We start from the raw sequence: 57,671 nt of genomic DNA, 5'->3' as shown, positions 1-57,671 counted from the left end.
CTATCTATGTAGATCGAATGAAAAATATTATAGCTGGAATTCGAAACTACAACAACTATGGTGTAGGGACGTATCACAACGATTATTATGATGACTTGGAGTGGCTGTGTTTAGCAAGTTTCAATTGCTATAATGCTACCAAAGATTCAGAGTTTCTAGATGCGGTACATCAAATGTGGACTGAAATTAAAACAGGGTATACAGATGGTGCCATGTCATGGAGAAAAGGTTGTACTACGCCTTGTAAAAACTCTATAGCCAACAGTCCCGCTATTGTTATTGCTGTTAAATTATATCAATTGGAAGGAGATAATGCCAACTTGCAAATGGCAAAAGATATCTATGCCTGGATGAAGACAAATGTATTTAATTCAGATGGGGGTATTTGGGACAGTCCAACTAATTTTGATCCTGATTGGCTATTCTCTTATAACTCAGGTATGTTTATCGCCGCATGTTTGGAACTCAACCTTGTTACAGGAGAACAGTCTTATATCGATGATGGTATCAAGGCCAGTGATTTTATGATGAACTTTAAAAGGAACGGTGGCGGAGCTTTTTACTTAAATGAAACAGGACAAGGGGATGGTGGTTTATTTAAGGGGATTTTTGCAAAATGGTTTATTGAGTTTGTTCGTATTGCCAATTTACCTCAAGCCAAAAAAGAACATTACTTACAAACAATTAATTATACAGCCGATTATGTATGGAGCCATGCCGTAAATAAGTCAAATTTTTTGACCAACTCTGATTGGAAAAAATTACCAACGGGATCGATAGATTTGTCGACTCAAACAGCGAGCCTTCATTTATTTGAATCGGTTGCTAGTTTAAACAAGGTGCATATTTATCAAGATATTAATTATGCTGGATTTTATTCACAACTATCTGCTGGTGACTATACATCAGCACAGCTTTTGTCGAGAGGAACTCCTGATAACTTTATCACTTCATTGACTATTCCTCAAGGCTATGAAGTTACCGTTTACGAAAATGATAATTTTACAGGAGCTTCTAAAATATTTACAGCAAATTCGGCTTGGCTTGATGATTGGAATGATCGAATTTCTTCTATAAAAATTGTAGATAACAATGATCCGATTGAAGGGCCTATTCCTGTAGATACGACTGTGATGAATGTTTTTCAAGAAGAAAATTATACTGGATATAATGTTGCTTTGGATCTTGGTGATTATATACTATCGCAATTGCAAGAAAAAGGGGTGTTAGATAATGATATTAGCTCTTTAAAAATCTCAAAAGGATTTAAAGTGACACTATATGATGGCGATAATTTTACAGGAAACTCAAAAGATTTCACTTCAGATAATGATGGGCTTATCGATTGGAATAACAAAACAAGTTCCTTACGTGTTCGTGCCAATGGTGACACTACTTTGGGAAGCGTAGTCTATAATTTACAAAATAAACATAGTAATTTAAATATGGCTGTCTTAGGTTCTAGTCAATCTGATGGAGGCAATATAGTACAAGACATGATTGGCGCAGGCGATAATCAAAAATTTATTTTTACCCATCTAGGGGATGGTTTGTATAAAATTATTGCAAAACACAGCAATAAGGCAATAACCATTGAGGACTATAACTCAGATAATGGCGTTAATGTAAGTCAATCTGATTACAGTGGAGCTCCAAACCAACAGTTTGTACTGGTATCAACAGGTGATGGATATTACAAAATTATACCTAGAGTAAGCGGGAAATTAGTTGAGGTTTCTGGTTTTAGTACTACCAATGGTGCAAATGTACAGCAATGGGAAGATGTGAATAGCCAAGGTAGTGGACAATGGAAATTAATAACCTTAGAGGCGTTGAGTACTAAAAATCAAAATGATGGAATAGCATCTTCTAAAAAGATAATTCCAAATCCGGTAGAAAACACACTTTACTTTAGCACAGAAATGGAAGGAGCAAATATTAGTGTTTTTTCTCTAACAGGAAGTTTGCTAATGAATCAAAAAGTAGACCCCAAAAACAGTCTTGATGTTTCCAATTTAAAAACGGGTATCTATATCATTATTGCAAATAAAGAAGGAAAACAAATAGTAAATAAAATCGTAAAGAAATAAATTTTTAATTATGAAAAAAGGTTTTAAACTTTTTCTATTAGCTTCAATACTAACACTAAATGCGTTCATATCTTTGGGACAAACTTCCAATTTGGTTGGTGATAATATAGTAGCTTTTTATCCTAGCAATTTTGATTTCGCAGAAAATTCACCTTCTTTTATTTTCAAAAATGATTTAAATACAGTAGGAACAGTTCCTTCAACATGGTCTGTAAAGCCTGAGTTTAGTATTGAAAATGGAAAAAATGTAGTAAGGATTCCCTATACAGGAAGTATTGATTTTTATGGTAATGGAGAAGTTTCAGGTGCTTTAAGGCGTAATGGCACCGAGGTAACATTATGGAATACAGACAATCCAGCATTTGGGGTTGATAATGGCAAACGACTTTATCAATCGCATCCATGGATTATGGGTGTTCGTCCTAATGGTACTGCTTTCGGGATTATCGCTGATAATACTTGGAAACAATCTTTCGAAATAATAAATCCAATAACAATCACTTCTGATGGGCCTGGATTTAGAGTCATTGTGATTGAAAGAGATAGTCCGCAAGAATTACTGAAAGTTTTAACTGATTTAACAGGGAAAATAGAACTACCTGCATTGTGGACACTCGGATTTCAGCAGAGTCGATTTTCATATACACCAGACACCAAGGTAAAGAGTATAGCAGATGAATTTAGAAATAGAAAAATCCCATGTGATGTCATTTGGATGGATATTGACTATATGGACAAATACAAAGTATTTACTTTTAATCCTGTTGAATTTAGTGATCCAAAAGGACTGAATGACTATTTGCACAGTAAAAACTTCAAAGCAGTTTACATGATCGATCCAGGCGTAAAAACGGAACCTGGTTATTTTGTGTACGATCAGGGAACAGATGGAAATCATTGGATAAAAAATGCAGATGGATCAGAATTCAATGGTCAAGTTTGGCCTCCTGTTGTTTCATTTCCTGACTTTACTCGACCACAAACAAGAACATGGTGGAGTGGATTGTACAAAAATTTTATGGCAACAGGTATGGACGGAGTTTGGAATGATATGAACGAACCGTCAGTGTTTAATACACCAAATAAGACTCTACCAGAAAATGCTCTTCATTCTGGAGGAGGAGATTTACCAGCAGGTCCCCATTTGCGTTATCACAATGTATATGGTTATTTAATGGTAAAAGCGAGCCGAGAAGGTATATTGGCAGCTAACCCTTCTAAACGTCCGTTTGTTTTATCCCGATCTAATTTCCTTGGGGGGCAACAATATGCCGCAACTTGGACAGGAGACAACTCATCTACTTGGGAACATTTAAAGCTGTCTATTCCAATGTCTATTACATTAGGACTTTCTGGTCAGCCTATTTCTGGGCCGGACATAGGTGGTTTTACGGGTAATTGCACAGCAGACCTGTTAGGGCATTGGATGGCTATTGGTGCTTATTATCCTTTTTCAAGAAATCATACCATTTCAGGATCATTACCTCAAGAACCTTGGGCTTTTGGAACTCAAATTGAAAATGTTTCCCGCACAGCAATCAATCGTCGTTATCGCCTTTTGCCTTATATGTATACCCTATTGCGAGAAGCCTCAGAAACAGGGATGCCTTTGATGCGACCTGTTTTCTTTGCTGACAATACAGACTTGAATTTAAGAAATGAACAACAAGCTTTTATGCTTGGAAAAGATTTGTTGGTCGTTCCAAGATGGGCTAAAAATCCTAATTTGCCAAAAGGTAATTGGAACAAAATAACACTTGAAAGTACAGAAGACGATAGGTATCAATCACTACTGTTTGTAAGACCAGGGGCCGTTATTCCTGTTGGAGAAGTAATTCAAAGCACGGTCGATTATAAAAGTGATAAAATCACTTATCTGATAAACCCACTAGAAGACGGAACAGCAGCAGGTGAATTGTATCATGATGACGGCGATGGATTTGGTTACAAAACTAATGATTACGCGACGCATGGAATCTATGTGACGAAACACAATGCAGATTCATTAAAAGTAGTTATCAACCAAATTGGAGGGAGCAAAAACATGAATCGTACAAGTAGAATTGGATATGTTACTGATAACGGCATTGTATTTTCAGCTTGGTCAACAAGTATGGTTCGTTATATACCAATTATAAAAGATAATAAACCAAACATTGATTTGAGTATGGTAAACTCAATGTTTATTAAAGGAAGTTTTAATGCAGATGCAGCTCCAATGATAAATGTTGGGGTAAAGAAATGGAAGCTTGATTCGTTAAATTTGACTGGAGGTCAAACCTATACATTCAAGTTTATACAAAGCAAAGATCTACCGGGATTGGAATGGGGAGATGCAGCAGGATTAACGGGAACTGCCATAGAGACTACTGATGGTCATGCTACTATTTCTTTTAAAGTGCCTACAACCGACAACTATAGTATAACATTTGATCAAGTAACATTAAAATATACAATTCAAAAAACACCAGTACTTAATTCATTAGTAATAGTTGGAGATGCAACCGAAATAGGATGGGATTCAAAAGGATTACAGATGCAACAATCCATCGATAATTTGAATGTTTTCACATGGATGGGAACACTAGCTACTAGCAACGGGAGCACTGAAGGAAAATTCAAATTTCATTCTGGTTCAGGTGGCTTCTGTGATGATGTATGGTTATATGCAACTACTGCAGACCAGTTTTTGTCGGGTACTAGCTTTGTAAAAGCAAATGGATGTTCAGTTCCTGATAACAAATGGAAAGTACCGACAGGAGAAACAGGAACCTACAAAATAATTATCAATCTTGAAACGAATTCCATAAACATAGAGAAACTCCCTAGTGCTTTGGCCATAGTGGGAGATGCTACAACTATTGGTTGGGATGCAAAAGGGTTGCCCATGCAACAATCTGCAGATCAAGCCAACATTTATACATGGACAGGAACATTAACACCAAGTGACGGTACTACCGAAGGAAAATTTAAAATTCATGCGGGTGGTGGTAGCGGTTGGTGCGACGGAATGTGGTTGCATTCTACTGTAGCTGATCAAGCTTTATCTGAAATATCATTTGTGACAGATACTTGCACCGATCCTGATAATAAATGGAAAGTTCAATCAGACGAAAAAGGCACCTATAAAATCATTGTAGATGTTGATGCTAAAAAAATCAAAATAGAAAAAATAATCACCACTTTGGCAATAGTTGGAGATGCGACAACCATTGGCTGGGATCCAAAAGGACTTTTGATGCAACAATCGGATGACAACAATAGTGTTTTCACATGGACAGGGGTATTGACCGAGAATGGAAGTTTTAAATTTCATTCAGGCAACAATGGTCTCTGCGACGACATTTGGTTATATGCAACTGTTCCAGACCAATCAATATCTGACAAGACTCTTACAATAGAAAACGGATGTACTATTGCAGATAATAAATGGAAAGTACAACCTGGCGAAACAGGTACTTATAAGATAACAGTTGATGTTGTAACAAAGCAAATAAATATCCAAAAAGTAATATTAGAGTCCTTGGCTATTGTAGGCGATGCCACATCTATCGGTTGGGACACCAAAGGATTATTGATGGAACAATCTTTTGATAACTTAAACCTCTTTACCTGGATAGGCATATTATCTGCCACTAATGGTACTACTGAAGGTAAATTCAAATTCCATTCTGGTTCAGGTGGCTTCTGTGACGATGTATGGTTGACTGCATCGGTAGCCGACCAATCACTATCGGATACTGAATTTGTAAAAGCAGATGGATGTACTGCTCCCGATAATAAATGGAAAGTGAAAGCTGAAGAAACAGGAATATACAAAGTAACGGTTAACCTTGAAACGAACAAAATAGTTTTTCAAAACATCACTAAAAACTTGGGGTTAACTAGTTCAACAAAAGAAATTTTTTTTCTCTACCCAAATCCAGTAGGGAACACTCTTTTTTTTTCTACAGAAATTGAAGTAACTAAAGTTAGTATTTTTTCTCCAACAGGAAGCTTGGTTTTAGAACAAGAAGTAAGTAACAATAATAGTGTTGATGTTTCTAAATTAAATACAGGTGTTTATTTTATCATCGCAAACATAAAAGGAAAACAAATTGTAAAAAAATTTATAAAGGAATAAGTAACACTTGATAAACAATGCGAATTTTTCAATACTCTCTATACTTAAACGATTTAATTATGAAACTAATTTTTATTAATACAAAAGCAAGACTACTTGGGACGCATAGATTAATTATACCATTATTCTTTGGATTAAATGTTTTAATAGTTTCAGCTCAAACTATAAAGCCACCAATCATGGGATGGGCAAGTTGGAATGAATTTCGAGCGAACATTAATGAATCTATAATTAAAGGACAAGCCGATGCTATGGTATCATCTGGATTGATTGATGCTGGGTACAAATACATAAACATTGACGATGGTTTTTTTGATGGTCGTAATGCAGATGGTTCCTTACGAATAGACGCTGTTAAATTTCCAAGTGGGATGAAATTTTTAGCAGACTATATACATAGCAAAGGGCTAAAAGCTGGATTTTATTCAGAAGCAGGCTCAGATACCTGTGGCTCTATGTATGATGGGCAGACAGGAGGCGTTGGTGTTGGTTTGTATAATCACGACCAACAAGATGTTGATTTAATATTCAAAACATGGGGATATGATTTCCTGAAAGTGGATTATTGTGGAGGGAAAGCACTAAAGCTGGATGAGAAAACGCGCTACACTGCAATTAAACAGGCTATTGACAATACAGGTAGAACAGACATTAACTTTAATGTTTGCAGATGGAGATTTCCAGGAGCTTGGGTTACATCTGTAGCAGACTCTTGGAGGGTTTCAGATGACATTGGAGCAAATTGGAATAGCGTTGTTCATAATTTTGATAAAAATGCATTTCTGGCTGCTTACTCCAGTCCAGGCCATTATAATGATATGGATATGCTACAAGTAGGAAGAGGATTGACAGCCGAAGAAGATAAAAGTCATTTTAGCTTGTGGTGTATTATGTCTTCTCCACTGCTTTTAGGTAATAACTTAACAACAATGACCGCATCGACCAAAGAAATATTAACAAATTTAGAGTTGATTGCCATAAATCAAGATGTTACAGGCGGTCAGGCACATCGTGTTTCTGATGATGGTGCAGGTTTGCAGGTATGGGCAAAAAATATTAATGGAAAACAAAGTAAAGAGCGAGCTGTTCTTCTTTTTAATAGAAGCGATAAGGCGGCCTCTATATCTGTCAAGTGGTCAGATCTCAATTTGGTTGGTCCAGCTACCGTTCGTGACCTATGGGCGCACACCAATCTGGGTAGTCAAGACACTATGTATACGACTACTGTTCCTTCACATGGTGTCGTGGTATTAAAAGTTGTAGGAAGTGGCGCTAAGTTACAAGACGTTTTTGAAGCAGAGTATGCCTGGATTAATAATTTTAATGTATATCAATCCAGTACATACCCAAATCAGGCAGAAGAACTCATTCCCGATCAAGGCCGTGCTATTAATGACGGCACTTGTTCTGGGCGGGCAAAAGCAGGTTGGTTAGGTAATGGTCTAGACAACTATATTGAGTTTCGAGATGTTTTTACACCGGTAGCAGGCAACTATATGCTTACGATGTCATATTTAAGTGGTCAAGACAGGGACGCTACAATTATTGTAAACGGTGTAGATACAGTGCTTACAAATTTAAACTCGGGCTCATTTAGTGCACTAAAGGATGTGACATTGAATGTCGCTTTAAATGAAGGTTATAATACAATACGTGTTTCGAATGCAACAGGCTGGTTGCCTGATATTGATAAAATTCAGCTTTCAAATCTGAATGTTTTAGGAAATTAAAAACAAAACGAATTAGATGCTTTTATAGATATACTGGAAGACGTACAACAAGATGCCATCTTAACTGGCAAACGATTTAGCATTGATAAATAAAAGCATGTTAACTACTTAAAAGATCTACTATGAAAAACAAAACAAAATACATCTTATTACTATGTTTGCTTATTGGATTTGGAAACTCCATGCAAGCCCAATTAACAGGGAATCCTTTATTTACAGGAGCAGACCCGGAAATTCATTACTTTAATAATAAATATTACATTTATACTACAGCTATTTATGGGACTCAGTTTCATGCTTATTCCTCTAATGATTTGACAAACTGGCAGGATGAAGGACTTATTTTTGATCTTTTTCCCGATAGTCCTTGGGCACAATATAACGGCTGGGCACCAGCTGTAGTTTTTCGAAATAATAAATACTATTTCTATTATACTGCAGAAACCAAAATAGGTGTGGCTGTGGGTGATACACCTACTGGTCCTTTTGAAGATATAGGCGAACCACTTATAGGAGTAGATCCATATACGGATGATATTATTGATGCTAATGTTTTTATTGACGATGATGGCGAAGCTTATATTTATTATGGGGGATCAGGGAAAAGTAGGATGGTAGTACGAAAATTAAATGCCGATATGGTTACTTTGGCTACAGGTCCAACAGATATAACTCCGCAAGATTACACAGAAGCTCCGTTTATGGTAAAAAGAAATGGTGTTTATTATATGATGTATTCCAATGGTTATTGGGGGAATGAAACTTATAATGTTCGTTATTCAACATCTAATTCTCCAATGGGACCTTGGACCTACCAAGGTGTTATACTTAGTTCTAATGTAGAAGACAAAGGGCCAGGTCATCACTCTGTTATAAAAATGGGCGATTGTGATGAGTACTATATTGTATATCATCGTTATGAAAATGAATCAAGTGGAGAAAGACAAATTGCTATCGATCATATGTATTTCAACGCATCAGGACTTATTGATCCTGTAAATATGACTAATTATGGGGTACAACCAAGAGTGCCCGATAATTCATGTTTATCTTTACCTGTAAGTCCGATTGTTTCAGGAGGTGTTTATAAATTAAGGCACAAAGACACTAATCAATATTTGGAGGTCGCAGGTAATAGCACTCAGTCTGGCGCTAATGTTCGCCAAAATACAGAAAACGATACCGATGCACAGCGCTGGATAATCACTCTTGAATCAGATGGTTTTTATAAATTAACGCATAAAAGCACAGATCAATGTTTAGAAGTAGCTGATAATAATAATTTACCAGAGATTAATGTACAACAAAGTACAGACAATGGGAATGATGAACAACGTTGGAAATTAGAATCTATGACAGATGGATATTTTAAATTGACGCATAAAGGAACCAACCAATGTTTAAATGTAGATCAAAATAGTAGTACTCCTTTAACCAATGTAAACCAATTTACAGATAATGGTGATGATGGGCAACGATGGGAATTAAAATTAATTGAAATTCCGATTGTTTCTGGTGGATTATACAAGTTGACCCATAAAGGCACCAATCAGGTTTTAAGCGTAGATCGAGATAGAACGACACCAGGAACCAATATACATCAATGGACAGATAATGGAAATGTTAATGCTCAGCGTTGGTATATTACACTTGAAAGTGACGGTTTTTATAAGTTGAACCATAAGGGAACCAACCAAGTTTTAGATGTTCAAGATAATAGCAGTGATAGTGGGGCCAATGTACAACAATGGGATGATACTAATAATGATGCGCAACGCTGGAAACTTGAGTTGATGCCAGACGGTTATTTTAAACTAACACATAAAGGCACAACTAAATGTCTTGATGTTGATAATAATCTCTCACAACCAGGTACAAATGTACAACAGTGGGAAGATTATAATAATGATGCACAACGTTGGAAACTTGATTTAATGCCAGATTTAAATCCCACAATTGGCAGTGGAACTGGTTTATTGGGAAATTATTTCAACGGAATGAATTTTGAAACACTTGTGTTTAGCAGAACAGATACTACTATTGATTTTGACTGGGCATTTAATTCTCCAGACGGGAGTGTTTATCAAGATCAATTTTCAGTACGTTGGTCTGGTCTAGTACAACCAAAGTATAGTGGCGTGTATACGTTTTATGTGACCAGTAATAACGGTAGAAGATTATGGGTAAATGATGAGTTGATTATTGATAAATGGACTGAGGATGTAGGCCAATATACAGGTGAAATTTATCTTACAGCTGGTCAAAAATACAATCTAAAATTAGAATATTATGAAAACGGTAGTGCAGCTAATTGCAAGCTGGAATGGTCAAATTTTATGCAAGGAAGAGAAGTCATACCAATGTCACAATTTTATCAAAGTGCTTTAGGTGTTCATGATCAAGAACCGAAACATAAAACCATAATATTAAATCCTGTCGATCAACTCTTGCATATTATTTCAGATATTAATTTGTCAGCTGCAGATATTCAAATTTACAATATTCAAGGTAGATTAATGAATACCCCTAAAAAACATGGAGACGATTTGTATGTGGGGAATTTATCCCAGGGCATTTATTTTCTGAAAATTCAAATAAATGGAGTTGAAAAAATTCAAAAATTCATAAAGAAATAAACCAAAAAAAGAAATACTTCAAACAAAATCTTTGAAATGTAAAAAGGCATTCCTTTTGATGAATAGATTTAAAGATTAACTATTAAAGCACAATATGAAAACAAAACAATTTTTAATTACATTTTTTTTACTTGCTTCGGCAACTCTATTTGCCCAAGAATATAACCCTAAAGCAAATCCATTGGCAGTGGTATTGTCTGAGAATACGAGATTTACAGTGCTCTCTCCACGTGTCATCCGTATGGAATGGAGCGCAGACGGCAAGTTTGTAGACAATGCTTCATTAACTTTTGTTAATAGAAACGTTACAGTACCAACGTTTACTAAAAAAGAAACTAATGGTGTATTACAAATTGTTACCGATTTAGTAAAACTAAACTATAAAATAGGTTCGGGTAAGTTTAACGACAAAAATTTGAGTGTTGAGTTTACCGTTAATGGTAAAACGACTATATGGAAACCAGGGATGCCCAACAATGGCAATCTTATGGGTACAACACGTACTTTAGATGGAGTCGATGGGGAGTCTAAAGAGCTTGAAAAAGGTATAATTTCACGTGATGGATGGTACTTAATAGATGATAGCGAACGTCCGATTTTTGATAACTCAGATTGGGCTTGGGTAAAAGCACGCCCTGAGAATAAATCTCAAGATTTATACTTATTTGCTTATGATTCAGATTATAAAATGGCCTTAAAAGACTACACGGATATTGCTGGTAAAATAGCAATGCCTCCTAGATTTGCTTTTGGTTCTTGGTGGTCAAGATATAGAGAATATTCCGATACCGAATTTCGTGACCTTGTTGGAGAGTTCAAAATGCACGATGTTCCTCTTGATGTATTTGTAATTGATATGGACTGGCACGTAAAATCATTACCTGAATTTTTCAAAGATGGACAGCGACAAAAAGATCAAGCTGGTGAAGATTCAGGGTGGACAGGTTTTACATGGAATAAAAATTTGTTTCCTTCTCCAGAAAAGTTTTTAAAATGGACGGACGACCAGCACCTTAAAACGTGTCTTAATCTACATCCAGCTTCTGGAATACAACCTTATGAAGAAGTATATCCTGAAATGGCAAAAGCCATGGGGATTGATCCAGCTACAAAAAAATATGTCCCTTTTGATATTACAGATAAAAAGTTTGCCACTAATTATATGAATCTGGTGTTACATCCTATTGAAAAAGCTGGTGTTGACTTTTGGTGGTTAGACTGGCAACAATGGGGAAGTACAGATATTCCTGGAGTTAACCCAACCTTTTATTTAAATTATGTGCATTATAGTGATATGGAACGTCAGAACAAAGTACGTCCGCTTATATTCCATCGCTGGGGCGGATTAGGAAATCACAGGTATCAAATTGGGTTTTCTGGAGATACACATGTAACTTGGGAATCTTTAAATTATCAACCTTATTTTACCTCAACAGCTGCCAATGTAGGGTTTGGTTATTGGAGTCATGATATTGGCGGACATCAAGGAGATGCAGGTACTGCAGAACTATATACAAGATGGATTCAATGGGGTATTTTTAGCCCAATATTTAGAACCCATGCTACCGCAGCACCACAGCACGAAAGAAGAATATGGGCATATCCACTCGATAATTTCCTTATTATGCGAGATGCTTATTTACTAAGATATTCTTTAGTGCCTTATTTGTATAATGAAGCGCATAACACTTATGAAACTGGTGTTTCTACGGTACACCCAATGTATTACGATTATCCAAAGGACGAAAATGCCTATTCTATAGCTAACCAATATATGTTTGGCCGTGATATGATTGTGAATCCAATTACTAAACCTTTGGAAGGGAACAACGTAGCTGTACAACAAGAAACCTGGCTTCCAGAAGGGAAATGGTATGAATACAGTACAGGAAGCATCATTGAAGGTGGTAAAAAAGTGGCAATGCCATTTACTTTAAGTGACATTCCCGTTTTTGTAAAAGAAGGCGCCATTATTCCAATGCAGACAAAAGTGGAAAGGACAGACGAAAAACCCCTTAATCCTCTTATTCTTTCTTTTTACCCTGGAAAAAAAGGTGCCTTGAAACTCTATGAAGATGAGGGTAATAATAATAATTTTAAAAAGGGAAATTTCACCTATACACCGGTAACTTCAGAACATGAAAAGAATACAATGAACATTGTTATTGCACCTGTGGAAGGTTCATTTCCAGGAATGTTGACATCGAGAGGATATGAACTCCGTTTCCCCGGTTCTTTTCCTCCAAAAACGGTAACAGTGAATGGCGAAAACATGCCATATAGTGCCGATGCCAAAGTAGGTCATTGGTCTTACGTTGGAGATGATTTAGAAACACGTGTTTATGTTCCAGAATTCCCAACTAATAAAAAAGTTTCGGTAGAGTTACAATTTCCAGATTATGATCAACAGCTTCTTTCAGGTAAAAAAGGACAAATTAAGTACATGAAAAAATTCGAAGCATTTCGTTTAATGAATTATTGGAATGATGGATTATACAGTCCTTTCGAAATCATGTCGCTTTCTCAATTTGGTCAAAATCTAGAATACAACCTTTCAGATATCAAAAAAGAAATTGATGGATTTGGAGACCGTTGGAACAATGTGCTTTTAACCATTCAATCTATTAGCGAAACAAATAAAGTTTATAAACCTTATTACGAGCTACTTAAAGCTTATGGAAGTATTGCTGAAAGACCTGAATTCAAAAACAACGAAAGTGAATTGGTGTCTGATACCAAAGTAAAGGTCGAGTTTGTTCAAAAAGGCACGGATAAAATATATTACACAACAGATGGTTCTGTGCCTACACGTAACTCTAAGCTTTACAAAAAACCTTTTGATGTGCGCGTTCCTGCGCGTGTAAAAGCTATTGCTTGCCCTTTGGATAACGGTTCTTGCAGCTCGGTTACTTCAAAAATATTTTTCAATAAAAAGACAGGATTAAGCTATAGTTTGTACAAAGGAGCTTGGAATAAAATGCCTGATTTTAATCATCTTACCCCAATAGATAAAGGATATGTTCCTGATTTTGATTTGAAAAAAATCAAACATGATTCCAATAATTATGGTTTGGTTTATAATGGATTCATAAATATTCCTTCGGATGGGAAGTACACTTTTTATATAGCTTCTGATGATGGAAGTAAGTTTTATATCAACAACCAATTACTTATTAATAATGATGGATTGCATGCTTTTGAAGAAAAAAGTGCTGAAATAACCTTAAAGAAAGGACTTTTACCAATACGTGTAGAATATTTTCAAGGCAATTATGGACAAGAGCTTTCTGTTGATTTTTCATCAGATAAAATTGCTAAAACCAGTCTTTTCCCATCTTTTTAATTGTGGTATTTAATTGATATATAGAATATTGGATAAACGAATAGGCTTCTTGCCGTCCTTGACAAAATAGTATATCAGTCTATATAAAAGAGGGTGTCTAAAAAGTAAGTTCGATGTCATATTGAGCTTGTCGAAATATTTTTAACTTACTGATAATCAATATCGGTTTCGACAGGCTCAACCTGACAAATCAAATTATAAAGACTTTTTAGACACCCTCTTTGAATTTTTAACAATTTTATAAGAAAGCAAAAAATACGGTTGAAAAAGTCAACAAATGGTATAACAAATTAGTTTTTTAAAAAGTGTTGACCGAATTGTTAAAAGGGTTAAAAGTGGCGAAAAAGTAGAAATAGAAATTTAAAAAATTAGTTATTAAAATTTTATTATTAATATATAAAAATCTGTAGCTATATTTTAGGACTAGACGGTTCTGCAGTCTAGTAATAATGCATTATTTGTTATTGATTAGGTAAATGTATTTAACGTCTATAATACGCTCAATGGTTGGTTTAAAAAACCTTTTCAATTTGAATGGCATTCAAAATGCTTTCACCTTTAAAGGAATTGAAATTTATGGTTATCCCTTGATTGTCTTGAACAAAAGTTCGTGTTTTTAAACGATAGGCTTTAAAAGGTTTTAAGTAGTTATTGTTTGAAATGTTTTTCAAAATAATTTGGTCATTTATCAAAATATCAAAATCCCTTACTGCTAATGTTGATTTGCTTTTATCCGTACCATCTTCTAAATTATAAATCAAGTTTTTTAATTGATCACTGGATAGTAATTCGGCCAAATGTATAGTAATATCATAGACGCCATTTGGTACATCAGCTTTAAAGGCTGTTATTCCAGTTCGTTGTGTTTCATAAAGGGAATTGCTTTCTGTTCCGAAAATATTATTAAAAGAGCCGTAACGGTCATCAGAAGGGTTTGTTCTAAAAACTTTGCCACCTACATAGCCCCAGTTGCCAGTAGTGTATTCTTTTTCTGGAACCCAGGCTGTTTTAGTTTGAGCATCAAAATACATACGTTGGTCACCTAGACTGACATTAAGAGAGGCGAATGCATTTTCTTTGGATTTTAGATTGTTAGGTATAACTTGGAATTCTATTATTAAAAAATCTTCAGTATCTTCTCCTTTAGCTCTCAGTATATTTTGGCCATTTTTGAAAGGGACCTGAAAGGTAGCCATACCGAGATTAGGCGTTTCAGTACCAATCTTTTTTCCATTTAAAAACAGTTGAACAGCTTCAGAGTTACTAAAAACGATAACAGGTTGAGTTGCTATTAATTCACTGCCACTATTAGCTTGTTGAGATCTTTTTGTCCAATTTTCAGCTCCTATTTTAACAAAAGGCTTTGTGATTAAATTCGCTTTATAGAACCAATAGGTGTCTTTGGGTTTTCTGTCAGTTGTTAAAATACCTTTGCTATTAATATGGGGAACAACATCTTCCCTATACTCGTTGTTGAATTCCACTAAGTTCCAAATGATCCCCCCAGATATATAAGATCTATCCAGAATGGCTCTTAAATAAGCAGTATGATAAGCCACATTATACTCTTCGGTAAAATCGAAACGGTTAGGAGTGAAATCATGCAGACTCTGGTCAGACCCAGCACCATATTCAGTTATTAATGTGGGTGTATTGGGGTAGTCCTCATGGAATCTGTCCATGAAGGCTCCAAAACCAGAAAACTCACCTACATACCAACCATGATATAAATTCCATCCAGCAATTTTGGGTATATTAATTAAACCTACTTTTTTATAGCGTTCGTAATCTCCATGAAATGCTATTATTGTATAACGGTTTGGATCCTCTTGCCGGGTAAGGGTTTCAATTTTTTGTGCAAGTTCTCTAAGAAAAGTATAATATTTTTCTCGTTCTAAGGTGTCATTATCATATCTAGGGTGAATCAATACTTCATTCATATAGCCCCACATCATAACACTTGGGTGATTATAACCTTGTCTAATCATTTCCTTTTGCATTTCCAAAGAGTTATGTGTAAATGCATTGGTTTCAGTAACACGATTATTACCTGGGGTTTCTACAGCGGCCAATATACCAAGTCGGTCACAAGTTTCTAAAATAGTTGGGTCCTGAGGGTAATGTGCAACTCTAATAAAATTACCTCCCATATCTTTTAATAGTTCTACATCATTTTTGTGCAATGCATCAACTAAGGCATTCCCCATATTTTTATAATCCTGATGTCTGCTGGCTCCTATGAGTTTTAAAGGTTTGCCATTTAAAGAGAAACCAGTAACAGCGTCAAAGTTGAACCAACGAAACCCTAAAGGTTGCACAATTTTATCTAAGGTTGTTTTATTGGTTTTATCTATTAGCGTAGCTACTACTTTGTAGAGGTATGGTGAGTCTGGGGACCATAATTTTGGAGATTCTATATTTTTGAAACCAACTTCGAAGGCACTATTTTTGTTTATTTGGCTTTGTTTTTCATCTATTAATAACCCTTCGGTATCTAAGATTTCTATTTGTAATACTATATTTTTGGTTGGTCCCGAAATACTTCCCTTAACAAGGACAGAAGCTTTTTCATCTGTTACCGTTGGAGTTGTTATAAAAACACCAGGAGAAGTGTACTTATCTATTTTAAAATGGGTACGATTTACCGCTTTAAGATAAACGTCTCTATAGATGCCACCATAATATGAAAAATCTCCACTTAGTGGGGGAATATCTTCATTATGTGCGTTATCTACCTTAACTAGAATCTCATTGTTGGTTGGTTGTAGATATGCTGTGATGTTAAAATTAAATGCAGTGTAACCACCAATATGATGGCCTACCAAGGTTCCGTTTACATAAACTTCTGTCTCTTGGTTTGCACCCTCAAAAAAAATAAAAATATCTTTATCTTTCCAGTTTTGTGAAATGTAAATGTTTTTTTTGTACCAACCAATCCCTCTGTAGTACCCTGGTGTCTCGTCTAAGGTGTCGTCTGTGTTCCAGCTATGGGGAATGTTGATTGCTTGCCAGTCTAGATCTGTTGAATTATTGATGTCTCCCTTAAAAAAACTCCAACCTGTGTTGATGCTCTGAATGGTGGTTTGTTGTGCTCTAATTGTATTTAAAGAAATAAAAAACAGAAAATTAATGAAAAGAGATCTTGTGCTAAACATGAGGTGTTTTTTGATTAGGGTGTTACGGTTGTTTGAGTGATGATATTTGTGCTTTAATGGATAATTATAAAGCTAAAAAATTTGGCGGGCTACTTTAAGCCAACCAAATTTTTTACCGCTATTAATCTTTAGTGTTTAGTTTTTTATGAGTTTTACGGTTTGAACTATGTTGTCTGTTGAGGTTATTTTAGCAAAATAAATGCCTTTAGTTAAGTTGGAGGCATCTACATTCGCTTTGTTTGATGGATTACTTTTTGTAAGTACTGTTTTACCCATTAAGTCAATAATTTGAATTGAAGAAATACTGCTGTTATTCTTGGTGGCAAAAGTCCAAAAATCTTTAGTTGGATTAGGGTATGCTCTGAACGTATTGTTTTTTTCTAAATCATTAACTCCCAAAATTGGAGAAGAACTATCGCTAACGATAATTTCGTCAAGATAAAGAGAAATAGAATCTGTATCACCTAATTGATTTCCTACATCTGTTAAAAATATTAGTTTAAGGGGAGTTATTCCTCCAGACCCACCATCTACTTGGAACACTAAGTCTTCCCATAAACCTGACCCAGTATATGCAGTCATGGGATCTATAAAGTCCGTACCGTCATTTCCAGCGGTAGCATCAACATTGGCCCGGAAATCAGGAACAACAGTGCATAGAACTCTTACATGGATGTATTTAGTAGTATTGGCAGGCACCGTAAAATTACCTACAAATTCTATAAGTTCATACCAATTACCTGAAGTACTCCCAATTCTTGCACAATTGGCAGTTGAGTTTCCCGTTGGTGAAGGATTAGTAACATTTACATAAGTTGCTCCATATTTGGTTATGAAAGAATCGGAACCTGGTTCAAAATCGTTGACGTAGGTAGTTTGCCCATACGTCAAAGTTGACAGGGAAAAGAAGATGTTTAAAATTGCTAAATAGTGTAGTTTTGTTTTCATAATAATAAAATTTTAATGGTTAATATGTTTAGTCATAGCTATTTATTAAACATGTGATGTAATATTTACATAATGGTTTTATGATTCCACATCAAATGCATATGTTATAGTTTCGTTATAAATTTCACTTGGCTTTAGTAAAGTGTTTGGAAAATGTGAATGATTTGGGCTATCAGGATAATATTGGCATTCTAAGCAAAGACCATCAAAAGGTTTGTAGGTCCTGTTTTTTGTTCCCTTATGTTTGCTTCTTAAAAATTGTCCCGTATATAACTGAAGTCCAGGGTAGGTAGTGTAAATGTTTAAGGTTCTTCCAGATACGTCATCGTATAGTGTGCATGCTGGCGATTCTTTTTTTCTGTCACTATTAAAAATGAAGTATTTATTGTACTCACCCCTGATTATCATTTTAATAATTGCCAGATTTGTAGACTTTAAATTACCGATAAAGGAGGTTGCTCCAGTTGGAATATCATCACTATGGCATTCTAGCACAGTATTTGAAGCAATGTCAAGTTTATGATTATGAATTTGTTCCTTTCCAGCTGTGAGATTAAAATATGTATGGTTGGTGAAATTTACAGGTGTAAGTAAATCTGTTGTTGCAAAATATTCAATATTTAGCTTGTTTTCATCGGACCATTTGTAGATGACTTTTGCTTCAAGATTACCTGGGAACCCACCTTCACAATGGGGGCTTTTTAATGTGAAAATTATTGAATCATCATCAATCAAAAAATCAAAAACCTTAGTGTTGAAGCCAGCACTTCCACTATGATTATTATTTGCCCCATCATTTTTATCCAAGTAATAAGTATTATGTCCAATCTTAAACTTAGCATTAGCAATTCTGTTAGCAAAAGGACCAACAGTACTACCAATATAGCATGGGTCGGATTCATACCCTAGGAATGTCGGGTATCCTAGTGCCACATTCTCTTTATTTCCGAATTTATCAGGCACTACTATGGATTTTACTGCGGCTCCATAATTAGTTAATTCAACATAATTGCCATTGGAATTAATAAGTCTAAAAACATAAATTTTTTTATTGTCTTTGTAGCCAAAAACGTTTTTTTTTATTTTGTTAAATACTTGATTCACTGATTGTTTTTCTTTAAACTTAAAGTTGATTTTAACTTAGATAATTAAAAAATATTTTTATTTAAATTAAGAAAGAGGTGTAAATTAATTCCAAATTTAGAATCATTTATTGATAAAAAAATGGATTTTATTTTTATATTTATGGATTATATTCTGCATTTTCATTTTGATTTCTCAAAATTACATGAAAGCAAATAATGCTATGAAAGAAAAAACCACATTAGTTGAAGAAGGCTTTTTAGGGCAGCGCATGATTGTGTTGCCTAAAAAAATTATTAACGGTGTTCAGAAAAACCCGCTTATTAACACATTGTATTTTACGGATATTGGTTTTTTTCCTAGGGCTAACCATCATTCTGTAAAAAGATTAAAAGGTAGTAAGGAGTTTATTTTAATTTATTGCTGTGAGGGAGAAGGTGTGATAAGGGTAGATAATAAGAATAAAATTATCAAGTCGAATTCTTTCTATATTATAGCCCCGGGCGAACCACACGAATACTACGCCAAGGATAATAACCCTTGGAGTATTTACTGGGTTCATTTTACGGGAAATATGGCTGGACATTTTTATAATAAGTTTATTTCTGAATATTTAGATAGCCCTGTTCAAATTGCCTTGAAAGAACGTCGAATAAATCTTTTTGAAAATCTTATTGGCGTTATGGAAGATGGTTATAGTACTGTAAATTTAGAATATGTAAACTTGTCCTTATGGCAATTATTAAACACCTTTCTTTACAAACATTTTTATGTTGAGGATAGAAAAAAATTTTCAGAGAATAATACAGTTGAATCTATAATTGGCCATATGAAGGAAAATCTTAATATGGCATTAAAAATTGATGACATAGCTGCTAAATTTAATTATTCTTCATCTCATTTGTTTACTTTGTTTAAGCAGAAAACAGGGTATTCCCCAATCCATTATTTTAACTATTTAAAAATACAAAAGGCTTGTCAATACCTTATTTTTACTACTAAAAGTGTTAAAGAGATTAGTTTTGCATTAGGGTATAATGATCCCTTGTATTTTTCAAGGTTGTTTAAAAAAATTATGAGTAGCTCCCCCCTTCAATATCGTAAAAAATATGGTCATTAAGTCTATGGTATAGTCATTTGAAAACAACAAATGTAATCATACGATAATCCATAAATACAAAAAAAATATCCATATATCTACGTGTAAATTGTATTAGTTTTACAATCTACTAAACTAAATATATTTTAATGAAAAATACCAAGTATACATTTCTTTTATGTATAAGTCTTGTTGCTGCACTTGGCGGTCTGCTTTTTGGGTATGATTGGGTTGTAATAGGAGGAGCTAAACCATTTTATGAACTTTATTTTGGTATAGCTGATTCTCCAGCTTTACAAGGATGGGCCATGAGTAGCGCGCTTGTCGGTTGTGTACTTGGAGCTATGTTATCTGGAAAATTTGCCGATGCATATGGCAGACGATTGCTTTTGATTATTGCCGCTATACTTTTTAGTCTTTCTGCCTTGGGTACAGGTTTATCAGAAACATTTAAGGTGTTTATTATATGGCGTATTATTGGAGGTGTGGGTATCGGAATTGCCTCAACAATATCACCGCTTTATATAGCTGAAATTGCTCCCCAGCAAACTAGAGGCTTATTTGTTTCTTTAAATCAGTTAACTGTAGTTATAGGTATATTGGCGGCGCAAATTGTAAATATGGTAATCTCCAATGATGTGCCCAGTGAGTACACTTCTATTGATATTTTAAATTCATGGAATGGACAAAGTGGTTGGAGGTATATGTTTTGGGCTGAATTAGTTCCAGCAATTTTGTTTTTTGGACTGATGTTTCTTATACCAGAAAGTCCAAGGTATCTTATAAAAAGAGATAAGTATAATTCTGCTGAAAAGACCCTTGTTAAAATAGGTGGTATCAAATATGCACACAACACCATTAAGAAGATCAAAGAATCATTTATAGGGGAGGATTTTTCAGGGACTCCAGTGAAAGCACTTCTTAACAAAAAAGCAATACGAATAATATCTTTAGGTGTTGTTCTTGCAGTTTTGCAGCAATGGTGTGGCATCAATATCATTTTTAACTATGCTCAAGAAGTATTTGTATCTGCGGGATATAGTATCAATGACCTGTTTGTGAATATTGTAATTACAGGCTCAATCAACTTGATATTTACACTAGTTGCTATGGGAACTGTAGATAAATTAGGACGTAAAAAACTAATACTTATTGGATATGGTGCACTAACTGTAATTTACGCATTGCTGGGATATTTTTACTATGTAAACATCACGGGCTTCCCACTACTCTTATTGGTCATGCTGGCCATAGCTGTTTATGCTATGACCATGGCGCCAATTACATGGGTGATACTTTCGGAAATTTTTCCTAACCGTATTCGGGGAGTAGCCATGTCAATTTCAACTTTTGCTTTATGGGTAGCCTCTGCGTTATTAGTTCAAACATTCCCTATGCTTAATGAGTTTTTTGGTGAATCTGGAATTTTTTGGCTGTACGGAATTATTTGTGCATTAGGGTTTGTGTATATCCTTAAACTATTGCCAGAAACAAAAAGCAAAAGCCTTGAAGAGATAGAACAACAATTTCTAAAAGAAGAATAACATTAATATAATTAATCATATAAATATGCAAAAAGTAAATGTTTGGAAAGAAAAAATAATCTTACCTACATATGAAGTTGGCAAACCAGAAAAAAATCCTGTATTCATTGAAAAAAGAGTTTATCAGGGTAGTAGTGGTTCGGTTTATCCTTATCCAGTTATTGAAAAAATAGCAAATGAAAAGACAGATAAAGAATATCAAGCAGTTTTTTTGGAAAATGATTTCATTAAAATAATGATTTTGCCAGAATTAGGTGGTCGTGTGCATATGGCTTATGATAAAATAAAAGAGCGCCATTTTGTATATTATAATCAAGTAGTAAAACCAGCATTAGTTGGTTTGACCGGTCCATGGATATCAGGAGGCATTGAATTTAACTGGCCACAACACCATAGGCCAACAACATTTGATCCAGTTGATTTTACAATTGAAGAACATGCAGATGGCAGTGCCACTATTTGGTGTAGTGAATTGGAACGCATGTTCCGTACTAAAGGAATGGCCGGTTTTACACTACATCCAGATAAAGCATATTTAGAGATAAAGGCCAAACTGTATAATCGTACGCCATTTCCGCAAACGTTTTTATGGTGGGCAAATCCGGCAGTAAAGGTGAATGATGATTATCAATCAGTTTTTCCGCCTGATGTCAATGCCGTTTTTGACCATGGTAAGCGGGATGTGTCGTCTTTTCCTATTGCAAAAGGAACTTACTATAAAATTGATTATTCGCCAGGTACTGATATTTCCAAATATAAAAATATTCCAGTGCCAACATCATATATGGCTATAACTTCTAAATATGATTTTGTTGGAGGCTATGAAAATGATACAAAAGGAGGGTTGCTACATGTAGCCAATCACCATGTGTCTCCAGGTAAAAAACAATGGACATGGGGGCATGGGGATTTTGGTGTGGCATGGGATCGGAATTTAACAGATGAAGATGGTCCATATATTGAATTAATGTGTGGGGTTTATACAGACAATCAACCTGATTTTACATGGTTAATGCCTGGTGAACAAAAAGATTTTGTACAGTATTTTATGCCTTACAGAGATCTTGGTGTCGTTAAAAATGCGACAAAAAATGCTATGGTCAATTTAGAGAAAATAGATAATAAACTGATAGCCAAGGTTTACACAACAGGAACTTATCCTAAAATGAAAATTGTGGTTAAAGATGGAAATACTGCTTTAATTCAAGATGAAATAAATGCCTCACCAAAGAATTCTTATGAAAAAGTAATTGATTTCAACAATGAAACATTAGAGAACCTATCTATATATGTTTTTGATGCCGATGATAACGTGTTAGTAGATTGGGAGTATGAAGGAGATAATGAAAGTGATATCCCAGACCCGGCACAACCAGCTTTGGCACCAGAAGATATTAAGCATAATGAGCAGTTGTTCCTCACGGGTCAACATTTGGAACAATACCGCCACGCTACTTATAGTCCGATTCCATATTATGAAGAAGCATTAAGAAGAGATCCTAATGATATTCGTTGTAACAATGCTTTAGGACTTTGGTTAATGCGAAGAGCAAAATTTTCTAAAGCAGAGAACTATTTCAGAACAGCTATTAAGACTTTAACCAAAAGGAACCCTAACCCGTATGATGGAGAGCCCTATTTTAATCTAGGTCTATGCCTTAAGTATCAGGGTAAAAATGAAAAAGCTTATACTGCCTTCTACAAATCGGCTTGGAATGCTGCATGGCAAAATCAAGCCTATTTACATATAGCTCAATTGGATGCATTAAAAGGAAACTATAATGAAGCCTTGACTCATATAAAAAAATCCATTTCAAAAAATACTCAAGACCATAGGGCGCTTCACCTGCAGCTAGGCATATTAAGAAAGCTTGGTGAAAATGAAAAAGCATTAGAACTTAATGAGGAATACCAAATGGAAGACCATTTTAATTTCGGAGTGCTTTATGAGAAGTATTTAATCAGTAACAATCTTGCAGATTTGGACAACATGAAATGTCTCTTAAGAGGCAATATCCACAATTATATAGAGTATGCGTTAGATTATGCAAGTGCTGGTTTTTACAAAGAAGCCATTGAATTAATCAATTTAGGTATAGAGATCAATGCCAACTATCCAATGGCATGGTATTATCTGGGATGGTTTTATCAAAAATCAAATGATATTGCCAAGGCAACTGAAGCTAGCAAAAAAGCCTCAATTGTAAGTCCGGATTATTGTTTTCCCAATCAAATTGAATCGGTCCAAGCATTGAATTCAGCAATAAGTTTAAACCCTTCTGATGCTAAAGCACATTACTATATTGGAAACTTCTGGTACGCGGCTAAGCAATATAAAGATGCTATTTCAAATTGGGAAAAATCTGTTCAAATAGACAATGGCTTTCCAACAGTTTACCGTAATCTATCCTTGGGGTATTTTAATAAATCAGGAGAAGAAATTAAAGCGATGGAGTATTTGGAAAGTGCTTTCGCCTTAGACTCAACGGATGCTAGAATTTTTATGGAACTTGACCAGTTGTATAAGCGCCTTAATAAGGGCTTGGAATTTAGACTTGATTTTTTAGAAAATCATTTAGAGTTGGTTGAACAGCGTGATGATGTATACTTGGAACGTATCACGATATATAATTTATTGGGTGAGCATAAGAAAGCATATGCCTTATTGCAAAACCGTATGTTCCATCCTTGGGAAGGTGGTGAAGGTAAAGTTTCTGGACAATATCTGTATAGCCTTATTGAAATGTCAAAAAACTGTATTAGAGAAGGTGAATATGATACTGCCATTGATTATTTAATTCAGGCAGGTCAATACCCTGAGAATCTTGGTGAAGGAAAACTCCATGGTACTCAAGAAAATGATATTCATTATTGGTTGGGTGTCGCTTATAAAAAGAAAGGTTTAGAAGCAGAAGCAAAAAAACACTATCAGTTGGCCAGTGAAGGCCTGAGTGAGCCTGCAGCCGCTATTTTCTATAATGATCAACAACCAGATAAGATTTTCTATCAAGGTCTTGCGCTGTTGAGTTTAAAGAATAAAGACGCTGCAAACAATCGCTTTCAAAGACTTATAGATTATGGGAAAAGTCATGAAAATGATGCTATTATCATTGATTATTTTGCTGTTTCACTCCCCGATTTAATGATTTGGGAAGATGATTTAGATAAGCGAAACTACATTCATTGTCTATATATGCAAGGACTTGGCTATATGGGTTTAAACAAACATGTTGAAGCAAAAGAAGCCTTTAGCAAAGTTCTTAAACTAGAGAAGAGTCATTTAGGTGTCAATCTGCATTTAAAAATGCTTAAAGGTGACCATAAAAAAGAGGTTGTTTAAAAATAAATAAATTTTAAATGATTTATAATTATTACATCTTTTGTTAATGATTAAAATACTAAATATATGAGGGGTTAACCCATTTTAACTAAAATCAAACTAAAAACTATCTAAATATTAATAACATAAAACTAAAATTATGAAAAAAAGAATAAGCTATTTGTGCTTGTTAATTGCTATCATGTATCTGGGAGAAGCATACTCTCAAACCATTACAGGAAGTGTTACTGATGATCAAAATTTACCGCTGCCAGGAGTCAGTATCATAATTAAAGGCACACAAAGAGGAGTGGTCACAGATTTTGATGGTGGTTATACCTTAGACAATGTTTCAGCTAACTCATTACTGGAATTCAGCTATATTGGTTTTATTACACAAACCATTACGGTAGGTTCACAAACAACAATAAATGTCAGTTTACAAACGGACTTGAACGTACTGGATGAAATTGTTGTAGTTGGTGCTGTTGTGAAAAGGAATGATTTAACAGGAGCCGTAGGCAATATTTCTGGTGGTGAGCTGACTGAAACCCCTTCTTCAAATGTCATACAGTCTTTACAAGGACGCCTTTCAGGGGTTTATATTCAGCAAAGTGCATACCCTGGAGCAACGCCTTCTATACAAATAAGGGGTAATAACTCAATGAAATTTGGAAATAATCCAATATTTGTTGTAGATGGGTTGGTTATGGAGAATGCTTTTGAAGCTATAAACCCTAATGATGTTGCCAGTGTAGATGTTTTAAAAGATGCATCGGCTACTGCCATATATGGGTCTAAAGCGTCTAACGGTGTTATAGTTATAACGACTAAAAAGGGTTCAAGAACAGGTTCTGATACTATAGAGTATGGTTCATGGCTAGGTGTTTCTGAATTCAGTAATTCTATTCCTCTAATGAATGCCAACCAATTATTTGACCTGAGAGTGGATGCCTTTTCCAATGCCTATATAGAGGCTAACCCAGGAGCAGATAGAAATGCTTATATTACTCAAATAACATCAGATGGTTCAGATGTGTTTGCACAATATGAATTGGATGCTTATAGAAATGGCGAAAGTTATAATTGGCTAGATCAAGTTACCCGTACAGGAATTCAAAGTAATCACAATTTGAGTTTTTCTGGAGGAGGAGATAAAGGTACTTACTTTATAAGTTTTAACTACGCAGACCAAAAGGGGTTATTAAAAAATTCTTCTTTTAAAAGGTATAATGCGAAAATTAATTTAACGCGGGATGTTAAACCATGGCTTCAGGTAGGTACCAATACGACCTTTTCAAGAAATACCACAACCTATATTGAAGGTAGTGCTTTTAGAAATGCGCTTAATGCCAATCCATTTTTAGCAATAAATGGTGAAGATCCCTATTTAAAATATGCAGATATTGAGAATCAGGATCATTATAACCCAATTTTGAGTTTAACAATTGATAATACCAGTACTAAAAACCATTTGACGAGTAGTAATTTTATAAATATTAAGCCGATGGATGGTTTAAATTTAAGAACTACATTATCTGTAGATGTCATAGACCAAGCAAATTTCGAATATATACCGTCTACAACAGGGCAATCTATAAGAAATTCAAAGGATGGTCAAGCACATCACTACCGATACGCAGCATTTAATTACCAATGGGATAATACCATTAATTATAGAACATTAATCAGTGATAAGCATGATATAAATGTTTTAGGAGGGTTTACAGTATCTAAAAGCAGTAATAACAATACGGATGTTTATGGTGTAGGTTTTGAATCTGATGATTTAACCTATCATTATCTTCAAGCTGCAGAGCAAGAGGCAAATAATTATCTTGGTTCTGGTTTTAATGATAACTCACTGGTATCGTTTCTGGGTAGAGTGGTTTATACCTACGATAGAAAATATGCCATTACAGCAACCACGCGTTTTGATGCATCTTCGAAGTTTCCTCCAAAGAATAGATGGGGTGCTTTTCCTTCATTATCAGTAAGCTGGGATATTGCTAGAGAGAATTTCCTAAAAGATGCCTCCAACATAAATCAGTTGAAACTTCGTGTGGGTTATGGATTGGTTGGTAACCAAAATATTCCGAGTTTTGGAAATTTGTCATTGTATCGCCCATCTGTTTCGAACGGAGAAACGACATATCAACCTTATGGATATTTTACAAACCCCAATTTGCGTTGGGAAAAGCAAAAACAATTCAATGTTGGTGTTGATATGTCTTTATTCAATAGTAAGTTAGGATTAAGTGTTGACTATTTTGATATAGTAAATTCCGATTTACTTATAGAAAAAGCTCTATCCCCAGCTATAGGTTTTGGGTATACTCAACAAATATTTAACGTTGGTGAAACGACTAATAAAGGTATTGAAATTACTACCAATGTAAAAGTTCTGGATAATAAAGATTTTTCATGGGGGGTGACAGCAAATATATCCTCTGCTGTAAATAAAGTAACCAAACTTTTTGATGGAGTTCCTTTTTTACCAAACCTGGGAGGGTCTACAGGAGCTGAAATACAAAGAACTGGTAACCTGTTTGTTGGTGAGTCCATTAATTCTATTTACGTTTATGAGTTTAACAAAATCGCACAAGAATCGGATATGGATTATGTTAATACCTTAGATTTAGGTGGTAGAACAGTTATGCCTGGTGATATTTTACCAGTGGATCGTAATGGAGATGGTAGAATTAGTCCAGATGATAGATATGTAGTTGGTAAAACAGATCCCGATCTGTATGGTGGGTTTAGTTCTAATTTTAATTATAAAGGGTTTAGCCTTAATACTGTGTTTGCCTACTCCATAGGAGGTAAAAAAATAAGTGGTATTTATGAAAGTTTTGTAAATTCCAATGGTTTGGGAGCTGCCCATATTGATTTGCTAAACCGCTGGACGCCAACTAATACAGATACAGATATTCCAAGAGCTTTCAATGGAGGTGGACGATTTAGTATGTTTCAAACGGATAAAGCCATACAAAATGCATCGTTTCTACGATTGAACGCATTGACACTCTCTTATAGTCTTCCCAATACAATTACTGAAAAATTGAATCTAAAGAAATGTCGCGTATACGTAACGGGTTCTAATTTATTTACTATAACTAAATATAAAGGATATGACCCAGAAGGTGGCGATAATTATCCTAATTCAAGAATGTTTGTATTTGGAACCCAAATTTCCTTGTAAGAAAAGTATAAATAAAATATAAAAATATTATTATGAAGACAAAATTTTTAGCTATAGTGGCATCAGTACTATTGTTTGTTTCTTGTTCTGATTTTTTAGAAATAGATCCAGAAACGGCATTAACAGACGAACAAATATTTGGTTCTCTTGATAAAATGGAACCTTTGGTTTTAGGAAGTTTAACTTCATGGAGAAATCTTCAAAAAGACAGAGGAGGTCTAATTGTACAGCTTGGTACAGACGAATCAAAACAAGGAGCATATCAAGTAACTACTAATGCAGAACAAGCTAGTTTTGATTACTATAACGGTTTCTTATCTGCAGAAAACAGTGTTGTTAGCACACAATGGGATTCACGTGTGAAAGTTATTGGACCGATGGCACAAGCAATTTATTTCCTAAATCTTAATGAAGAAGAAGATGAAGCGCGTAAATCTAATTTATTAGGTCAAGCTAGCTTTGTTAGAGCAGTCATGATGTTTGAACTTGCCATGTACTGGGGCGAAATTCAAATTATTGATTATGGTCGAGTAGCTGAATTGGGAGGTGGGCGTCAACCTCTTGAAGATGTGTTTACCTATATAATTAACGATTTAACAGTTGCAGAGGCTAATCTTCCTGCGACACAGGATAATCCGGCATTACCAACTAAAGGATTAGCGCAAGCCATGCTAGGAAAAGTCTATTTGTCTGCGCCAGAGGCTTCTACTTTTCGCAATTACGAACTTTCAAAAAGTTGGTTTGAAAAGTTAATAAATTCTGGTGCTTACAATCTTGTACCATCTTATGCTAGTTTATTTTCTCCTTTTAGTCCAAATTCACAAGAATCTATTTATGAATTCCAATTTAATAATGTTTGGCCAGACAATAACCAAATACAATGGCAAACAGGTTCGAGAGCCGTAGCTAACAGGGATCAATACGCTTACTTTGGCGGCTATGATTTACTTTTGCCAACAGAATATTGCTATGAAGATAAGGCTAATGGGGGTATATGGGAACCAGGCGATTTGCGTAAAAATGCCAGTATTCGCTATGACTTTACATATCAAGGAACAGTTCCACCAATACCTGCTGGAGTAGGAGGCGATGAACTAGATCCACATATTAAAAAATATGAAGATTTAAGAACTCAAGGTGCCTTATCATTTTGGTACTCGGGTAAAAATAAGCCATATTTAAGGTATGCAGATGTTTTACTATGCTATGCTGAATGTCTAAATGAACTAGGTAATACAGCCGAGGCTGAAGATTATGTAAACCAGGTTAGAGCCAGAGGTTTTGGTGGTACTTTACCACCTGGAATGGCTTGGAGTGGCTTGTCACAATCAGATTTTAGAACAAATATTATGGATGAGCGTATGCGAGAATTAGCATTTGAAGGCTGGAGAAGAATGGATCTTATTCGAACTGGGAAATTAGTTGATTTAGTAAGTGCTCATAACCCATGGGCAAATGAAGGCGGAACGATCGCAAATTTCCATAACAGATATCCAATACCAGAAACTGAAATTGTCTTAAATCTTGATATAGATGAAACGGATCAAAATGAAGGCTATTAAAAATAGTTTTTTCACACTTAGTTAGTTGTGAGTTTAGTTGCTGTTGCTTTGAGTAAAATAGCTTTCTCAAAGCAACATTTTAATCATGTTAGTTTTAAGATTTTTGATAAAATTAAAAAAACGTGTACTTATTATACATATAAATTATAATGAAAATTAATATGTTTTTTCAAGGCACTAACATAAATAAAAGGAAAAAATTGAATATGAAGAAAAATCGACAATTTGTTATAATAGTAATTCTGTTTTTTATTACATATGTTACACCAATAGTTGCGCAGCAACATATTCTAATTAACACGAAAAGTAACACGTTAGCTTTACATGTGAATTCAAGTAAAGAGTTAAGTACCATTTATTATGGAAATAATCTTAATAGTGAGCAAGATTATACATTGATTTCAAATGAATATAATCAAGGAACAGATTATACAGGTATTTATAATGCAACGTATACGTCTTCGGGATCAAAGAATTTGTTAGAACCCGCAATTACAGTAACACATGCTGATGGTAATACCTCATTGGATTTACTTTTTGTTAGCAAAAGCACGACCGAAATAAGTAAAGGAATCACTCAAACGGATATTTTGTTAAAAGACCCAGTATATCCTTTTGAAGTACATTTGTTTTTTCTTGCTTATTTTGAAAATGATGTTATTGAACAATGGTCTACTATTAAACATTCAGAAAAAGGTTCTGTCATTTTAAATAAATATGCTTCTGCAAATTTATATCTACAAGGTCATAAAGCGTTTTGGTTGAATCATTATCATGGAGATTGGGCTAAAGAGATGCGTTCAGAAGAAACAAAACTAACGCATGGCATTAAAGTTTTAGATTCTAAATTAGGAGCTAGAGCTAATTTGTTTCAACCTTCAGTTTTCATGGTGTCTTTAGAAAAACCGGCCACAGAAGATGAAGGGGAAGTATTGTTTGCTGGTCTTGAATGGTCAGGTAATTTTCGTACTGATTTAGAATTAGATCCATTAAATAATTTAAGAATTATCTCAGGAATTAATAATGCTGCTTCGAATTATAAATTGCAAAAAAATAAAACGTTTACGACTCCAAAGTTTTGGTATACTTTCTCATCAAAGGGCAAAGGACTTGCTAGTAGAAATTTACATGATTGGGCACGTCAATATAAAATATTAGATGGAAAAGGACCTCGTTATACATTACTTAATAACTGGGAAGCGACTTATTTTGATTTTGATGAATCCAAACTAAAGCAATTAATTGTAGACAGTAAAAAACTAGGCGTGGATCTCTTTTTACTTGATGATGGGTGGTTTGGTAATGAATATCCAAGAAATAGCGATAATGCTGCATTAGGTGATTGGGAAGTAAATAAGAAGAAGCTCCCCAATGGGATTGGTACATTGGTAAAAACTGCCAAAAAGAACAACGTAGGGTTTGGCATTTGGATAGAGCCAGAAATGGTTAGCCCTGAAAGTAATCTTTATAAAAAGCACCCAGATTGGGTTATTAAACAACTAGGTAGGAAAGAACACTATTTTAGAAATCAATTGGTTTTAGATTTATCCAATCCAAATGTTCAAGATTTTGTTTTTGACGTAGTGGATCAACTTTTTACAGAAAACCCTGAATTAGCCTATATTAAATGGGATTGTAATGCAGTGATTTATAACGCGTATTCAAAATATTTAGGTGAAAATCAGTCGCATCTTTATGTTGATTATGTTCAGGGACTTTATAAAGTGTTAGAACGTATACGGGCGAAATATCCTAAAAAGCCTATGATGCTTTGCTCTGGTGGTGGTGGTAGAGTAGATTATGCCGCTTTAAAATATTTTACTGAGTTTTGGCCAAGTGATAACACAGACCCAATAGAGCGTATTTTTATGCAATGGGAATACTCTTATTTTTATCCTGCAATAGCTACGGCAAATCATGTTACCGATTGGGGTAAACAACCCATAAAGTTTCGTACTGATGTTGCTATGATGGGTAAATTGGGCTTTGATATTGTTGTTGAAGAATTAAATGCAAACGATCTTTTGTTTTGTCAAAGTGCCATAAAAAACTATGGAGCATTGGGGAATACTATTTTGCATGGTACACAATATCGGCTACAAAGTCCCGAGGACAATGATGTGGCTTCTTTAATGTATGTAAACCATACTGGAAATGAAGCAGTAATGTTTAATTATTTAGTTAATAATCGTTATGGAAGCGGGTCATTTAATCCAATAAAAATGAAAGGCTTAGCTGCAGGTCAAAATTATAAAGTAGAAGAAATAAATGTTTATCCAAATAAAACTCCTGTAGTTAACACAAAGATATATAGCGGAGACTTTTTAATGAAAATAGGTATTAACCCCCGTGTTAGTTTGTATCACACTAGTGTTGTCTTAAGAATAACTAAAATTTAATATTATACAAAAACATTTTCAACTATGTTATGTGATGGTATTTAACAAAAATAATTTTAAAAAAATAGTCATGAAATTAAAAATATTTAAAAATGAGTCTTTTTTAAAGGTCTTTTTTAGCCTTATGTTGATATCATGCTCTGCTTTAGGGTTTGCCCAAACTTATGAATTTGAATCAGGCACTCTAACTGGTTTTGCATATGTTGATAGCTGCCCTTCTTGTTCGGGTAATATGGTTAGTTATGTTGGTTTTGAAAGTACAGCCTCGTTCGCTGTCAATGTGGCTACTGAAGGCTGGTATAATTTAGATTTAACGTATTGTACGGCAGATCCTAGAATTGTGCGATTAAAACCTGGTTCAGGTTCCACCATTGTTATTCCATGTGAGCCTAGTGGTGGCTGGACGACCCCTGCATCCAAAAATATACAGGTTTATCTTAATGCAGGTAGTACCAATTTGGTGTGGGAAAATGAAAATGGTTTCGCACCTAATTTAGATAAATTTGAGCTTACAGTAGTTGGTGCCCCAAGTCTGCAAACAATTAATTTTGGAGCTAACAATTCGGTAGTTTATGATCTTACTAATAAAACATATGATGTATTATTTGATGGCGAAATCGTTGTGAACAATGCATCGGCTTACGCTTTTAGTAACCAAGAGTATTACAGTACAAACTATGCATCAAGTACTTATACATCAGAAGCCTTTACAGATAATTTAGGCTCTGGAACCAAGCATATTTTTACGCTTAGCGGAAATTATAGCTTGGGGATGCAGCAAGTTTTTTATGTATACGATAGTGAAGATTATTTGGTAACCCAAGTTATCCTTACCGGTACAGGTTCGAACTGTTATAAAATGTCTCCGTTGACAAGTAATCAAGTCACTCCAAATTTTGGAACAGGGGATACTAGAGCTGTATTTGTGCCTTATGATAATGATGAATGGATTACTTACAATGCTTATGTATTGCAATATGCGGATTTTACGGCCTCAGAAGTTACAAATATTTATAACAACACCAATCGTAATGGGTTGGTAATAGGGTCTTTAGATCGTTCGCAATGGAAAACAGGTATAGACGTTTACGGAGGCGATGCTACTTCTGCATATGTGTCAGTAATTGCTGGATGGACAGATTCTAATATAACCCATGATGGTAGAGGGCATGGGTGGGTCAATGTTGGGCAAACCAGTTGTCCATCGCCTAAAGTTATAATTAATAGCAATGACGATTGGCGCACAGCCTTTGAGGAATTTGGTAGCGCCAGTGCTGCTATACAGCCAAAATATGTTTTTGATTGGGTAGATCCAAAACCATTTGGATGGAATAGTTGGGCCGCTTATGGTACAACACTTGATTATGCAAAATCAACAGCAGTGGTAGATTTCTTTTCTGATGATTGTTCTAGTTTCAGAAGTGAAGATAATACCTTGTTCATAGATCTTGATTCTTATTGGGATAATATGACTGATGCCCAATTGGCCCAATTCGTAACCTATGCAAATAGTAAAGGGTTTAAAGCAGGTATTTATTGGGCGCCATTGGTAGATTGGGGTAAGTGGGATCGTCAAGTAGAAGGAAGTTTTTATAGCTATGCCGCTATTTGGACCAAAATTAACGGGCAACCTTTTGAGCGCTCAGGTGCTTATGCTGTTGATCCTACCCATCCAGGTACAAAAGATAGAATGAAGTTCTATATTGACCGTTTTAAAGCGGCTGGTTTTGAAATGCTGAAAATAGATTTTTTAACTCACGGTAGCTTAGAAGCAGATAGTTATTATAATACGAGTATCCATACTGGAATGGAGGCATATCATGAAGGGATGCAATACTTGATAGATGAGATTGGTAATTCCATGCTAGTAGAGGCCGCAATCTGTCCAAATCTTTCAACAGGACCATATGCACATATGCGCCGCATAGCATGCGATACCTATAGACAGGGGAATTATCAAGATACGGAATATCAACTAAACAGTGCCACTTATGGTTGGTGGCAAAATCAGATTTATGACTATTTAGATTCCGATGCTGTTTTTTTTGGAAACACATCAATTGAAGAAAATAGAGCCAGATTATTGGCAAGTGTAGTGATTGGAACTGTTACGGCTGGAGATGATTATTATACCAATGGGGTTTGGCACACAAAATCCATAGATCTTTATCAGAATGATGATGTTTTGGATGTCGCTCGTGCTGAAGTAAATTTTATTCCAGCTGAAGGAAATACCAGTATAAGTGCATCAAACATATTTTATGGTACAAAAGATAATACTACCTATGTGGCTGTGTTTAACTACGGAAGTACTTCTATGAACAATGATATAGAATTAAGCCGCTTAGGGCTCAATTCTGGAGATTACACGGTTAAGGAACTGTTTTCAGGAACTACTGGTAATGCGCAAGGAACATTAAGTGTGTCCATTGCACCCAGAGATGCCGTTTTTTATGCCGTTACTTCTGAATCTTTGAGTGTTTCTGATCAGGATGAAGCATTAAATAATAGCTATGTTTTTCCTAGCCCAGCAACAACAAATGTTAGAATAAAATTTTCAAATGAAATTCAAGGACCAATAAAGCTTTCAATGTATGATTTAAGTGGTAAAGAAATAATGAATACAATTTTTAATGCTGAGGGTCTTTTAAGTCCAGAAATACCTGTAAATAAATTGCAAACAGGCATTTATTTTATAAAGGTATTGACATCAGAAAATATATCCCAAAATTTTAAATATATCAAACAGTAAATTACTTACGTTTTAGGATGATATTTTTAACTGCTGTCGGGGTAAAAAAATGCTAAATCTAAATATAAAATTAAAGTTTTGTTTAAGTCGTGTTTTAATCATTGTTGGTCATTTCAAAACAATAAGGATAGCGTAAAGCAACAAACTGAATTAATAAACCAAAAGAATGAATTTATTTTTCCCAAACTTAAAAATCCAGCTGCTAATTGGTCTTTCATTTTTTCTGTTAAATTGTGAACAGCATGATTACAGATCGGAATTATTTTTAGCTTCCAAAAACGGTGTTAATGAAATAGGATTAATGTTGAATGACAGGGGAGAGCTTGAATTTGAAGTAAGCCATAATAATGGAAATATTTTAGAGAAATCTCCATTGGGACTGGTCTGTAATAATCAGGATTTTAGTAAAGGATTGGAAATAGTTGAAGTATCTGATGTTAAAGAACAACGGGAATCATATACGCTCAAAGTGGGGCATGTAAAGAAAGTAGATCAACTTTTTACAAGTAAAAGTGTGACTTTTAAAAACCCAAATGGAGCATTGATGATTTTAGATTTGATTGCAGGGAATGAAGGTATTGCATTTAGGTATAGGCTACCAAAATTGGAAGATTCAATATGTGTGGTTGAAAAGGAAATTACAGGATTTCAAATAAACAAAGAAGCAAAAGCATGGTTACAACCCTACAATAAAGCAGGAGACTACACACCAGCTTATGAAGATTTTTATTTTAAAATGAGTGCCGGAGACTCCATTACTGATTCGAGAAATCCGTCGGAAGGTTTTTGTATGCCAGCACTCTTTAACGTTAACAATGAAAAAAATTGGATTCTTATTGCTGAATCAGGTACCGATGGCTCATATAGTGGATGTCATTTAGAATTAAAATCCAATGAAGGTTTGTATAATATTGCTTTCGCAAAGAAAGATGAAATGTTCAACCTTCCTTTAGATGGCAACAAATTTAAACCGGAATCCCATTATCCTTATGTCTTGCCTTGGAGAGTTGTAATTATTGGAGATAAGGCTGGAGATATATTGTTGTCAACGTTAATCACAGATCTGGCCCCTGGGTCAAAAATTGAAGATACTTCATGGATTTCTCCTGGTAAGGCGTCTTGGTCCTGGTGGTCGCATCCTGATGATAAAAGTGCTCAAACGTATAATGATTTTACCGATTTGGCTGTTGACTTCGGTTGGGAATATACGCTTTTTGACGCTGGATGGGAAAAAGCCAATCAATCAGGAGCCATTATTGAGAAAGCCATTTCAAAGGGTGTAAAACCATTAGTTTGGGGTTGGGCAGGGAGTTTTTTTGATGCACAAAAAAGAAGAGAGCGATTTAAAGAACTTAGCGGCATGGGGATCTCAGGAGTTAAAATTGATTTTTGGTGTTCAGATAGGCAGGAAGTTATGAAAACCATACACGGAGTGTTTGAAGATGCAGCAAATGAAAAATTATTGGTTAATCTACATGGCATAACAATGCCAAGAGGTTGGCATAGAACATGGCCCAATTTTGTGACTGCGGAGGCTGTTCTGGGGACTGAGTCCTATTTTTATGATGATAGATTTCCTTCCAAAGCAGCAGAACAAAATACAGTCTTGCCTTTTACCAGAAATGTTGCTGGTCCGACGGATTACACTCCAGTAGCCCTTACTTCAAGAAGGTTTCCTCGTTTGAATTCAGCAGTACATGAGTTGGCAACTTCAATGATTTATACCTCAGGAATAATACATTTTGCAGACTCAAAAGAAACATTTGAGTCACTTCCCAATGATATTAAAAACTTATTAATAGAACTACCAGCAACTTGGGACAAAACAGAATGTTTAATAGGAAATCCAGGTAAAGCGATTGTCCTTTTGCGAAAAAAAGATTCACTTACTTATATTGTTGGAATTAATGGAACAACTGATAATCTTCCCATTAAATTAGATTTAAAAGAATATACAAATACTTTTACTAATATTAGATTGATTTGCGAAGGTGAAGATCCGTTAATAGATTTTCAAAGTAATATAATTCCAATAGAGCCAGAATGGAATTATACATTACGGCCAAGAGGTGGTTTTATTCTTCAATTTATTAAGTGAAATATTAATTATTAGTAATAGACCTTTTTTATCAATTGCAGATTGTTCTAGAAAATTTTCTAAATGCCCAAAACTATGATAGGGATAATGCAATAGTCTATCTGATTTGCGTATCAACCTAAATATACTCACAGTATTTTGAAAATCTTTGTGAATAATTGGAGGGAAGGGTTTATAGTTTAAATCTGGGTTTTTTAGAGGGTTGTAAAAATTAAAGAAATCTCTAAAATTGTGGTGCTTGCCTCCTGATACCGTATCTGCTGGACCTAATTTCAATAAACCCTGGACCTTGTTCAATGCAACATCAGACATATTTTCTTCGTGGAGAAGCCTTGTAGGGTGCCCTTGCTCTCTTTTTGGCAAAGCATCATAAATTTGTTGTATCCATTCACCTTCATATTCATCTTCAAGGAACCCGATACCTATGATCCTTAGGTGAAACGTCAACAAACCGACCTATGGTTTTTGTGGGAATAGATATAAATGATATGTCTTGACTATTTTTAAGACTTAATACCAAGTATATTTCCCCATCCTCAAAGGAATTATTTTTCAATGTCATGCTGAGGCATTAATTGAATTTCTGGTTTGATTTTTTTGTGAAAAGCATCCTTAAGAAAATTAATGTCATTTGGAGTATAATCCGACAGCTCTAAAATAGTAATCCCAAATTTAGTGAGTTCCGGTTTTATTTCATTATAAAATATCCTTCCAAATTCTTCTTGTTGTCTAGAGACTTCTTTGAGAACAATTTTTAGGGTTTTGTTCGGTTTTAAGACTAAAGGTTTTCGGATAGTTTTTTTAATAGTTTTTATCTGCCTTCACTTAGATACTCTAACCTTAAAAAACTCATCAAGGTTTGATGAAAATATTGGGAGAAACTTAATACGTTCATACAAAGGATTGGTTTTGTAGGTAGCCTCTTTTAAAGCTCTCTCGTTAAAGGGTAACCAATTAATTTCAAGATTCTTAAAAAGTTGCTTTTTAGTTTTCTCTTTTGTTTTCATGTCTAACTAATTTAGTTGTAAGAGATAAAACAAGGATTAAATAGATGTTGGTTTAATAACAGGTTTATTATCAATACGTTAAAAAAAGAGGAGTATGATAGAGTCTATAAATAGACCTATTTGAAGAACGATAGAATACATAATCATTAACACGTATATATCCTTCTTGAAATAACAAAATAATCATCTTTATCTGTACCTGTAATTAATATGGAAGCTTTAAGAATGCCACATCTACAATGTCTTTAGTTAAGTTTTTCTTTATAAATGTGACTTCCCAAAACTAGTATTATTAAGTCAACCACTTCAAATTTAAGATTGAAAGAATAATTAGTGTCATGATTTTTAGCATTTTTAATCTTGACCGGCTTCATATTTATATTTTTCGATTACTCTAAAAATTAGACGAAAATATATGGCTATTGGGTTGCTCTATGAAAAAGTATTATCAATTAAGATGTAAAACAAAGGACTTCTATTTTTACCAAATAAAATGGAATGTAAATTCCAGAATGCTTGTCCAATTTTTTAATAAGACAAATATTTTGATTTATTAGATTTTGGTCATTACATACATTTTTTGGGTTATTCTAAGCTTTCTTTTGCTAATATCTTTGTAATATCAAATTGTATAATCAAAAACTCATATTATGAAAGCACTATATTATTACCCCGAACAGATGTTTATAATAATTGTTTTAAGCATATTTACGATTAACCTAAATGCTCAGCAAAACAATAAAGGAGCAACATCTAGCCACATTCTGTTAGACACAATTCCTGAAAGTTCTAAACAGCCTTATAAGACCATGGTTTCTAAAATTGTATTAAACGAAGATTTTAATTATAGAAAATCACTAAAAAGATCAGTAGCTTCAAAAAGAGTGTATGTTTTTTCTAATAAATCTCTGTCTGAGGACGAAATATTAAAACAACTTAAAATAGCCGCTAGAAAGTCAGATTCCGTATCTGAATTTATAAGCTACTTAAATAAGAAAGAAATATCATTTATAAATAGACTTGACATCTCTACATTATCCATTTTGTATAATAAAATTAGAAGTACAACTTTTAATGGCTACCTAGATGATTTAGAAAAAGCCTTCGGTTCAAATTTTTAGAAAGGTCGAGGCACTATCTTATCAATATTAGATTTTGGTCATTTATGTAATTATTATGGTTATAAGTAAGCAAGGATCTACTAATAAATTTGTCCCAGCAAAACAAATCATTGAATATTAAAAACAAATCAAAATGAGAAAAGGTAAATTAAACATTAAAAAAAATAAAAGGGCAACCTTCATTATTATTGGTCTTTTAGCAATAACAATTATTGTGTCAGCATTTTCAGCAGCAGACACATCTGAGCCAGAACAAACAGCAAAAGCACAACCATTGCCAGTTGAAGTAGCTCATCCCGTTTACGAGAAAATCACAGAATGGGACGAATACACGGGACGCTTTGAAGCAAGCAACAAAGCAGACGTTAGAGCACGTGTAAGTGGCTTTTTAGAAAGTGTAAACTTTAAAGACGGTCAAGTGGTAAATAAAGGCGATGTGCTTTTCACTATAGATAATCGACCTTTTAAAATAGCGCTGAATCAAGCAAACGCCAATTATGCACAAGCTAAGGCTAATTTAAAAACAGCCCAAGACAATTTTGAAAGAGTTGCTGACTTACGTGAGTCTGGGGCTGTATCCATAGAAGAATATGACCGCAGGAAACAAGCTTTAGAATTTGCAAAAGCCAGCATTCAACTATCACAAGCCCGTGTAGATGAAGCTAAACTTAACTTAGAATTTACCAGAGTGAAAGCACCAATTTCAGGTTTGGTTAGTAGGGACAAAGTAAATGAAGGCAACTTAATTGATGGAGGGTCTTCTAACTCAACATTATTAACAACAATTGTAGCTACAAGCCCAATTCACTTTTACTTTACAGGTAGCGAATCTGACTATTTACGCTATGCGCGTTTAGCCAGAAAAGGGGAAAGAGATGACGTACGTACAAATGGCATTCCTGTGTATATTAAACTTCAAGATGAAGATGACTTTCTTCATGAAGCAAAAATGGATTTCGTAGATAACCAAATAGATAGCAGGACTGGAACTATAGAAAGTAGAGCTGTTTTACCAAATACAGACCATTTACTGGAACCGGGTATGTTTGGTAAGGCCAAAATTAGTGGTAGTGCAGAGCACGATGCTATTATGATACCTGATGAAATCATTGGTACAAACCAATCCATTCGTTTTGTATACGTATTAGGTAACGACAATACTATAACAAGTAAGAATATCATATTAGGCCCTTTACACTCTAATGGCTTAAGAATTGTTAGGGAAGGCCTGTCCAAAAACGACAAGGTTGTTGTCAATAACATTCAAAAAATACAATCTGGTTTGGCAGTTGCCCCCATTGAATCTTCTTTGGAGGTAGATAAAACCAAAGAGCTTGCTACTAATTCTGGCAAGTAGTCAAAATTATCAACCCTGATTTATAGCAGTCCTTTTAACTGTTCTTCCTACACACCTTAGGGCAAAGTAGGAAGAGCATAAGGGGATACTATTTCTCAAATTTAAACAATAATATTATGAAATTTAGTCACATTTTTATAAAAAGGCCCATTTTCGCCGCCGTGCTAAGTGTACTGATACTTATAGTAGGAGGCTTATCATATTTTTCCCTACCTGTATCACAGTTCCCTGATGTAGCTCCACCAACAGTAGAAGTTGTAGCAGTGTATCCAGGAGCCAATGCGAAAACATTATCAGAAACTGTAGCGGCACCTCTTGAGAAAGAAATTAACGGTGTAGAAAACATGATCTATATGACATCTCAATCATCCGCAGATGGTAGGGTAACATTACAAGTCGCTTTTGAGCTTGGGACAGATTTAGACAAAGCACAGGTACAGGTCCAAAACCGTGTTGCCATCGCAGAACCTAGGTTGCCAGAATCTGTAAAACGATTGGGAATAACTACCAAAAAAATCTCACCAGATATTCTATTAGTAGTTAATCTAATCTCACCAGACGAAACCTATGATCAAATTTACATGGGAAATTATGCTACGCTTCAGTTAAAAGATGAATTGGCCCGTATTAAAGGTATTGGGGACATTCAAATATTTGGAGCTGCTGAATACGCAATGCGAATTTGGCTGGACCCTGATAAAATATCCAATTTGGACATGACTGCAGGAGAAGTTGTTGCAGCACTCAGGGCACAAAACGTGCAAATAGCGAGTGGCACATTAAATACATTACCATCAGGAAGTCAGTCAGCATTTGAAATTAATATTCAAACACAAGGTAAGCTTGTAACAACTGAAGAGTTTGAAAATGTAATTATTAAGTCTGGTGAAGATGGCAGAATTGTTCAGCTTAAAGATATAGGACGCGTAGAATTAGGCGCACAAAATTATGCAACAAAAGGGTATTTAGGAAAAAACCCAGCGATAGCTATGCCTGTATTCCAACAACCAGGAGGTAACGCATTACAAACTGCAACAGATGTTAAAGAAACCATGGAGCGGTTATCAAAAAATTTCCCTGTCGATTTAGAATATGAAATAGCTTATAACTCAACGGAGTTTATTCAGAAATCCGTAGATCAAGTCTATACTACCATTTTTGAAGCTGTTATCCTTGTTGTATTGGTTATCCTATTGTTTCTACAGTCATGGCGAGCAGCTATTATACCAATCTTAGCCATTCCAGTTTCGCTCATTGGTACGTTTGCTGTAATGCAGGGAATAGGTTTTTCTTTAAATAACCTAACCTTATTTGGATTAGTGCTAGCTATTGGTATTGTGGTAGATGACGCTATTGTAGTAGTTGAAAATATGGAGCGCTACTTAGCTAAAGGCATGTCGCCAAGAGAAGCAGCCTTTAAGACTATGGATGAAGTTGGAGGCGCTTTAGTTGCTATTGGTTTGGTATTAATAGCCGTATTTATCCCAACCGCTTTTTTAGAAGGTTTTTCAGGGCAATTTTACAAACAATTTGGAATGACTATAGCGGTAGCCACTGCCATCTCAGTATTTGTGTCTTTAACTTTAAGTCCTGCTATGGCAGCTTTGCTAATGAAGCATGAAGAAAAAGATGAGAATAAGAAGACACCATTAATCTTAAAACCACTTGTGTTTATTGGTAACACATTTAACGGATTTATGGATAAACTTTCAGACAGTTATGGTAAAAGTGTCCAAAAATTGGTAAGAACAGCTATTATAGTACTCGTTATTTATGGTGGGTTGATAGGATTAACAGGCATTGAGTTTAATAGAGTCTCTAAAGGTTTTGTTCCTGCAATGGACCAACAGTACTTAGTTACTTTAATTCAATTGCCACCAGGTTCTTCATTAACAAGAACTGATGAGACTGTTAGAAATGTATTGGATATAACATTAGATACAGAAGGTGTGGAAACAGCGGTATCATTTACGGGCTTTGATCCAACATCTTTTACCAATGCTTCAAATTCCGCTGCAATATTCTTGGTCTTAGAGGATTTTGATGTAAGAACTAAAAAAGGCATTGATTATCAAGAACTTTTAAATACTCTTAGAGGAAAAGTAGCACAGGTGGATGATGCTATCGTATTTGTTGTTCCACCACCATCAGTAAGTGGTATTGGTAACGCGGGAGGATTCAGAATGATGGTTCAAGACCGTTCAAACTTAGGTACAGAAACATTAATGGAAGCTACCTATGCCTTGGCAGGAGCAGCTAATGCCGACCCTATACTAAACAATGTATTTACCTTTTTTAACAATCAAACACCTCAATTGTATTTGGATATTGATCGTGTGAAAGCACAACAGCTTGGAGTTAATGTGGGTGACATATTTCAGTCATTGGAAATTTATATGGGCTCAGCCTTTGTTAATGACTTCAACTATCTAGGCAGAACATTTCAGGTTACTGCACAAGCAGACTCACCTAACCGGTTAACACCGGATGATATAACACGTATAGAGGTAAGAAACAACAAAGGAGAAATGGTGCCATTGGGGACAATTGCTACACAACAGGATATTTCAGGACCAGCGAGAATCCCAAGGTTTAATTTATACCCTTCTATTTCATTGAATGGTGATGTGGCACCAGGCTATAGTTCGGGACAGGCCTTGGATAGAATGGAAGAATTAGCTGATGAAATTTTACCACAAGGCGTTTCCTTTCAGTGGACTGAAATGGCCTACCAAGAAAAACAAACAGGTAATACCGCTGGTATAGCCTTCTTATTGGCTGTAGTATTTGTATTTCTGTTATTGGCTGCACAGTTTGAGAGTCTTGTACTTCCGCTCGCAGTAATCTTCATTGTGCCCATGGTACTATTGTCTGCAATTGTAGGTATTGATCTAGCAGGCTTGGACAATAACATAATGGTACAGATAGGCCTTATTGTATTGGTAGGTTTAGCGAGTAAAAATGCTATTCTTATTGTAGAGTTTGCCAAACAATTAGAAGACCAAGGCAAAGATTTAAAAACAGCCGTAATTGAAGCGTCCAAGTTGCGTCTACGTCCTATTTTAATGACCGCGATGGCATTCATTCTAGGTGTGGTTCCACTGGCTATAGCTACTGGTGCAGGGGCAGAATTGCGCGTGTCTTTAGGTATTGCAGTATTTAGTGGTATGCTTGGAGTTACCTTGTTCGGTATCTTTTTAACACCTGTGTTTTACTATCTAGGTCGCAAATGGCTGACTAAAAATAAAAAACAAGCGAATTAAAAATCTTATAAAAACAAATTAAAATGAAACATCTAACCCTTATGGCACTAGCTTTATTCTTAATCTCTTGTGGGATTACAAAAAGAAGTTTTGAAGTAAAGTCAAATGCTAACGTAGAAAATAGTTTTCTGGAAGAAAACTTAGAAGAAGACATCTATTCAAATCTAGATATAACACAAAATTGGTGGTCAGAGTTTAACGATCCTGTGTTGGATTCATTAATTGAAAAAGTAGGACAACATAATTTGGATATTAATACTGCAGTCGCAAATTTTTATGCTTCACGTGCCTTTTTGAAGGGAACAAAGTTAGATAGACTTCCCACAGTAACGGCTAAAGGTGATTATACCAGAACGCGTCTAGGGGAAAACGTTTTTGTTTCTGGTAGCAACCCTACCTTTAATACTTACAGTGCAAGTTTTGATGCTTTTTGGGAAGCAGATGTATTTGGTAGAGTATCTAACCGTATAAAAGGCGCTTATGCCAACAGCCAATTAGCATTGGCAGATGTGCAAAGTGTGTATGTAAGTATATTTGCAGAAACAGCTAAAAACTACATGGAATTAAGAGGTACTCAATATCTACTTAATATTGCAGAACGTAATTTAGAGGGGCAGCAAAACACTTACGATTTAACCGTAAAACTATCTGAAGCAGGCACAAGCAACAGTTTAGACGTTTCTAGAGCCTTAGCACAATTAGAAAATACACGAGCTACTGTTTACCCGCTAAGAACACGTGTTGAGGCATTAAAAAATAGCTTAAGCGTACTTATTGGTGAAATACCCGGTAATTTGGATGAGACGCTTTTAAACGACAAACCGTTACCTAGTTTACCGTCTTCTGTGGCATTGGGAGATATAAACGAGCTTTTGCGTCGTCGACCTGATGTGCGCCGAGCGGAGGCTACGCTACAAGTGCAAATTGCTAAGTATAATATTTCTGTAGCAGAATTGTACCCTAAAGTTCAGTTTGGAGGGGCCATAGGATTTTCGGCAGTAGACTTTTCTAACTTCGGAAAGAAAGAGTCATTTACTTGGAGTATTATGCCCAATATTAGTTGGGCAGCATTCAATTTAGGTCGCGTAAAACAACAAATTAAACAAAATGATGCGTTAACACTGGCAGCTTTAAATCAGTATGAGAAAACCATATTAAAAGCGCTTGAAGAAATTAAAACAGCATTGACAAATTATTCAAACGAATTGCAACGGCGAGAAATTTTAAGAACTTCTTCTAAAGCAAGTTCACGGGCGGCAGCTATTGCAAAACAAAGGTTTAATGCAGGATTAGATAATTTTATCGATTATTTGAGTGCGGAAAACACAATGTTGCTTTCGGAAAATTTATTGGCCACAAGCGAAATTTCTGCGACTACATCTTTAATTGCAATATATAAAGCTCTAGGCGGCGGATGGCAAATAATTTCAGAAGAAGAACTTAATACAAAATTTGAACAATTAAGTATGTCTGAATAGAATATTAGGGAGATATCAAGTTCTAGAATTAATAATAATCTTTATTTGTTTGATGTAACGGATATTTCACTCATTATTTTATATTTTTATAGGATAATGAAATCAGAAATACCAATATATAATTCTAGTAATGAAATCCACAAAGTCATCGGGTTTCCACACAGAAGCCACATACCAGGTTTTGATATTTTTACCATCGAGAGTATGGAGCCTTCTTCAAGACGTTGTATGCCGCCATATAGACAAAGTTTTTTTCATATTGGGCTATTAAGCTCTGTGGGGAATAGTAAGTTAAATATAAACACAGAATTACTTAATGTAGAGGAATACCCATTATGGTTTGTGGTACCTGGACAAGTATTTTCTTGGGTTAGGGATGAAAAAATGACAGGATACAACATAATGTTCAAAAAAGATTTTTTGATGAATGTGGTCCAGAATTATATCGAAGTTTTTCCTTTTCTAAAAATGTCGGAAAGTAAGCCGTTGATTTTGTCAAAAGAAGAGCATAAAACTTTACTATTGGATGCGGAAAGAATGCATTCTGTTTTTAAAAATCCGCATCCTTATCAAGAAAAGATGTTGGAAGGCATGTTGGTATCATTTTTATATTATTGCAAGGCAATTTATGATAGATTAAGTATAACTGAAAATCATTTACCAAGAGCCCAAATGATCACGCAAAAGTTTGAAACATTAGTTGATAAAATGTATATAGAAACTAAAAGTGTAGGAGATTATGCTAATGAGCTGAACATTACTCCAAATTATCTCACTACAACTGTGAAAAAATTTACTGGAAAAAGTGCCAAAGATATTATTCAAGAACGACTTTTAGTTGAAAGCAAAAGCTTATTAAGATTTTCTGGGCTAGATATCGCTGAAATTGCTTATAGATTGAATTTTCAAGAACCAACTCATTTTACAAGATTTTTTAAAAAATTTAGTGGTACTACACCTAATAAATTTAGACATAAAGAATAAAAAAGTTAAATCAAGACAATACTTTAAATTGAATAAAGTGTTTATTAAATAGTTATAGTTATGAAAACTAAAAATATAGCCTTAGTTACAGAATCTGGGAACGGATTTGGGAAAACCTTTGCTAATATTATATTAAATAATAAATACGATGTGATACTTGCCGCAAGTAGTGAAAGTTATAGGCTTTTGTCGGTGGAGGGAAAATATTTACAAAATTATGATTTAGTAAAAGTAGATTTTACATCAGAAAAGAGTTTGATAGAATTGAAGGAATACCTTGAATTAAATTATGGGAAATTAGATTTATTAATTAATAATGCTGAAGTCGCTAATGGTTTTGGTCAAAAGATAGAACATATTAATATTAAAGAAGTTAAACAAACTTATGAGATTAATGTGTTTACAGTAATAAGATTGGTTCAACTTTTTAAACCTTTATTAGAGAATAGTGAAAATCCAAATATCATTAATGTTACTAGTTCAATTGGTTGTATAGACAATATGAGAGATGATCAGTTTTGTTATTCAGATTATTCCATGATAGCCTATGCAACTTCTAAAGCGGCTTTGAATATGTATACTCATCTACAGCGTAAAGAATTTAAAGCTTCAAAAATCGACATTAATAATTTTGACCCTATTCTGCCTGGTAACTGTACTCATAATTCAGTAACCATTTCCGATGGCAAAGAAGATGAATTTATTTCACTTATTAATAAAAACTCTTTAGTGTAAATAAAAGGACAAGTTTTTAAGTAGTTTAGAAATCGTTTTTTTAAACACGTCTCTTCTTTTCTAAAGTTTAGAAAAATGCTTTGGACTTATTCCAAACTGTTTTTTAAAGGCACATTCATAATTGGTATTACTAAGAATTAGTGAGTTTCAGCATAGTTTTTCATTTTTATCTGCTACAGAAAGTTTTGATGCCTATTACGCCCGTTTTCTACAGAGTGATTTGGGTAAAATTCATCTAGCGATTCCTTGGAAGTCTTTAGTTGAGAAAATGAGGATTTCAGAAAAAGCAACGGGTTCAAAAATGCTATTTAGCCCAAAAGGACGCATCGCCTTAATGCTATTAAAGCATTATGCTTGTTGTTCAGACAAGAAGCCTATAGAACAACTTAACAGTAATATTGATTATCAATTTTTCTGTGACATCCATTTGGGTTGCACCGCTTAACCAACTTTAAAATAGTGAGTCAAGTTCGGTGTGAATTGGCAGATAAACGTAGTATTGATTCATTAAAGAACGTTTTATATAACCACTGGAGCCCTTATATAGATAGCAAAAGTGAAATTACGGTAGATGCTACTTGTTATGAGAGCGAAATACGCTATCCCACTCCCCAAAAATTATTGAGGGAAGCCGTGGATTGATTGTATAAACAACTACGAATAAACTGCAAAATTTTGGGAATAAAAATGATGCGAACCAAGTACTTAAAATGGAAGAAACGCTATTTTTGGATTTAGTAAAATGCGCAGAAAAACAAACAAAAAAAGAAAACCTCTAACAAGAGCTTTATTGCACTTACTAAGAAAGCCTATAGCCTTTGAAAAAGAACTTCGTGATACAAACAAGTTGAACTTTACGGTAACTTGTTACAGACGGGTGGCTACCATTAAAAAAGAGCATACACAACAGCAAGAGTACTTCGATACAGGTATATCACCCAAAAATAGAATTGTGAGTATTGCTAAAGATTACCTTAGGCCCATTGTAAGGGGAAAAGAGGTAAAACCTGTAGAATTCGGAGCGAAAGTAAACAAACTTCATAATAGGTGGTATCAATTTTATAGAGCATCTAAGCTTTAATGTCTTTAATGAAGGCACAAGGCTTAAAAGTACTGTTTATAAAGCGCAATCATTGACTCAAGTGAAAACAAAAATAGTGGGTGCCGATGCTATCTGTGTCACTAACAAGAACTGGAATTTTGTTACAAAAAACAACATCAGGACCGACTTTAAGCGCAAAGGTAAGCTTCCTAAAAATTACCGAGAAGAAAAGAAGCTAAAAGCATTAATAACCAAGGAACGAGCAACAAGATCGGAAGGTAGTTTTGGAAAAGAAAAAGAACACTATCACCCTAAAAAGATTAAAGCCAAAACAAAACTCACAGAAAAACTCTGGATATTTTTTGGAAAACATACTGCCAATGCCTTGGATATTGGACGTAGAATACAAGACATCAAAAATCTGATAGTTGCCTGAAAATTATTGATATTGTCAAAAAAAAATATAGGATAAGTGCGTTCAATCCTCATTTAAAACCCAGCTATACCTTCAAATTCTTGAAAAAGAAAAATCCAAGACTTGAAAATCAATCAAATCTTGATTTTTTTTGATGCGGATTCTAAACTTTGTAAATTCTGAATGCGCCTCTCAAGTCACCTTTTAGATGGTTTTATATTGTATGGTATCATATAAAATGTAAAACCCTGTAAATTATATATTTACAGGGTTTTTGATGAGTTTTGATACTCTAAAAGTGGAGTCGGAGAGAATCGAACTCTCGTCCAAACAAGTAACCAAAGAGCTTTCTACACGTTTATTCTTTTCTTGGTTTTTCGATTATAAGCTGGTTAAAGACAACCCACTAATAACTTATCTTTTTTAGTTTCAAAAAGGCATCAAAGCGCTACCTAATCTATGTTAACATTTACGATGCCTCAAAATGGAACGCCGTTAACAAAGGCTTTCCGGAGACATAAAGCTTTCCCGCCTTGCGGGACTAGGCAAATCTTACTATAAATTCAGATTATGCAGCTAAAGCGTAGTTATTCTCGCCGTTTAAAAGTTGACCTAGCCTTTAACGTGTTTCAATGTCATTACACGACGTGCTTACCGTTCAATTAATCTCGCTGTCAAAACCAGTCGACCCCATAATTAATTTATCACTTCTAGTGATTTTCTGTAATATAACTCTTAATGTAGACAGCAAAGGTATCAAAAAGTTTGTATAACCATGCAAATCCTCTTATTTTCGTGCAAAAATTGTTCCAGTATTCAAGTAACAGTTTGCCATAGATACTGTTAGCATTTATAGAACCGTTAAATGGCCAAATAAATAAACAAATAAATATGCAGTTTGCTATTATAAAAGAGCGCAAAAACCCACCAGACAGACGCGTGGTATTTTCTCCAGTAAAACTAACCGAAGTACAAAAAGAATTTCCTGAAGCGGCTTTTAAAGTAGAATCTAGTGATATTCGTGTGTTTTCTGATGAACAATATAAGACGGAAGGGTTTGAAACTGTAAGTAATATAGATGATTGTGATGTGATGCTTGGTGTAAAGGAAGTACCAGTTGAAAATTTAATACCGAATAAAAAATACTTTTTCTTTTCACACACTATAAAAAAGCAACCCTATAATAGAAAACTCTTAAAGGCCATTTTAAATAAAAATATCGAACTATATGATCATGAAACCATAACAGGTAGTCATGGGTTCCGTTTAATAGGGTTTGGTTATTATGCAGGATTGGTAGGTGCTTATAATGGTTTTAGAGCATTAGGATTACGAGATGGACTATTTGATTTACCAAAAGTAGAAAGTCTTGCAGATTTAAAAGCGGTTAAGGCAGCGTTAGATAAAATACAATTACCGAATATTAAGATATTACTTTCTGGAACAGGGAAAGTTGCGCGTGGGGCAAAAGAAATTCTAGATCATTTAAAAATAAAGCAAGTTAGTGATGCCCTGTATTTAACGGCTAAATTTACCGAGCCCGTTTATTGTTTGGTAGATGTCATGGAATATAATAAGCGCAAGGATGGCAAAGTTGGCAATGCAGAAGAATTTTATAAAGATGCCACAGGTTATGAAAGTAATTTTATGCCTTATGCTAAAGAAACCGATTTTTTTATAGCGGGACATTTTTATGGCACAGGAGCGCCTTATTTGTTTACGAGGGAAGATGCTAAATCACCAAATTTCAATATAAATTTAGTGGCAGATATTAGCTGTGATGTAGATGGCCCTGTGGCTTCTACATTAAGGGCATCGACCATCGCAAAACCATTTTATGGTTACGACCCGCAATCTGAAAAAGAAGTTGCATTTAATGCAAAAGGCGCGATTACAGTGATGGCAGTGGATAATTTGCCGTGCGAGCTTCCAAAAGATGCTAGCGAAGGTTTTGGCGAACAATTTCTCCAATATGTTATCCCAGCTTTTTTTAATAACGATGCAGATGGTATTTTAGAGCGTGCCAGAATAACAAAAAATGGAAAACTAACAGAGCGTTTCTTGTATTTACAAGATTATGTGGATGGTAAAGAGTGATTTTGAATTACTAAAATAAAATGATGACGAAAACAGCGTTAGTTACAGGAGCTGCTTCGGGACTAGGATATGAATTGGCGTTTTTACTTATAAAAGATGGTTATGATCTTGTTTTGGTTGATATTGATGCACCTAAATTAAAAGAAGTAAAGCAGTTTTTTAATAAAAAGTTTAAAAGCGAGGTTAATTTATTGATCAAGGATTTAAGTAAACCAGATGCGGCCCAGGATATTTATAATGAAGTTGAGCACTTGCCCAGAATGGATGTATTGGTAAATAATGCAGGTTTTGGGTTGTTCGGCACATTTGCAAAAACAGATTGGAAGCGGGAGTCTGAGATGCTTCATCTTCATGTTTTAACGACCACACATTTAACAAAACTTATTTTGCCTGCAATGATTTCTAGAAAATCTGGTAAAATTTTAAATATCTCATCTTTAGCAGCATTTCAGCCAGGACCGTTGATGTCGATGTATTACGCATCAAAATCTTATATTTTATCTTTTTCGGAAGCTATAGCCAATGAGCTAAAAGGTACGGGGGTGACCGTTACGGTTTTGTGTCCAGGACCCACAAAAACATTATTTCAGGAAACCGTTTCCAACGATTGCTCGGAAAATAAAATTAGCTTTAACATGGCTTGCCCAACTGATGTGGCATTGTATGGTTATAATGCTATGATTAAAGGAAAAACAGTTGCCATTCCTGGTGCTTTTAACAAGTTTTTATCCACGATACCACGTTTTATTTCAAGAAATATGGTAACAAGAATTGTTAGAAATATTCAAGAAAAGAATCGAGCGTAGTAATCGTTTTATACATCTTTACGGTTTATATAATGTTTTAAACATCCAAAACCCAATACTTAAAAAAGCTCCAAAAAGAAAAGTGAACAACCAAGCTTCTAAATGTTGATTTGGTTGTAAAATAATATTGAAAATATCGCTGAACAAATTTGAAGGGTATTGAAGGATTTCCCAGGAGTTATAGCGTAAAAACCGTCCTAGATAAACACCAAAACCACAAAGAAAAAGAATAAATATTACAACAAAATTTGTTGTTTTTCTTTTCAAATATTGGTTTAGTAATGTCTCCATATCTAGTAGAGACAACGAAAATATTAGCAGCCCGTTTAAAGCAAAAGAGGTGACAACAAGGACATCCAGCCATAATAAATGATTAGAACCTATTTTTAAATGTAGTAAATCTGTAATAATATAAGGGGCATTAGGTAAAAAAAGGAGCCATATGCTACACCATATTATCAAACCTATTTTATTAAGGCTAGGAATGCTTACCAAATAGGTTGTAATGGCAAAGGGAACCACCGCTAAAAACAAATTCCAAACTAAAAATAAGTAGAAAAAGGAATGTGTTAATTTCATCCTTATCATAAGTAATACCATGCTTAATGCTATTGAAATACTTAACAGGGAAAAGATTTTAAACCGATTGATTATGAGTGTTTTTATAGTGTTCATATGTTTTTTGTTTTTTCAAGCCCCAACCAAGTTGGAAAATATTCGATAATTAAGACAGAAAGAATGCCCAGGGAATAAGCAACCAAATCTGTAATTTGAAATGTACTGCCAAAAATAAGTTTCAATAAGTGGTTGTTATTCAAGTTTAATATGTCCAAGATGTTTATTAATTGTAATAATTCTATGAGGAATGAGAATATTAAAACAGGGATCGCAATGATAAAGGGAGTTGTTTTGATAAAACTTTTAATAAAATAATAAAGAAGTATAACAACCAAATAATCTCCAAAGGTGTGGCGAACAAAACCATATTTTAAATAGATGGCTATTAAAATTTCGATGGCTAATAGGATTAGCGTGATTATAAGATATTTTTTGTTGAATTTTAGTATCATAAGTTTTTAATTAACGAAGTGATTTAAACTTTTTTGATTGAAGCGAAAAATAGCTTGTTTTTATTCGTTTTGAAGCCTTTTTTGCACTTCATAGTAGCGTTACGAAGTAATAAAAAGACAAAAAAAGGATGAAAAGGAGCATTTTGCAGCCAATTGAAAAAAGTTTAAATCACTTCAACACATAGAAATATAGTGCGGCTATTGGAATATTTAAGATGATAATTCCGCAGGTTTTAGCTAACTCTAATTTGTTTTTTGAACTATTTAACATTGAACTCATCTTGACTTTTACTATTTCCTAAAAAATGGCTAAAATCCGTCCATATTTTGTTACTTTTCTTAACCGTAGCGATGCTATGCTTTTCTAAAAGTGCCTCATCTGGACAAATTTTATCTCATTTTCGGTAAAACACAAAAAGTCAAGATGAGTTCATTGTAACTATGAGAGCAATAAATAATATAGTATTAATTATAGTAGCAACAATAACAAATACAACTCCAATATAAATTAATTGAGTACTCCCAAAGTATAATTGAATGGCAAATAGTATAGTGCCAATAACAAAACTCAAAAGAGCTATTGATTTACTGGTTGTTATTAAACTATGCATGATACCCTTTTTGTATTAGTGATTGAAATGTGAGCCTTTTAAGGTATTCGCATAAACTTGACATAAAAAAGGTGTTAAGGAAAGCGTGTCCCCAAATTTCTTTGAGGAAACGCTCAATAGTATCATAAAATGGTAGACTAACCTTGATTCCAGTCTATTTTTCTGGATACAAACATGACTACAGCCAATATTAAGAAAAGACCAAGGCTACCTACCAAGAGGGCATAGTTTTCTAATTGAATAATAACATAGATAAATGTATATAGGGCTGTTAAGGAAAGGCCTATAAATAATGGGAATTTAAGGGTCTTTAATATAGATTTTGAATATAGGGTTATTAAAGCTATTACAGAAATGCCAGCTATTAAGTATGCCTTTAGGAAGTTACTATGCTCGGAAATGGAAACCAAGAGGGTATAAAACATGGTAAGCGCTAACCCAATCATTAAATATTGGAAAGGGTGGATGTTTATTTTGCTTAAAGTTTGAATTAAAAAGAAAATAAGAAAAGTTAAACCTATAACAAGAAAGCCATACTTCGCCGAGCGTTCACTTTTTTGATATTCATCTATGGGGATCATAAAGTTTACCCCAAAAGCAAATTCTTTTAAGTCCGGGATACCATTGTAATGTTGTTGCGAGAAGGGCCTGTTAAGATCTAAAATCTTCCATTGTGCATGGAAACCATCGTCGTTTATCTTATTGTCGTTAAAAGGTAAAAAACCTCCAAAAAAGTTTGCCGTTTTCCAGTTAGAAGTTATTTGAGCCTCAGTTTGCCTGCCCGTAGGCACAAAACGGATCTGCTCACTTCCTTTAATGTTAAAATCAATGTTAAAACTTAAAGGTTTTCGAAACAATAATGGCTCTTTGTTTATGTTTTTAGTTTCTAACGTATGAAGTGTTATTTCATTATAATTGTGACTTTTCCGATCATTATATCTAGATGAAAGCTCATAGTTGGTTTGATTCAACTTTAATTTAGCTTCATTCACACCTTTTACATTAGAGGATTGTATAATAATTTTAGCCTTGTCCCAAATAATGTTTTGGTCATTAATTTCGATTTCACTAAAATTGGGCTTAATAAAGGCGCCAGTTATATTTATCTTGCTATTGTAAACAGCTGTAGTATAAATGCCTCGTTTTTTTGTTTCGGGATTGATATTCGAATCAATATTTAGTTTTTCAGGAAAGAAGTAAGCATTATGAATTTCTTCAATAGTTTCTGTATAAACCTTTTTTGTTTTTTTATCAGTAACCGTCTTTTCTTTATAGATTTTATAAGGGATTTTTAAAATAGGGCCGTAGATAAGTACTTCGTTTCCCCATTGTTGGTTAATTTCGTTTACTACCTCAGTTTGCCTATTTGCCCGTTCTCTAATGACATCTTCTATGAAGAAAAGGGGGATTAATAAAACAAGTGTTAAAAAACCAACCATGAGCATTCTTGCCGTAATTGAAGTTTTTATCCAATGTCCGAATTTGTTTTGTTGCTGTTTGTTTGTATGTTCCATAATGATGTTTTAAAAGTACTTTGAATTTCAAAGCTTGTAAATAAAAAATTTTAAGTGTCGTTTTTTGTTATTCCTGCCTACGCAGGAATCATTGTTTATTAATTAATTTTTCGAGGGCGTTAATATGTTTTTTAAATGCTGCTTCTCCTAATTTGGTGGTGCTGTAGCGTGTGTTAGGTTTCCTTCCTATAAATTGCTTTTCAACTTTTATATATTCAGCTTTTTCAAGAGCTTTTGTATGGCTTGCTAAGTTGCCATCTGTAGCTCCCAATAACTCCTTTAACATATTAAAATCTGCATATTCATTCACCATTAAAATAGACATAATGCCCAATCTAATTCTGTGATCAAATACTTTATTTATGTTGGTAATAATACTCAAACTAATGTTTATTTGTTGATGTGTTTTTATAAAATTAATGTAAAGTCAACTATTATTTTTTAAATTCTAAGTGACTGAAAACTGGGACAGATAGACTGTTTACTTTTTAACATCATACTTAAAATACATCCAAGTCCCATAAACAATATGCATAACCCCAAAGCCCAGAACCCAAAGCCAAAATCCATATCCAGGAAACCAAGCGCAGATTAAGCCTAAAATAATTTGTATAAAACCTAAATAACGAATATCACCAATACTATATTTAGAAGCATTTACTAAAGCTAGCCCATAAAACAAAAGCATTAAAGCACCGGTTTGCCCATATTTTTGCCTTCCTAGTATAATTAATATATAAATACCACCAACTACTAAGGGAATTAAAAAGTTTATTACTAGGCGACGCGATGAGCTGTCCCAAATATTGGCCCCATTTTTTTTAGCCTTTCTTGTCGTTAAAATGATTCCGGTAATGGCACTTAAAAGTGCGATCAAGAACAAGTCTAGCATAACCAATCTAAATATTTTGCCATCTAATATTAAAGTGCCGTTACTATATTCCATAACCAACCAATAGGCTATGGCTGCGCCTACTAGGGCATAAATACCTGCTAATATTCCAGATAAACCACTAAGCGAAATAAAGCGAGAGGATTTATTCATTAAATCCTTTATCTCGCTTATGTCTTTTAAATAATCTTTTGGTTCCATGTAAAAGTACTTTGAAATACAAAGTAAGTAAATTATTTTTAAACGGGCATCATAAATTTTTGTTAAGTTTGAATTTGTAATTGTATTCGGTTAAACTTTTTTGCTAATTGATAAAGTTTGAGTGAGTTCAACAAAATAATTTCTTGAAACGAACGATCCTCGGCAGCATCTCGAGGAATTTTTTTCGATTAAAACCTATTAAAATATTGAAACCTGTAGACGCGTATTTTTTAAATCAAAAAGAACCTTATCAATCTATCATGCTTTATGTTAGAAGTGTTATACTAAATACACTTCCCGAAGTAGAAGAGCGGTACAGTTATAAAATTCCGTTTTATAATATTGGGAAAAAACCTATGGTTTATCTAAATATCCTAAAAGGTAAAGATTATGTCGATGTTGCTTTTGTACAAGGTGTGTTGTTGGAAAAACAATTCCCTATTTTAAAGAACAATAATAAACGAAAACAGGTACGTTCTATTCAGTTGAAAACCCTCGAAGATTTAGATCATGAAAATTTCATTGAGTTATTGCATGAAGCTTCAAACTTATTAAGCAAAAGCAAAAAGGCTTGGTTTATTTAGCTAAACTAAATAGTTAAACTTAGATTATACAAACGAAAATCTATTATATTCAGAAACCACTGAAAATACTATCGCTTCGTTGTATTTTTGAATTTCTCCATAAGGATATGTACTATAGCTAAATCTATATAAAATAACATGACCTTCAGACTAAAAAACCGAATTTCTTCGTTAAAAATACTCACCGTAACTAGGCTATGCCTACGCTTTTTGCCTTGAACTTCAATTTTTTATTTCTAAATATTCTATGCCATTTTATATAGATTTAGCTATATGTTAAAATTAAGAAAGTGCCAGTATTTATTTAGGTTTCGGGGCTCATAACGACGTTCTATCGCATAATCTGAGTTAAAAGCTATATAAGTAAATTTAGCTATCTCGACCAATAAGATTATTTAAATTTTAAAAATACCGCCAATAGAAATGACCCGCTGTAAATAAAGGAAATGCTGCGATGCACTTTCTGTGGTATTACTGGTCGTTCTTATATCTGGCATATCAATATAACCACCTCTTAAATCTAATTCCATGAAAAGGTGCTTAAAAAATATAAGGTTTAGGCCAGCATTGAACGATACACCATAACCGGCTAAATGAAACTCGTCATACCTGTCTTTTTGAAGCAGTGTTGTATTCGTTTTTGGATACAAAATACCTGCTCCGATACCTTCGGTAATGTTAAGCTGAAACTTATCGGTATTATGAACATTAAATATTGAAGAAATGTCGTCAAATCTCGAAAATTCTGCGTAAACATAGTTTAAACCATTTGTGTGTTCAAATACTAAGAAATCTTTTGATACAAAAAAATCTTCATTATCATAATTTCCATTATATATACTTCCTGTTTCAGTATTTGGTAAATTAATATAACCATCAAGAACTTTATTTCTATTGTCATTCATTACATACTTCATATGGTCTACAGCAAGAGAAATAATGTATTTGTCTGAGATAAAATAACCAATCTTTATATTGGTTTGAGGAATTGTAATTTTTGTCGGGTTGATGTAATCTATATGCCAACCTTTGGGTTTGTCTTTGGCAGAAACATCCTTTATAGTAAAATCGTAATTTTCACCTTTAAATCTAATATCAGATTTTGAATAAGATTCTCTATTACCTCCCCAACTAATAAATATTTTACCTTTATTAGATGCTGTGTATTTTTGAGTATCATTTTTTTGAGCGAATCCATTTTGGGACAGAATACTTAAAATAAAAAATATTATAAGTTTGATTGGGGTAACTTTCATTAATGTTTTTTAATTGATTTATAAAAAAAACCTTTTGAAGAAATAAAAGTCTATTCCTTAAAAAGTTTTTACTTTTTTTTGATTGTAAAAAATTAGAGTGATTGAATGGTTTTTCTAATGGCGACTAAATTAGTAAGTAATTTTTCTAAATTATC

Annotated in this window: 39 protein-coding genes and 1 other RNA gene (2 of these 40 cut by a window edge); 26 read left to right on the top strand and 14 right to left on the bottom strand. The window is 34.3% G+C overall.

Features of this window, described 5'->3' with window-relative positions; genetic code table 11:
• The 5 genes from PQO00_RS05185 to PQO00_RS05165 form a co-directional block, all read left to right on the top strand.
• On the top strand, positions 1–2,090 hold the 3' portion of the coding sequence (locus tag PQO00_RS05185; RefSeq protein WP_274183760.1) for an RICIN domain-containing protein. Its footprint begins 280 nt before the window's first position; the window shows 2,090 of its 2,370 coding nt (coding positions 281–2,370); its start codon lies beyond the left edge, outside the window; the stop codon is at positions 2,088–2,090.
• 10 nt (positions 2,091–2,100) lie between these two features.
• Positions 2,101–6,213, top strand: a complete 4,113-nt coding sequence (locus PQO00_RS05180; protein ID WP_274183759.1) for a TIM-barrel domain-containing protein — start codon at positions 2,101–2,103, stop codon at positions 6,211–6,213.
• A 59-nt stretch (positions 6,214–6,272) separates the two neighbouring features.
• Positions 6,273–7,943, top strand: a complete 1,671-nt coding sequence (locus PQO00_RS05175) for an alpha-galactosidase (protein ID WP_274183758.1) — start codon at positions 6,273–6,275, stop codon at positions 7,941–7,943.
• Positions 7,944–8,065: 122 nt separating this feature from the next.
• The gene (locus tag PQO00_RS05170; protein ID WP_274183757.1) at positions 8,066–10,579 is read left to right on the top strand and encodes an RICIN domain-containing protein; all 2,514 of its coding nucleotides are present in this window, start codon (positions 8,066–8,068) and stop codon (positions 10,577–10,579) included.
• 94 nt (positions 10,580–10,673) lie between these two features.
• A complete protein-coding gene (locus PQO00_RS05165) occupies positions 10,674–13,922 on the top strand; it encodes a TIM-barrel domain-containing protein (RefSeq protein ID WP_274183756.1) in 3,249 nt (1,082 codons plus the stop codon).
• A 512-nt stretch (positions 13,923–14,434) separates the two neighbouring features.
• Here the strand turns inward: PQO00_RS05165 and PQO00_RS05160 are convergent.
• From PQO00_RS05160 to PQO00_RS05150, 3 genes are all read right to left on the bottom strand, one after another.
• Positions 14,435–17,077, bottom strand: coding sequence for a glycoside hydrolase family 2 TIM barrel-domain containing protein (locus PQO00_RS05160; RefSeq protein WP_274183755.1), 2,643 nt, complete (start codon positions 17,075–17,077; stop codon positions 14,435–14,437).
• A gap of 135 nt (positions 17,078–17,212) precedes the next feature.
• A complete protein-coding gene (locus PQO00_RS05155; protein ID WP_274183754.1) occupies positions 17,213–18,025 on the bottom strand; it encodes a T9SS type A sorting domain-containing protein in 813 nt (270 codons plus the stop codon).
• Positions 18,026–18,103: 78 nt separating this feature from the next.
• Positions 18,104–19,129: an aldose epimerase family protein gene (locus PQO00_RS05150; protein ID WP_274183753.1), complete on the bottom strand. Its 1,026-nt coding sequence runs from the start codon at positions 19,127–19,129 to the stop codon at positions 18,104–18,106.
• 184 nt (positions 19,130–19,313) lie between these two features.
• Here PQO00_RS05150 and PQO00_RS05145 point away from each other — a divergent pair, with 184 nt between their 5' ends.
• From PQO00_RS05145 to PQO00_RS05110, 8 genes are all read left to right on the top strand, one after another.
• Positions 19,314–20,228, top strand: a complete 915-nt coding sequence (locus tag PQO00_RS05145; protein ID WP_274183752.1) for an AraC family transcriptional regulator — start codon at positions 19,314–19,316, stop codon at positions 20,226–20,228.
• Between the two features lie 128 nt (positions 20,229–20,356).
• Positions 20,357–21,751: a sugar porter family MFS transporter gene (locus tag PQO00_RS05140; protein ID WP_274183751.1), complete on the top strand. Its 1,395-nt coding sequence runs from the start codon at positions 20,357–20,359 to the stop codon at positions 21,749–21,751.
• Between the two features lie 25 nt (positions 21,752–21,776).
• Positions 21,777–25,091, top strand: a complete 3,315-nt coding sequence (locus tag PQO00_RS05135; RefSeq protein ID WP_274183750.1) for a DUF5107 domain-containing protein — start codon at positions 21,777–21,779, stop codon at positions 25,089–25,091.
• Positions 25,092–25,230: 139 nt separating this feature from the next.
• A complete protein-coding gene (locus PQO00_RS05130) occupies positions 25,231–28,272 on the top strand; it encodes a TonB-dependent receptor (RefSeq protein ID WP_274183749.1) in 3,042 nt (1,013 codons plus the stop codon).
• Between the two features lie 32 nt (positions 28,273–28,304).
• The gene (locus PQO00_RS05125; RefSeq protein ID WP_274183748.1) at positions 28,305–29,834 is read left to right on the top strand and encodes a RagB/SusD family nutrient uptake outer membrane protein; all 1,530 of its coding nucleotides are present in this window, start codon (positions 28,305–28,307) and stop codon (positions 29,832–29,834) included.
• Positions 29,835–30,040: 206 nt separating this feature from the next.
• Complete coding sequence (locus tag PQO00_RS05120; RefSeq protein WP_274183747.1) at positions 30,041–32,233, top strand: alpha-galactosidase; 2,193 nt, start codon at positions 30,041–30,043, stop codon at positions 32,231–32,233.
• A 70-nt stretch (positions 32,234–32,303) separates the two neighbouring features.
• Positions 32,304–34,985: a T9SS type A sorting domain-containing protein gene (locus PQO00_RS05115; protein WP_274183746.1), complete on the top strand. Its 2,682-nt coding sequence runs from the start codon at positions 32,304–32,306 to the stop codon at positions 34,983–34,985.
• 166 nt (positions 34,986–35,151) lie between these two features.
• A complete protein-coding gene (locus PQO00_RS05110; protein WP_274183745.1) occupies positions 35,152–37,083 on the top strand; it encodes a glycoside hydrolase family 97 protein in 1,932 nt (643 codons plus the stop codon).
• Here the strand turns inward: PQO00_RS05110 and PQO00_RS05105 are convergent.
• Positions 37,042–37,533 (bottom strand): hypothetical protein, encoded by a 492-nt coding sequence (locus PQO00_RS05105; RefSeq protein WP_274183744.1) that lies wholly within the window; start codon positions 37,531–37,533, stop codon positions 37,042–37,044. The genes PQO00_RS05110 and PQO00_RS05105 overlap by 42 nt on opposite strands.
• 371 nt (positions 37,534–37,904) lie before the next feature.
• Positions 37,905–38,090, bottom strand: a complete 186-nt coding sequence (locus PQO00_RS05100) for a hypothetical protein (RefSeq protein ID WP_274183743.1) — start codon at positions 38,088–38,090, stop codon at positions 37,905–37,907.
• Between the two features lie 650 nt (positions 38,091–38,740).
• On the opposite strand from PQO00_RS05100, the gene PQO00_RS05095 reads away from it, so the two are divergent.
• The 10 genes from PQO00_RS05095 (at position 38,741) to PQO00_RS05050 (ending at position 48,506) form a co-directional block, all read left to right on the top strand.
• Positions 38,741–39,211 carry a hypothetical protein gene (locus tag PQO00_RS05095; protein WP_274183742.1) on the top strand — a complete coding sequence of 157 codons (471 nt, stop codon included), beginning with the start codon at positions 38,741–38,743 and terminating at the stop codon, positions 39,209–39,211.
• 133 nt (positions 39,212–39,344) lie between these two features.
• The gene (locus tag PQO00_RS05090) at positions 39,345–40,568 is read left to right on the top strand and encodes an efflux RND transporter periplasmic adaptor subunit (RefSeq protein ID WP_274183741.1); all 1,224 of its coding nucleotides are present in this window, start codon (positions 39,345–39,347) and stop codon (positions 40,566–40,568) included.
• Between the two features lie 116 nt (positions 40,569–40,684).
• On the top strand, positions 40,685–43,831 hold the full coding sequence (locus PQO00_RS05085; protein ID WP_274183740.1) for an efflux RND transporter permease subunit: 3,147 nt from the start codon (positions 40,685–40,687) through the stop codon (positions 43,829–43,831).
• Positions 43,832–43,854: 23 nt separating this feature from the next.
• The gene (locus tag PQO00_RS05080; RefSeq protein WP_274183739.1) at positions 43,855–45,309 is read left to right on the top strand and encodes an efflux transporter outer membrane subunit; all 1,455 of its coding nucleotides are present in this window, start codon (positions 43,855–43,857) and stop codon (positions 45,307–45,309) included.
• 96 nt (positions 45,310–45,405) lie between these two features.
• On the top strand, positions 45,406–46,293 hold the full coding sequence (locus PQO00_RS05075) for an AraC family transcriptional regulator (protein WP_274183738.1): 888 nt from the start codon (positions 45,406–45,408) through the stop codon (positions 46,291–46,293).
• 60 nt (positions 46,294–46,353) lie between these two features.
• The gene (locus tag PQO00_RS05070; RefSeq protein ID WP_274183737.1) at positions 46,354–47,028 is read left to right on the top strand and encodes an SDR family NAD(P)-dependent oxidoreductase; all 675 of its coding nucleotides are present in this window, start codon (positions 46,354–46,356) and stop codon (positions 47,026–47,028) included.
• 121 nt (positions 47,029–47,149) lie between these two features.
• On the top strand, positions 47,150–47,473 hold the full coding sequence (locus PQO00_RS05065) for a hypothetical protein (RefSeq protein WP_274183736.1): 324 nt from the start codon (positions 47,150–47,152) through the stop codon (positions 47,471–47,473).
• Between the two features lie 14 nt (positions 47,474–47,487).
• Positions 47,488–47,670, top strand: coding sequence for a hypothetical protein (locus PQO00_RS05060; protein ID WP_274183735.1), 183 nt, complete (start codon positions 47,488–47,490; stop codon positions 47,668–47,670).
• A gap of 100 nt (positions 47,671–47,770) precedes the next feature.
• Complete coding sequence (locus PQO00_RS05055) at positions 47,771–48,109, top strand: hypothetical protein (RefSeq protein WP_274183734.1); 339 nt, start codon at positions 47,771–47,773, stop codon at positions 48,107–48,109.
• A 61-nt stretch (positions 48,110–48,170) separates the two neighbouring features.
• Entirely contained in the window at positions 48,171–48,506 is a 336-nt protein-coding gene (locus PQO00_RS05050; protein ID WP_274183733.1) for a hypothetical protein, read from the top strand.
• A gap of 275 nt (positions 48,507–48,781) precedes the next feature.
• Here PQO00_RS05050 and ssrA read toward each other — a convergent pair.
• Positions 48,782–49,177, bottom strand: a transfer-messenger RNA (tmRNA) gene (gene ssrA, locus PQO00_RS05045).
• A 199-nt stretch (positions 49,178–49,376) separates the two neighbouring features.
• On the opposite strand from ssrA, the gene PQO00_RS05040 reads away from it, so the two are divergent.
• Both PQO00_RS05040 and PQO00_RS05035 read left to right on the top strand, forming a co-directional pair.
• Entirely contained in the window at positions 49,377–50,582 is a 1,206-nt protein-coding gene (locus PQO00_RS05040) for an NAD(P)-dependent oxidoreductase (protein ID WP_274183732.1), read from the top strand.
• 20 nt (positions 50,583–50,602) lie between these two features.
• Positions 50,603–51,388: an SDR family oxidoreductase gene (locus PQO00_RS05035; RefSeq protein WP_274183731.1), complete on the top strand. Its 786-nt coding sequence runs from the start codon at positions 50,603–50,605 to the stop codon at positions 51,386–51,388.
• Between the two features lie 18 nt (positions 51,389–51,406).
• Here the strand turns inward: PQO00_RS05035 and PQO00_RS05030 are convergent, their stop codons facing one another.
• The 6 genes from PQO00_RS05030 to PQO00_RS05005 form a co-directional block, all read right to left on the bottom strand.
• Positions 51,407–52,063 carry a DUF1361 domain-containing protein gene (locus tag PQO00_RS05030; RefSeq protein WP_274183730.1) on the bottom strand — a complete coding sequence of 219 codons (657 nt, stop codon included), beginning with the start codon at positions 52,061–52,063 and terminating at the stop codon, positions 51,407–51,409.
• The gene (locus PQO00_RS05025; RefSeq protein ID WP_274183729.1) at positions 52,060–52,458 is read right to left on the bottom strand and encodes a DUF2809 domain-containing protein; all 399 of its coding nucleotides are present in this window, start codon (positions 52,456–52,458) and stop codon (positions 52,060–52,062) included. The genes PQO00_RS05030 and PQO00_RS05025 overlap by 4 nt, the downstream gene beginning before the upstream one ends.
• A gap of 419 nt (positions 52,459–52,877) precedes the next feature.
• Positions 52,878–53,069, bottom strand: coding sequence for a hypothetical protein (locus PQO00_RS05020; RefSeq protein WP_274183728.1), 192 nt, complete (start codon positions 53,067–53,069; stop codon positions 52,878–52,880).
• Between the two features lie 137 nt (positions 53,070–53,206).
• Positions 53,207–54,583 carry a cell envelope integrity protein CreD gene (gene creD, locus PQO00_RS05015; RefSeq protein ID WP_274183727.1) on the bottom strand — a complete coding sequence of 459 codons (1,377 nt, stop codon included), beginning with the start codon at positions 54,581–54,583 and terminating at the stop codon, positions 53,207–53,209.
• 88 nt (positions 54,584–54,671) lie between these two features.
• On the bottom strand, positions 54,672–54,965 hold the full coding sequence (locus PQO00_RS05010; protein WP_274183726.1) for a transcriptional regulator: 294 nt from the start codon (positions 54,963–54,965) through the stop codon (positions 54,672–54,674).
• Between the two features lie 99 nt (positions 54,966–55,064).
• On the bottom strand, positions 55,065–55,676 hold the full coding sequence (locus PQO00_RS05005) for a hypothetical protein (protein WP_274183725.1): 612 nt from the start codon (positions 55,674–55,676) through the stop codon (positions 55,065–55,067).
• A 206-nt stretch (positions 55,677–55,882) separates the two neighbouring features.
• Between PQO00_RS05005 and PQO00_RS05000 the strand changes: the two genes are divergently transcribed.
• Positions 55,883–56,260: a DUF1801 domain-containing protein gene (locus tag PQO00_RS05000; protein WP_274183724.1), complete on the top strand. Its 378-nt coding sequence runs from the start codon at positions 55,883–55,885 to the stop codon at positions 56,258–56,260.
• Positions 56,261–56,655: 395 nt separating this feature from the next.
• Here the strand turns inward: PQO00_RS05000 and PQO00_RS04995 are convergent, their stop codons facing one another.
• Together PQO00_RS04995 and kdsA are read right to left on the bottom strand one after the other, a co-directional pair.
• The gene (locus tag PQO00_RS04995; RefSeq protein ID WP_274183723.1) at positions 56,656–57,516 is read right to left on the bottom strand and encodes a hypothetical protein; all 861 of its coding nucleotides are present in this window, start codon (positions 57,514–57,516) and stop codon (positions 56,656–56,658) included.
• A gap of 92 nt (positions 57,517–57,608) precedes the next feature.
• A protein-coding gene (kdsA, locus tag PQO00_RS04990) for a 3-deoxy-8-phosphooctulonate synthase (protein WP_274183722.1) crosses the window boundary here: on the bottom strand, positions 57,609–57,671 show its final stretch. 756 nt of this gene lie beyond the right edge of the window; the window shows 63 of its 819 coding nt (coding positions 757–819); its start codon lies off the right edge, out of view; it ends in the stop codon at positions 57,609–57,611.

Origin of the sequence: Flavivirga sp. 57AJ16, from assembly GCF_028736925.1 — a bacterium.
In the GTDB taxonomy this organism is placed as follows: Bacteria; Bacteroidota; Bacteroidia; order Flavobacteriales; family Flavobacteriaceae; genus Flavivirga.
Note: the sequence above shows the minus strand (reverse complement) of the source record. Positions and strands in the feature narration are given on the sequence as shown.

What these genes read in the sequence shown, in the direction of transcription:
- PQO00_RS05145 (WP_274183752.1), top strand. Translation starts at nt 19,314, where the DNA reads ATGAAAGCAAATAATGCTATGAAAGAAAAAACCACATTAGTTGAAGAA.
- PQO00_RS05080 (WP_274183739.1), top strand. Translation starts at nt 43,855, where the DNA reads ATGAAACATCTAACCCTTATGGCACTAGCTTTATTCTTAATCTCTTGT.
- PQO00_RS05040 (WP_274183732.1), top strand. Translation starts at nt 49,377, where the DNA reads ATGCAGTTTGCTATTATAAAAGAGCGCAAAAACCCACCAGACAGACGC.
- PQO00_RS04995 (WP_274183723.1), bottom strand. Translation starts at nt 57,516, where the DNA reads ATGAAAGTTACCCCAATCAAACTTATAATATTTTTTATTTTAAGTATT.
- PQO00_RS05125 (WP_274183748.1), top strand. Translation starts at nt 28,305, where the DNA reads ATGAAGACAAAATTTTTAGCTATAGTGGCATCAGTACTATTGTTTGTT.
- PQO00_RS05160 (WP_274183755.1), bottom strand. Translation starts at nt 17,077, where the DNA reads ATGTTTAGCACAAGATCTCTTTTCATTAATTTTCTGTTTTTTATTTCT.
- PQO00_RS05140 (WP_274183751.1), top strand. Translation starts at nt 20,357, where the DNA reads ATGAAAAATACCAAGTATACATTTCTTTTATGTATAAGTCTTGTTGCT.
- PQO00_RS05175 (WP_274183758.1), top strand. Translation starts at nt 6,273, where the DNA reads ATGAAACTAATTTTTATTAATACAAAAGCAAGACTACTTGGGACGCAT.
- creD (WP_274183727.1), bottom strand. Translation starts at nt 54,583, where the DNA reads ATGGAACATACAAACAAACAGCAACAAAACAAATTCGGACATTGGATA.
- PQO00_RS05130 (WP_274183749.1), top strand. Translation starts at nt 25,231, where the DNA reads ATGAAAAAAAGAATAAGCTATTTGTGCTTGTTAATTGCTATCATGTAT.
- PQO00_RS05180 (WP_274183759.1), top strand. Translation starts at nt 2,101, where the DNA reads ATGAAAAAAGGTTTTAAACTTTTTCTATTAGCTTCAATACTAACACTA.
- PQO00_RS05030 (WP_274183730.1), bottom strand. Translation starts at nt 52,063, where the DNA reads ATGAACACTATAAAAACACTCATAATCAATCGGTTTAAAATCTTTTCC.
- PQO00_RS05090 (WP_274183741.1), top strand. Translation starts at nt 39,345, where the DNA reads ATGAGAAAAGGTAAATTAAACATTAAAAAAAATAAAAGGGCAACCTTC.
- PQO00_RS05165 (WP_274183756.1), top strand. Translation starts at nt 10,674, where the DNA reads ATGAAAACAAAACAATTTTTAATTACATTTTTTTTACTTGCTTCGGCA.
- PQO00_RS05155 (WP_274183754.1), bottom strand. Translation starts at nt 18,025, where the DNA reads ATGAAAACAAAACTACACTATTTAGCAATTTTAAACATCTTCTTTTCC.
- PQO00_RS05020 (WP_274183728.1), bottom strand. Translation starts at nt 53,069, where the DNA reads ATGCATAGTTTAATAACAACCAGTAAATCAATAGCTCTTTTGAGTTTT.
- PQO00_RS05170 (WP_274183757.1), top strand. Translation starts at nt 8,066, where the DNA reads ATGAAAAACAAAACAAAATACATCTTATTACTATGTTTGCTTATTGGA.
- PQO00_RS05095 (WP_274183742.1), top strand. Translation starts at nt 38,741, where the DNA reads ATGAAAGCACTATATTATTACCCCGAACAGATGTTTATAATAATTGTT.
- PQO00_RS05005 (WP_274183725.1), bottom strand. Translation starts at nt 55,676, where the DNA reads ATGGAACCAAAAGATTATTTAAAAGACATAAGCGAGATAAAGGATTTA.
- PQO00_RS05025 (WP_274183729.1), bottom strand. Translation starts at nt 52,458, where the DNA reads ATGATACTAAAATTCAACAAAAAATATCTTATAATCACGCTAATCCTA.
- PQO00_RS05075 (WP_274183738.1), top strand. Translation starts at nt 45,406, where the DNA reads ATGAAATCAGAAATACCAATATATAATTCTAGTAATGAAATCCACAAA.
- PQO00_RS05085 (WP_274183740.1), top strand. Translation starts at nt 40,685, where the DNA reads ATGAAATTTAGTCACATTTTTATAAAAAGGCCCATTTTCGCCGCCGTG.
- PQO00_RS05055 (WP_274183734.1), top strand. Translation starts at nt 47,771, where the DNA reads ATGCGCAGAAAAACAAACAAAAAAAGAAAACCTCTAACAAGAGCTTTA.
- PQO00_RS05100 (WP_274183743.1), bottom strand. Translation starts at nt 38,090, where the DNA reads ATGAAAACAAAAGAGAAAACTAAAAAGCAACTTTTTAAGAATCTTGAA.
- PQO00_RS05035 (WP_274183731.1), top strand. Translation starts at nt 50,603, where the DNA reads ATGATGACGAAAACAGCGTTAGTTACAGGAGCTGCTTCGGGACTAGGA.
- PQO00_RS05070 (WP_274183737.1), top strand. Translation starts at nt 46,354, where the DNA reads ATGAAAACTAAAAATATAGCCTTAGTTACAGAATCTGGGAACGGATTT.
- PQO00_RS05135 (WP_274183750.1), top strand. Translation starts at nt 21,777, where the DNA reads ATGCAAAAAGTAAATGTTTGGAAAGAAAAAATAATCTTACCTACATAT.
- PQO00_RS05110 (WP_274183745.1), top strand. Translation starts at nt 35,152, where the DNA reads ATGAATTTATTTTTCCCAAACTTAAAAATCCAGCTGCTAATTGGTCTT.
- PQO00_RS05115 (WP_274183746.1), top strand. Translation starts at nt 32,304, where the DNA reads ATGAAATTAAAAATATTTAAAAATGAGTCTTTTTTAAAGGTCTTTTTT.
- PQO00_RS05120 (WP_274183747.1), top strand. Translation starts at nt 30,041, where the DNA reads ATGAAGAAAAATCGACAATTTGTTATAATAGTAATTCTGTTTTTTATT.